Source organism: Akkermansiaceae bacterium, assembly GCA_024233115.1.
Classification (GTDB): Bacteria; Verrucomicrobiota; Verrucomicrobiia; order Verrucomicrobiales; family Akkermansiaceae; genus Oceaniferula.
Genome location: JACKQB010000002.1, coordinates 576,716 through 634,386 on the forward strand (window position 1 = coordinate 576,716; position 57,671 = coordinate 634,386).

48 protein-coding genes (2 of these 48 running past the window's edge) are annotated in these 57,671 nt (G+C 53.7%); 24 read left to right on the forward strand and 24 right to left on the reverse strand.

The annotated features are described in order from the left end of the window. Window positions 1-781, reverse strand: partial view of an N-acetylglucosamine-6-phosphate deacetylase gene (gene nagA / locus H7A51_06655; GenBank protein MCP5535900.1) — the 5' portion only. Its footprint begins 359 nt before the window's first position; the window shows 781 of its 1,140 coding nt (coding positions 1-781); its start codon is at window positions 779-781; its stop codon lies beyond the left edge, outside the window. Between the two features lie 86 nt (window positions 782-867). Continuing rightward, window positions 868-1,455: a CDP-diacylglycerol--glycerol-3-phosphate 3-phosphatidyltransferase gene (pgsA, locus tag H7A51_06660; GenBank protein MCP5535901.1), complete on the reverse strand. Its 588-nt coding sequence runs from the start codon at window positions 1,453-1,455 to the stop codon at window positions 868-870. A gap of 246 nt (window positions 1,456-1,701) precedes the next feature. Here pgsA and H7A51_06665 point away from each other — a divergent pair, with 246 nt between their 5' ends. Further along, the gene (locus tag H7A51_06665) at window positions 1,702-1,854 is read left to right on the forward strand and encodes a hypothetical protein (protein MCP5535902.1); all 153 of its coding nucleotides are present in this window, start codon (window positions 1,702-1,704) and stop codon (window positions 1,852-1,854) included. 82 nt (window positions 1,855-1,936) lie between these two features. On the opposite strand, the gene H7A51_06670 is transcribed toward H7A51_06665, so the two are convergent. The 3 genes from H7A51_06670 to H7A51_06680 form a co-directional block, all read right to left on the reverse strand. Further along, window positions 1,937-2,437: a hypothetical protein gene (locus H7A51_06670; GenBank protein ID MCP5535903.1), complete on the reverse strand. Its 501-nt coding sequence runs from the start codon at window positions 2,435-2,437 to the stop codon at window positions 1,937-1,939. Further along, complete coding sequence (locus tag H7A51_06675; GenBank protein MCP5535904.1) at window positions 2,434-2,736, reverse strand: UPF0175 family protein; 303 nt, start codon at window positions 2,734-2,736, stop codon at window positions 2,434-2,436. The genes H7A51_06670 and H7A51_06675 overlap by 4 nt, the downstream gene beginning before the upstream one ends. A gap of 275 nt (window positions 2,737-3,011) precedes the next feature. Continuing rightward, the gene (locus H7A51_06680) at window positions 3,012-3,209 is read right to left on the reverse strand and encodes a hypothetical protein (GenBank protein ID MCP5535905.1); all 198 of its coding nucleotides are present in this window, start codon (window positions 3,207-3,209) and stop codon (window positions 3,012-3,014) included. A gap of 175 nt (window positions 3,210-3,384) precedes the next feature. On the opposite strand from H7A51_06680, the gene H7A51_06685 reads away from it, so the two are divergent. The 8 genes from H7A51_06685 (at window position 3,385) to gnd (ending at window position 17,556) form a co-directional block, all read left to right on the forward strand. Further along, window positions 3,385-3,879 carry a hypothetical protein gene (locus tag H7A51_06685; GenBank protein MCP5535906.1) on the forward strand — a complete coding sequence of 165 codons (495 nt, stop codon included), beginning with the start codon at window positions 3,385-3,387 and terminating at the stop codon, window positions 3,877-3,879. A 248-nt stretch (window positions 3,880-4,127) separates the two neighbouring features. Beyond that, window positions 4,128-7,439 (forward strand): helicase, encoded by a 3,312-nt coding sequence (locus tag H7A51_06690; protein MCP5535907.1) that lies wholly within the window; start codon window positions 4,128-4,130, stop codon window positions 7,437-7,439. Window positions 7,440-7,531: 92 nt separating this feature from the next. Beyond that, window positions 7,532-9,289 carry a DUF1998 domain-containing protein gene (locus H7A51_06695; GenBank protein MCP5535908.1) on the forward strand — a complete coding sequence of 586 codons (1,758 nt, stop codon included), beginning with the start codon at window positions 7,532-7,534 and terminating at the stop codon, window positions 9,287-9,289. A 14-nt stretch (window positions 9,290-9,303) separates the two neighbouring features. After that, window positions 9,304-10,506, forward strand: coding sequence for an ATP-binding domain-containing protein (locus tag H7A51_06700; GenBank protein MCP5535909.1), 1,203 nt, complete (start codon window positions 9,304-9,306; stop codon window positions 10,504-10,506). Next, entirely contained in the window at window positions 10,493-12,070 is a 1,578-nt protein-coding gene (locus H7A51_06705) for a hypothetical protein (protein ID MCP5535910.1), read from the forward strand. Before H7A51_06700 ends, H7A51_06705 begins: the two co-directional genes overlap by 14 nt. Beyond that, window positions 12,067-13,659, forward strand: coding sequence for an NERD domain-containing protein (locus H7A51_06710; GenBank protein MCP5535911.1), 1,593 nt, complete (start codon window positions 12,067-12,069; stop codon window positions 13,657-13,659). The genes H7A51_06705 and H7A51_06710 overlap by 4 nt, the downstream gene beginning before the upstream one ends. Window positions 13,660-13,764: 105 nt before the next feature. Beyond that, a complete protein-coding gene (recQ, locus tag H7A51_06715; protein ID MCP5535912.1) occupies window positions 13,765-15,969 on the forward strand; it encodes a DNA helicase RecQ in 2,205 nt (734 codons plus the stop codon). 156 nt (window positions 15,970-16,125) lie between these two features. Beyond that, window positions 16,126-17,556 carry a decarboxylating NADP(+)-dependent phosphogluconate dehydrogenase gene (gnd, locus tag H7A51_06720; GenBank protein ID MCP5535913.1) on the forward strand — a complete coding sequence of 477 codons (1,431 nt, stop codon included), beginning with the start codon at window positions 16,126-16,128 and terminating at the stop codon, window positions 17,554-17,556. A gap of 149 nt (window positions 17,557-17,705) precedes the next feature. Here the strand turns inward: gnd and gdhA are convergent, their stop codons facing one another. The 7 genes from gdhA to aqpZ all read right to left on the reverse strand — a co-directional run bounded on the left by gdhA (window position 17,706) and on the right by aqpZ (window position 27,812). Then, window positions 17,706-19,055 (reverse strand): NADP-specific glutamate dehydrogenase, encoded by a 1,350-nt coding sequence (gene gdhA / locus H7A51_06725; GenBank protein MCP5535914.1) that lies wholly within the window; start codon window positions 19,053-19,055, stop codon window positions 17,706-17,708. Between the two features lie 96 nt (window positions 19,056-19,151). Beyond that, window positions 19,152-22,142: a hypothetical protein gene (locus tag H7A51_06730; GenBank protein MCP5535915.1), complete on the reverse strand. Its 2,991-nt coding sequence runs from the start codon at window positions 22,140-22,142 to the stop codon at window positions 19,152-19,154. 82 nt (window positions 22,143-22,224) lie between these two features. Beyond that, complete coding sequence (locus H7A51_06735; GenBank protein MCP5535916.1) at window positions 22,225-23,325, reverse strand: LOG family protein; 1,101 nt, start codon at window positions 23,323-23,325, stop codon at window positions 22,225-22,227. Window positions 23,326-23,443: 118 nt separating this feature from the next. Then, complete coding sequence (gene trpD, locus H7A51_06740) at window positions 23,444-24,499, reverse strand: anthranilate phosphoribosyltransferase (GenBank protein ID MCP5535917.1); 1,056 nt, start codon at window positions 24,497-24,499, stop codon at window positions 23,444-23,446. Window positions 24,500-24,653: 154 nt separating this feature from the next. Further along, window positions 24,654-24,812, reverse strand: coding sequence for a DUF433 domain-containing protein (locus H7A51_06745; GenBank protein ID MCP5535918.1), 159 nt, complete (start codon window positions 24,810-24,812; stop codon window positions 24,654-24,656). Window positions 24,813-24,880: 68 nt separating this feature from the next. Then, window positions 24,881-26,986: an ATP-dependent DNA helicase RecQ gene (locus H7A51_06750; protein MCP5535919.1), complete on the reverse strand. Its 2,106-nt coding sequence runs from the start codon at window positions 26,984-26,986 to the stop codon at window positions 24,881-24,883. Between the two features lie 115 nt (window positions 26,987-27,101). Continuing rightward, window positions 27,102-27,812, reverse strand: a complete 711-nt coding sequence (gene aqpZ / locus H7A51_06755; protein MCP5535920.1) for an aquaporin Z — start codon at window positions 27,810-27,812, stop codon at window positions 27,102-27,104. 101 nt (window positions 27,813-27,913) lie between these two features. On the opposite strand from aqpZ, the gene H7A51_06760 reads away from it, so the two are divergent. The 6 genes from H7A51_06760 to H7A51_06785 all read left to right on the forward strand — a co-directional run bounded on the left by H7A51_06760 (window position 27,914) and on the right by H7A51_06785 (window position 36,872). Beyond that, window positions 27,914-29,506, forward strand: a complete 1,593-nt coding sequence (locus tag H7A51_06760; GenBank protein MCP5535921.1) for a glucose-6-phosphate isomerase — start codon at window positions 27,914-27,916, stop codon at window positions 29,504-29,506. A 38-nt stretch (window positions 29,507-29,544) separates the two neighbouring features. Then, window positions 29,545-30,171 carry a hypothetical protein gene (locus tag H7A51_06765; protein MCP5535922.1) on the forward strand — a complete coding sequence of 209 codons (627 nt, stop codon included), beginning with the start codon at window positions 29,545-29,547 and terminating at the stop codon, window positions 30,169-30,171. A 109-nt stretch (window positions 30,172-30,280) separates the two neighbouring features. Continuing rightward, window positions 30,281-31,420 carry a glutamine-hydrolyzing carbamoyl-phosphate synthase small subunit gene (carA, locus tag H7A51_06770; GenBank protein MCP5535923.1) on the forward strand — a complete coding sequence of 380 codons (1,140 nt, stop codon included), beginning with the start codon at window positions 30,281-30,283 and terminating at the stop codon, window positions 31,418-31,420. 128 nt (window positions 31,421-31,548) lie between these two features. Further along, complete coding sequence (locus H7A51_06775) at window positions 31,549-32,817, forward strand: adenylosuccinate synthase (GenBank protein ID MCP5535924.1); 1,269 nt, start codon at window positions 31,549-31,551, stop codon at window positions 32,815-32,817. Between the two features lie 341 nt (window positions 32,818-33,158). Continuing rightward, on the forward strand, window positions 33,159-35,867 hold the full coding sequence (locus H7A51_06780) for a cation-transporting P-type ATPase (protein MCP5535925.1): 2,709 nt from the start codon (window positions 33,159-33,161) through the stop codon (window positions 35,865-35,867). 120 nt (window positions 35,868-35,987) lie between these two features. Further along, window positions 35,988-36,872, forward strand: a complete 885-nt coding sequence (locus tag H7A51_06785) for a universal stress protein (GenBank protein MCP5535926.1) — start codon at window positions 35,988-35,990, stop codon at window positions 36,870-36,872. Window positions 36,873-36,948: 76 nt separating this feature from the next. Here H7A51_06785 and pdxH read toward each other — a convergent pair whose 3' ends face one another. Then, window positions 36,949-37,599, reverse strand: coding sequence for a pyridoxamine 5'-phosphate oxidase (gene pdxH / locus H7A51_06790; protein ID MCP5535927.1), 651 nt, complete (start codon window positions 37,597-37,599; stop codon window positions 36,949-36,951). 118 nt (window positions 37,600-37,717) lie between these two features. On the opposite strand from pdxH, the gene H7A51_06795 reads away from it, so the two are divergent. Next, the gene (locus H7A51_06795) at window positions 37,718-39,415 is read left to right on the forward strand and encodes a cation:proton antiporter (protein ID MCP5535928.1); all 1,698 of its coding nucleotides are present in this window, start codon (window positions 37,718-37,720) and stop codon (window positions 39,413-39,415) included. Between the two features lie 17 nt (window positions 39,416-39,432). Here the strand turns inward: H7A51_06795 and H7A51_06800 are convergent, their stop codons facing one another. Together H7A51_06800 and H7A51_06805 are read right to left on the reverse strand one after the other, a co-directional pair. Next, complete coding sequence (locus H7A51_06800) at window positions 39,433-40,731, reverse strand: type II secretion system F family protein (GenBank protein MCP5535929.1); 1,299 nt, start codon at window positions 40,729-40,731, stop codon at window positions 39,433-39,435. A gap of 45 nt (window positions 40,732-40,776) precedes the next feature. Beyond that, the gene (locus tag H7A51_06805; protein ID MCP5535930.1) at window positions 40,777-42,480 is read right to left on the reverse strand and encodes a type II/IV secretion system protein; all 1,704 of its coding nucleotides are present in this window, start codon (window positions 42,478-42,480) and stop codon (window positions 40,777-40,779) included. Between the two features lie 157 nt (window positions 42,481-42,637). Between H7A51_06805 and H7A51_06810 the strand changes: the two genes are divergently transcribed. Then, window positions 42,638-42,988, forward strand: coding sequence for a hypothetical protein (locus H7A51_06810; GenBank protein ID MCP5535931.1), 351 nt, complete (start codon window positions 42,638-42,640; stop codon window positions 42,986-42,988). A 132-nt stretch (window positions 42,989-43,120) separates the two neighbouring features. Then, window positions 43,121-43,627, forward strand: coding sequence for a CHAP domain-containing protein (locus tag H7A51_06815; protein ID MCP5535932.1), 507 nt, complete (start codon window positions 43,121-43,123; stop codon window positions 43,625-43,627). A gap of 8 nt (window positions 43,628-43,635) precedes the next feature. Here H7A51_06815 and H7A51_06820 read toward each other — a convergent pair whose 3' ends face one another. The 6 genes from H7A51_06820 to H7A51_06845 form a co-directional block, all read right to left on the reverse strand. Continuing rightward, window positions 43,636-44,055 carry a hypothetical protein gene (locus H7A51_06820; GenBank protein MCP5535933.1) on the reverse strand — a complete coding sequence of 140 codons (420 nt, stop codon included), beginning with the start codon at window positions 44,053-44,055 and terminating at the stop codon, window positions 43,636-43,638. Between the two features lie 93 nt (window positions 44,056-44,148). Next, window positions 44,149-44,940, reverse strand: a complete 792-nt coding sequence (locus tag H7A51_06825; GenBank protein ID MCP5535934.1) for a GTP cyclohydrolase I FolE2 — start codon at window positions 44,938-44,940, stop codon at window positions 44,149-44,151. A 100-nt stretch (window positions 44,941-45,040) separates the two neighbouring features. After that, window positions 45,041-45,292 (reverse strand): 30S ribosomal protein S18, encoded by a 252-nt coding sequence (gene rpsR, locus H7A51_06830; GenBank protein MCP5535935.1) that lies wholly within the window; start codon window positions 45,290-45,292, stop codon window positions 45,041-45,043. Between the two features lie 52 nt (window positions 45,293-45,344). Then, entirely contained in the window at window positions 45,345-45,518 is a 174-nt protein-coding gene (rpmG, locus tag H7A51_06835; GenBank protein ID MCP5535936.1) for a 50S ribosomal protein L33, read from the reverse strand. A gap of 225 nt (window positions 45,519-45,743) precedes the next feature. Further along, complete coding sequence (locus tag H7A51_06840; GenBank protein ID MCP5535937.1) at window positions 45,744-46,508, reverse strand: TraR/DksA family transcriptional regulator; 765 nt, start codon at window positions 46,506-46,508, stop codon at window positions 45,744-45,746. Window positions 46,509-46,771: 263 nt separating this feature from the next. After that, window positions 46,772-47,728: a thioredoxin family protein gene (locus H7A51_06845; protein ID MCP5535938.1), complete on the reverse strand. Its 957-nt coding sequence runs from the start codon at window positions 47,726-47,728 to the stop codon at window positions 46,772-46,774. Between the two features lie 162 nt (window positions 47,729-47,890). Between H7A51_06845 and H7A51_06850 the strand changes: the two genes are divergently transcribed. Further along, window positions 47,891-48,448: a YqgE/AlgH family protein gene (locus tag H7A51_06850; protein ID MCP5535939.1), complete on the forward strand. Its 558-nt coding sequence runs from the start codon at window positions 47,891-47,893 to the stop codon at window positions 48,446-48,448. Between the two features lie 13 nt (window positions 48,449-48,461). Here H7A51_06850 and H7A51_06855 read toward each other — a convergent pair whose 3' ends face one another. The 3 genes from H7A51_06855 to H7A51_06865 form a co-directional block, all read right to left on the reverse strand. After that, window positions 48,462-49,967, reverse strand: a complete 1,506-nt coding sequence (locus tag H7A51_06855) for a TrkH family potassium uptake protein (protein MCP5535940.1) — start codon at window positions 49,965-49,967, stop codon at window positions 48,462-48,464. Window positions 49,968-50,015: 48 nt separating this feature from the next. Continuing rightward, window positions 50,016-51,362: a Trk system potassium transporter TrkA gene (gene trkA, locus H7A51_06860; protein ID MCP5535941.1), complete on the reverse strand. Its 1,347-nt coding sequence runs from the start codon at window positions 51,360-51,362 to the stop codon at window positions 50,016-50,018. A gap of 209 nt (window positions 51,363-51,571) precedes the next feature. Continuing rightward, window positions 51,572-52,414 carry a PEP-CTERM sorting domain-containing protein gene (locus H7A51_06865; GenBank protein ID MCP5535942.1) on the reverse strand — a complete coding sequence of 281 codons (843 nt, stop codon included), beginning with the start codon at window positions 52,412-52,414 and terminating at the stop codon, window positions 51,572-51,574. Between the two features lie 709 nt (window positions 52,415-53,123). Here H7A51_06865 and H7A51_06870 point away from each other — a divergent pair. The 5 genes from H7A51_06870 to H7A51_06890 form a co-directional block, all read left to right on the forward strand. After that, complete coding sequence (locus H7A51_06870) at window positions 53,124-53,954, forward strand: LysR family transcriptional regulator (GenBank protein MCP5535943.1); 831 nt, start codon at window positions 53,124-53,126, stop codon at window positions 53,952-53,954. A gap of 27 nt (window positions 53,955-53,981) precedes the next feature. Next, window positions 53,982-54,866, forward strand: a complete 885-nt coding sequence (locus H7A51_06875; protein ID MCP5535944.1) for a LysR family transcriptional regulator — start codon at window positions 53,982-53,984, stop codon at window positions 54,864-54,866. Window positions 54,867-55,002: 136 nt separating this feature from the next. Continuing rightward, window positions 55,003-55,932 carry a thioredoxin-disulfide reductase gene (trxB, locus tag H7A51_06880; GenBank protein MCP5535945.1) on the forward strand — a complete coding sequence of 310 codons (930 nt, stop codon included), beginning with the start codon at window positions 55,003-55,005 and terminating at the stop codon, window positions 55,930-55,932. Window positions 55,933-56,021: 89 nt separating this feature from the next. Continuing rightward, on the forward strand, window positions 56,022-56,822 hold the full coding sequence (locus tag H7A51_06885; GenBank protein MCP5535946.1) for a hypothetical protein: 801 nt from the start codon (window positions 56,022-56,024) through the stop codon (window positions 56,820-56,822). Window positions 56,823-56,855: 33 nt separating this feature from the next. After that, window positions 56,856-57,671, forward strand: partial view of a terpene cyclase/mutase family protein gene (locus H7A51_06890; GenBank protein ID MCP5535947.1) — the 5' portion only. The gene runs 339 nt beyond the window's last position; only the first 816 of its 1,155 coding nucleotides appear in the window; its start codon is at window positions 56,856-56,858; the stop codon falls past the right edge of the window.

Consider the following 57,671-nt stretch of genomic DNA (forward strand, 5'->3'; position numbering starts at 1 on the left):
GAAAGACAAGTTTCAGAAAATCAGGACAAAGGTGGATGGTGTCGCAGATCAGTTCGATCTTCAAATCAGGATCCAACAAACCAGTTCCCACCACGCCGATCTCACGATGGTGCAGGCCAGTCATGGCATTGCCAAAATGAGTCAAGTGAGTTAGTCCCGACTCCTTCGCAGCCATCACCTGCGCGCTCGTTGAAGATGTATGTGCGGCAGATGCGCTGATGCCGGCGGCCTTCGCCTCACGGATGCAGTCGCATGCTCCCGGCACGTCCGGGGCAATGGAAAACACCTTGGCCGGAGCGATTTCGTGCATCCTTCTCAACTCCTCCCAGTTCGGCTCGCGCACAAACTGCGGGTTCTGGGCACCGGCGTTGGCTTTGTTGATAAACGGCCCCTCGACGTGCAGGCCGGGGGTTTTGGCATACTCCTGCTTGGCCATGTATTCGGCACATTTCCCGGCGATTGCCTCCAGTAAGTCCTGGGGCTGGGTCAATGTGGTGGGCAGCCAGGTGGTCACTCCCTCCCCCAGCTTTTTCTTTGCAATGTGGCGGATGCTTTCAGTTTCATTATCACAGACGTCTTTCCCATCAGCACCGTGGGCGTGGATATCGATAAATCCCGGCATCACATAGCGGTCGCCGGCATCGATGACTTCATCCGCATCAGGGAGTGCGCCACCGGCCTCGTAGACGGCTGTGATTTTACCATGTTCAATTTCAAGGGCTCCTCCCAGGATTTCAACATCCGGGGAAATGACATGCGCGTTGGTAATGAGTAATTTCATAAGTCTACGGGTGTAAAATAATAAACTGAGATGAAGGATGAGACAAAAAAATGAGATGAAAAGATAAGATGAGATAAGAAAAAAAACTAGTCGCGATCCAGGATCATATCCCTGGATTTCCAGAAATAAGACAAGCCTGAGACTACAGTTAAGGCCACAGCAGCCCAGAGGGAAAGTGGAATCAGCCAATGCGCAGGGTTTGATAAAAACTGCAGGGTGCTTACAAGGAAATTTTCAGCCTGCACCGACTCAAAAGTCAGATGCACCAACGCGGTAATGATAAAGATCAGCTGGAACGTCGTCTTCCACTTCCCGAGTCCATCGGCAGCGATGACCGTTCCCTTTTCCACCGCGATCTGCCGTATGCCGGTAACCAAAAATTCACGGCAGATGATCAACGCCGTCACCCACACAGGGCAAAGACCTTTCGCTGACAGATACACAAACCCCGAGCAAACGAGGATCTTGTCGGCCAGGGGATCAAGCAGTTTCCCCAAAGATGTCACCAGGTTCAACTTCCGCGCCAGATGCCCGTCCAGCCAATCCGAGATCGCCCCCAGGACAAAAGCGGTCAGGGCAATGGCATAACCCACCACCCCCTCCGCCGAGGCAGCCACACAAAAGATCGCCGTGAGGACGAGACGAAAAAGCGTGATGGTGTTGGGTAGGTTCATAGTCGGCTTCACGGAGCCTAAACAATATGGAACTCGCCGCAAGCTTCTATCCTGATCACTTTACACTTCCTCCGCCGCCCCTGCCCGCTTATCAAACAGCTATCCCGACCGCTAAGCCGCACAAAGCCCAGGTCACAGGTGCGGGCTTTGGCGGGCAACCACCCTGTCCCCAGCCGACGGCTAGAAATCCAGAGCATGCTCAACCGCAGCCCCTGCAAGAGCCTCGACTCCCAACAACCTCTCAACGTGCTCAAGAACCTCGTTGAAAATCAACCGCACTTCATGACAACAGACAAAGAAAAAGGGTCAGAAAAGGGGCCAAAAAAGAAAAAAAAGGGGTCAAAAAAGGGGTCAGCCAAAGAAATGATGCATTTCATGGAACCGCTTTTACTATCTTGAGTCCTCTAGAATCCCCGTCTCACTATTTGTTGCATGCCGCGGTATCCTGTTGCCCCTTCGGGTTAGACCCCGAATCCTTGGATTATTGTCCCGATGAATCGATTTCCTTGAGCACCCGTTGGTAAAGCCTGATGGAAATCCGGCAATGGTGCTTACTCACGGCGTCATCAACCGCTTGTCTGACTTGTGCGGCTGTCATGTGTCCAGACGTGCCCGCCCTCACCAGAAGACCGAGGAATCCAATGGCTTTGATACCTTCTTCAGCGGCGATTCTTCTTATTAGCCGCTCATCTGCCAGTAGGATATCAACCTTGTTCTGGACAGCCCATATTAACGACGACTGGTCGCTCAGACTCAGCGCAGTGCCTCCCGATTGAGTGACCTTGAAATCAACTAGCTGCACGGTGTCCATGAACTTGCTCAGTCTGGATTTTTCAACCGCGTCAGGGCAGTTCAGAAGCACCTCATCGGCAACACACTGGAGCACGTGAATTTTGTTGCCCAGTATCTGACCGATTAACGGCAGGTAGTCGAGCTTCGCCAGAAAAATCAGCGGGCTGGCATCGCAGAGTACGGCTTTCATAGGGTCAAGTTGAGATCCGCCTCGAACTCATCCGCCCCATAGTGTAGCTCCAGCTCCTCGTTATCCATCAGCGCGACAAAATCCCAGGTGCTGACTCCGGCCATTTCTGCAGCACGTGACAGGGTGATTTTTTCTCTGCGGCAGGCATCCACGGCACTTTCCAGTCGCAGTGCCTTCATGCCGCGACGGAGCATCATTTTTACCAGCGTCGACCGATCGTATCCGGACGACTCGACCAAGGAATTAAGAACGCGCAGCTCATCCTCCTCGATACGGGTTGATACAGTCGTGGTGGCCATGTATGCAGTATCGCGTATTGTAGACGCTTTGTCAAGTATGGGGAATCGACAATATTATTCCATCGACGTTACTTGCACGAGGAATAACAAGCCCCTCACAGAGCGGGCGTTTAATGAAGCCAGATCAAACGCCGCTACCAGAACTACCAGACACCTACTCAGATTTTGCCGTGGGCAGTAAATAATGTGTCGAATAAAACACCTCAGTGGTAACGGAGAAAAAGAAGTATCGAATAGATACCTATAAAAAGTGTCTGCGGGCTGAGGCAAACAGGTCAGAGCGCTGCGGAAAACCGCATTACTTTCAGTGATGAAAAGATCTGACGCTTCGGAACAAAGACCTGGAACCGATATTTGATCCCGGCCTTCAACCCGCAGACGGAGACATGATAACCACACACCAGAAATACGTCTATTAACTTTTTGCTGAAAAAAGGTTTGGGGAGCGCGCGCGAGGTATCGCCGCTTTTCATGGCTGCATGATACGTTGCCATACCCGGTACGGCAACGGTATTTTCACCAAGGGAAACTTGTTATATCGAAAAAAATCAAGGGACTGACGGGACGCGCGACGCTTTCAGTTCGCCCCTGCTGAAGCTACAAAATCAACATTGTTTTATAATCAATCATTGGCTAACATCTCATCACGTGAGAGCTGAGCTTAGTCAATTGGCAGATGAGGTGCGTGAAGAACGGCAGTTGCTGTTCGAGAAAATGCAACGCCAGTGGGACAGGCCATTGCCCGAGCGGGTGGATTCTGGCAGGGCGCTTAGCCGGCTTGTCATTTCGGACATCGATCATGAGAAGCGACTCATTCATTTTTCACCACCGCGTGAGGACTTTGCTTTTTTCACTGAAAACCAACGCTTGCGGCTCAGTCAGAATGACCCGACCGGGGTATTCTTCCGCGTCAACTTTCTAGGACTAACCGACAAGGGGCTCAGTGTCTACTGCCCAGGATGTGATGATCTAGCGTTCACCACCAAGTCAGGCTGGGTTCTTGATGAGGAGCTTATCGATGTTTCCGATTTTTACCTGCGCGCCATCACGGCTCTCGGTGAGCAAGCCCACGGTAGGGAGAAGGTTTTCCCCGTGTTGTTTGGCGAGGCTGATTCTGAAATCGTTGCGGAGACCTACGAATGACAATAAACACACCCTGAGCAGACGGGCGGGCCAGTCAAGACCTCGCCCGCTTAACCAATCGACTGCGGCCCCCATTCCTGTGCGCTTTCGTGTTGATGCGCCATGTAGATTCGGATTTCTTGCCGATCAGTAGATTGTCGTAGAGGTGGGCTTAGGCAGTGCGGATGTGCTTATGTTGATAGTTGTTATACTTTTCCTATTTTGATCTCGTAAATAATAACAGATTTCATAAAAATGCCACCTAGCGCATGGACCCTAGTATTTATCAAAAGCATAGAAAAAGCCTCGTTGATTGGGTGAAATCCCAATTAATCGGCCCTGCTCAATTAGGCACTGATGGAGAGGGGATACTCATGGGCGAGCAACCGATCCATCGTTATCCATGCGGTCTTCTATTTCCAACGGTGAAAGGAGGTGAAGGATTTGATGCTGTATCTGATGAAGTTGTTGAAACAGATAGCGATGAGGACGATCTAGAAGAGGCCTCTATTAAAAAGCGCTACATTCCGCCGTCATCTGTTGGCTTCTCCTTTTTCATTCAAGGTTCAGATATTTCATTTTCACTGGATGTGTTTGCAGCTCGATACGACGCCGAGACTCGCGATGAAAAAGGGCAGTTTTCGAGACAGGAATGGCACCGAGTGCCATTAAAACTATCAGATACGGAACAAGACAGCCTCATTTTTCGCGCTCCAAATTTGGAGCTGGAGCACCCAAGCCAATCAAAGCGTAAGCGGGTAAATGTTTTCCCACACGATGAAGGAGAAGGACATAGAGCAGGTATAGACCTTTTGTGGCGAAAAACAGGTAACGGTTGGCTTGTTACAGTCACCTTGTTTAATGCTAAAGAATTACCGAATGATTTAGAAGATAGAGATTACGCAGAAAAGCAAAATGAACACACCTTGTTTGAGGTCGAGTTAAACTGTCAAATTCATTCAGGCACTGTAGGTGACTATCCTCGTGTAGATCCCAGCCTCTTATCCGAAGAAGAACGTGAACTTGAGTTGCAATACCAATCTCGCAACATTTACGCCATTGGTCATGGGGCTGCTGTCGATTGGAAAGAAGAAGACAATCATGTCACCCATATATGGTCAGATTTCATTCCCACGGTTGAAGTTCCAACCGTAATAACAGAAATCAAAGATGGAGATAAAGAGGTCTTGCAAATGAGGCATCTTGCTCAAATCGGGACATCTAAAAACAATACTGATGAGACTATTGCGAAATTGACCAGCTTTGTTGATGGATACGAACGTTGGGTCAACAAGGAGTGTCTGGAAGTTAATAACACAAGCGATATAGAGTCAGCAAAAAGAATCCATCATAGGATGAAAACGGCCGTTGAAAGAATGCGACAGAGTCTAACTGTTCTTTCAGAAAATGAACTCGCAGCCGATGCTTTTGCTATGGCCAATGGTGCTATGGCAGATCAAATGCAGCAGCATGATTTGAACCAAAAAAAAGAATCAACCGCACCTCATGGATGGAAACCTTTTCAATTAGCTTTTCTGCTAACGGCAATTGAATCTACCGTAAACGAGTATAGTGATTATCGCGACATCGTCGATCTGATTTGGTTTCCTACTGGTGGAGGAAAAACCGAGGCGTATCTAGGATTAATTGCATTCTTGATCGTTTGGCGGCGTCTCAAGTTCCCACAGAAAGGAGGCGGAACTACTGCATTAATGCGCTACACATTAAGCCTACTAACATCCCAGCAGTTTGAGCGAGCTACACGCCTTATTTGCGCACTTGAACTGATGCGTCGTGAAAACCCTCGATTAGGAAAAGAACCCATATCAATTGGCATTTGGGTAGGCCGTGCGACCAGCCCCAACACATACAAGGACGCACTGGAGACCATTACGCAGGCCTTAAAAGAAGATAAACACACAGCTCCTAGTTGGTTCGTAATTCGTCGATGTCCCTGGTGCAACGGCAACTTTGCGCCTGATACGAATTACTCCGTGAAACATGCATCTTTTAAGTTTCTTTGTAAGAACGACAAGTGCGCCTTTGGAGGCTCACAGGATAGCGCTATCCCCTGTAGGGTCGTCGATCAAGACCTCTACGACAATCCTCCAACTTTATTGATAGCAACGATCGATAAGTTCGCACGGCTTGCATGGGAAGATCGAGCCAATGCCTTCTTTGGAAAAAACGGCAACCGTCCTCCTGAACTTATCATACAAGATGAATTGCACCTTATTGCCAGTGCATTAGGTTCGATTGCCGGGCTGTACGAAGCCGCTGTAGACACAATCATAGAGAGCCGTGGGGTCTACCCGAAAGTAATTGCATCAACCGCGACGATTCGCATGGCTGAAGAACAGGTGCGCAAACTCTATGGTAAGGATCTCGCTGTATTTCCACCTCCAGGATTCAGCTGTGACGATTCATATTTCGCCAAAACCGTTCCTACGTCCGAAAAGCCGGGACGGCTATATGTTGGTTACCTCGCTCCTATGCTAGGCAGAAACAAATGTCTGGCACCTCTAGCTACTGCCTTAATGGCCGCACCAGAAGCGATTTTCAATGACATGGGAGATGATACCAATGATCTTCTCTTGGAGGCATGGTGGTCACTCATCATCTATCATGGCAGCATCAAAGGTGTTGGGGTAAGTCATAATGCCATTGATATCGATGTTCTGGGGAGGCTCGATAAACTTAAGAAAGAAATTAGTGAAGCGTCCAAAAGCGACCGTGACGAAAGTAATGTTCAACCAATCAATACAAATAGCATCACACGCAAGCAACTTGCAGTGGCCCAACTTACAAGTCAGTCAAGCGCAGAAGTAAATGCTCAAACATTCGCGCAGCTTGCAAAACCGCGCGGTAACCCAGAATGTCTCGATATGGCTTTAGCTACGAATATGATTTCCGTTGGCCTTGACGTGAATCGCCTAGCTTTAATGGTCATTAACGGACAACCGTTGACAACAGGTGAGTATATTCAAAGCAGCAGTCGAGTTGGAAGAGCTTCAGTTCCAGGCTTAGTTTTTACCAATTACTATAGAGATCAAACCCGAAGCTTATCACATTATGAAAGCTTCAAGGCATACCACGAGTCATTCTATCGATTTGTCGAGCCAACCAGCATCACGCCATTTACCTATCAAGCTAGATTTCGAGCACTGCATGCCGCATTAGTCATCAGCATTCGGCATTCATTGAGTAAAATGCTCAATAATAACTCAGCTGGTGAATTTGAGCCTGATGATGAACAAACGTTAAAGGTGATCGAAACACTTAAACGGCAATGCAAAAAACGTTGTTGGGTAAAGAAGAAAGAGGGGAAACATGAATCGATGAAACTTGATCCCGATCTATTTAATCTAGTGGCTCAACATCTAGACAATTTGGTGGATGAGTGGAAAGAGATGCTAAATGAAGTAAATAAAAACAAGCAGCTATTATACTATTCTGTTGCTGACAACACTACCACACCATGCCGGCTTCTATACAACCATCACGATAAAATTGCAGGGCTCTGGCCAACCCTACAATCCATGAGAAACGTCGAAGCCTCTAGCCTTATCAAATTATTATGAAGTATCAAACGACACCCGTAAGGCTATCTCATCTACTTCGGCATTCATCTGTCGGTGCGATCGTGCGATCATCTGAGAAACCTCAATACTTTATGGCTATAGAGGACACTCGCCAGTGGACTGGCAAGCATGATTGTCCTGCCGGAGAACCCATTTCTTATGTCGAAGGCGTTCGAAGCGCTCTAGGAATCGATCAAGAACTTCGAACTCCTCCTACAGCTTCTATTAATAAGCAGAATAAAACCATTGATGGCGTTTGCATCCCTGCTTGCAGGTTTCCTTCATGGATGCATTGCGGAAAATGTGAGGGCTTATTTTACAAGCCTTGGATAAAACAGCCTGAGAATGAACAACTTGTCTGTCCCAAGTGCAAGCATTCAAATATTAAACAAACACCATGGGTGCTCATTCATCCAGATGGTCATATGGCTGATGTTCCTTGGCACCGATTAACCCACCAATACGCGAAAAAACTAGAACAAAAGAACTGCAAACATGACTGGACTACGCCCTATTTAAAACTTCGAAAAGGTGATGATGGCTATAACCTATCATGTATGCGATGCAGCGCTTTTAACAAATTTGATGAATCAGCTCGCATCCCATACGGCATGACAAGTAGTCAGCCATGGCTACGCGAAACTAAGGAAACATCGGAAGATCTTGCCGTGATCATGAGTATCAATGATTCTCGAATTCACACTTCTGAATCTGATAGCGCTTTGGTCATACCTCCAGAATCCAGAATACGTAGAGGTTCTGTGATTGATCGCCTGTATTGTAATACAAAATTAAGAGATCGTATAGCGAGAGCTAAGAATCCATTAGCCATTAAGCGGGAGACACGAAAAGCTGCCGAAGAACTCAATTGTTCAAAATCTGAAGTTGTCAGAGCTATTAGCGAAATTGAAAATGGCTACCCCTATTATGGGGCAAACCCAACAATCGACGACCTCCTTTTGTCTGAATTTGGTGCTCTGTGTGGAATTATTCCCAATAACCTTGAGGATGAAGATCTTGTAACGGAACACTACAGTGAGCAATGGAGCACCTGTGTCACAGACGAAATGGCAGCATCGACCAAAGCCGTAATAAATAGCATCTCCAATCTTGTAGCGGTTACTCGTCTTAAAGAAATTCAAGTGCTTCGTGGGTTTAGTAGAATGGGCGGAGATCTTACGCCCCCTGACATCATAGGGAAAAGCAAGTGGTTACCAGCTCTTGAAATGTATGGAGAAGGTCTGTTCATCACGATCGACGAGGAAATTCTATCAAGGTGGGAGTCGTCTTTACCCATTCAAAAGCGAGCCGCTGACTTCATCGAGAGATTTGCTGCCGCTGATATGAACTTTAACGTTGAAATCCAGGTGTCACCTCGTTTCTTGCTACTACACACGATTTCACACCTATTGATACGTCAACTTGAGGCAGGTGCTGGTTATCCCGCAGCCTCTCTCAAGGAGCGTATTTATTATTCCTCTAATCGGAATGCACCAATGGCTGGAATCCTGGTATATGTTGCTGTTCCTGATTCTTCCGGTTCTCTGGGAGGCTTAGCTGAACACGCCAAACCAGATAAATTTATCCGGCTGATTTCCAGCGTTTTCGAACACGCAGAGTGGTGCTCATTAGACCCAGTATGCAGTGAACACGAAGGTCAAGGACCAGGTCTCCTAAATAAGGCTGCTTGTCATGGATGCGCATTGATCCCGGAGCCAAGTTGCATCTGCGGCAACCTTCTTCTTGATCGTACTTTCATCAAAGGAAATCTAGATGACTTTAACCAAGAAGGCGGTGATGAGACTCGTATCCCTCCATTTCTCACATTTGCTCAACAGATAAGGAAATAGATAACTAAATCATCATGGATTCCACTAGATCATTTCAGCTTCCAGGTATTCAAGATCTGAATAAAGAACAGGAAGATGTCATGGCACTTCCTAGTAACGGGCAATACTTGGTTGTTGGGGGTCCCGGAACCGGAAAATCTGTAGTGGCTCTACTCCGCGCACGTAAGTTGCGCAGAGAAAAAATTCAATATGTATTTTTGGTCTACAATCACCTTCTCGATGAATCTGGCTCACAGCTCTACCCAGACCTGATATCGACCACATGGATTAAATGGTTTAAGAAATGGTTTAAAAACATAACTAAACAAGACTGCCCTTTGTCAGCTCCACTAAAACAGGGAGGCTTTAGAGACATCGATTGGATTAAAGTCGACGAGATTGCCTCTGTATTCCAGGACTCACATAGTGATCATGAGTCATTAGCACTGCCTCATCTCATCATTGACGAAGGTCAAGACATGCCTCCACAATTTTACCAAGCTTTATGCGATTTAGGTTTTGAGCATTTCTTTATCGTGGCAGATCAGAACCAACAAATCATTGCGAATCAAAATAGTAGCCGACGAGATATAGAGACTTACCTTGCTTTAGAGAGTGAACAGATAATCGAACTCCATGAAAATTTTCGTAATACTCTGCCAACCGCGAGACTAGCACAATCATATTGTCCTCATGACCCCGCTAGCCCAAAACCACAGCTTCCGGATCACAGGCCATCTGTATTTACCCCAATTCTTTTTCAATATAGTAGCGATCAATTTCTACGGCTCATCAGAAGAATCATCGTCATACTAAATCGTGATCCTCGTCGTCTCATTGGCATTATTACACCGAATAACGCCATTCGGGAAAAATACATAGCAGCTCTAGAATCAGCTCAACACAATCAAGATCCTACAAAAGCGAATATTCAAACTTACTACAGTGGCTCTACAGAGAAGCTGCGTTTTGACAAAGGGGGCATCATGGTCATCAATGTTCAATCGTGTAAAGGTCTTGAATTTGATGATGTGTTTCTAGCTGACACTGAAGAACATCAACATGATCATAACACTGCAAATTTAACACAGAGCCGATTTTACGTCATGGTATCAAGAGCTCGCAAAAAAATCATTCTACTAAGATCAAAGTCTGATCACAAACCGATTGATGACATCCACCCTAAGGACCCTCTCATTCTTAAACACTATCCAAATAACAATCATGAAGCGCTCTAAAACAGAACAACCCGAACTTGGCTTGACAGTGGAAGCAGCTGAGAAAAAACAGCCCGTCTGGAATTTGGTTACCAATCATCGCAATCTGTTTTATATGCTTGCAGCAGGTTTGATAATGCCACCCAAAGGATTCCTTAAAAAATACTACGCAGACCCATTATCAGTCTATCCCGGATGGGTTCCTTTAACTAATGGAAGCGTCCCTTCTAACTTCATTCAAAAGGCGACAAGTGAAAGGGATTGGCTGAAGCCATGTATCATTACAATCAGTATCGATACCCTTTCTGGTGACATCCATTCGATCAATAACAATGGTGAGAGTGCTGAGGTCAACTTTCCAACTTCTGATATATCAAATATTGATCTGTTATTAATCCCGGCCCCTCTACCCGCAGGGTGGATCGAGTCGATCACGTTTCAAAACAAAGAAGATAAGGATTCCTGTTTAGCTGAGGCTGAGGATCTGTCTAATGTTCCCCTGAAACAGTATAAGATCAAAACAAACGCCAGCGCGTTCAAGCCTAAAAAGAGCATCGAGCATGCTGTGCGCTCATTTTCAGAAGAGGATTATAATTTATCTCCAGACAAATCTTTAGCCTATGGAGCCATGTTGGCTATGCTAACACAGTTTACCGAATATTCAGCACTTGCGAGCAAAGTCACTCAAACCGCTTTTTCTCCAGTACAGTATCCTGATACGACTGAAGACCCCATACTTACGCCCCTTTCTTCGTGGATAACTCAGGATCTACAACCTGAGCAAATGGATACTGTTTCAGCCAAAATTTTTTGGGGTGCCGTCAACCACCTCGCATCCAACCGTTCAAAAGAAGGCAGTATGCCTGCATTAGATGAACTGCTCGAATATTTAGAATCTGTCAGCTCTGATATGCAATCTAGTCACAAAGATAGACTCTACTCACTGATTCAGGATATCAAAGCCGTAGCTGGCATTGGCGACTCTAGCATTTCTGAATTATTTAAACGTAATAATCGACCGCTCTCTAGAGCCATGGTCGTCTTTTCACTTAGAGATACCTGTACAGATTTAATCAATTTTAAGGAGGAGTCTCTGACAGAGAACGATCTAGTATTAGCTGCCATCCTATTTTCAGCTCGTGATGGCTGGATGGGTCTTCCACTTGATTTACGCGGCACAACACAGAAAATGACACATGCTATTGAACACCGCATGGCCTCTATGGCGCATCAGTTATCCGGTAGTAATATTCAATTAGGAGAGCCGCCTTCAAGACCTAGGGTGTTACGCGAGTTATTTTCTTTAACAGACAACCAGTGGAGCAAAAAACAAATGAATGCAGCCCTGAATTTAGCTAGAAGCATGAAGTGGGACTGCATCAGAACAACCATCACATTAGCTAAGGGTGATTACCAAATGCATATCGATGGAAAGGGCATACATATTGAATTCGATGGAGAGGTTAAGGCTGTTAACGCATCAGTTGACCCGACACTATTCCTCGAAAAAATATCATCGTCTTCAATCAAACCTAACTTTCTTAAGAAAACATACGCCGATTTAGGAGAGGAGGTAGCTCAATGAAGATGATCCCTTCCTCACCCTATGGCACAAGCAGTAAAGCCGAAAAACGGATTTTTGACAGACTCAGACAGGCATACGAAGTCCCACGAGAAGATTGGACCTGTTTCCATTCACTCAATCTAACGAGACACCCTAGTAAAAGGTTTGGTGAAGCCGATTTTGTTCTCTGTGGTCCTAAAGGAGTTTTTATACTTGAAATCAAAGGAGGTGGAATCGCGTGCAATGAAGGACAATGGGCAACCACTGACCGCAATGGCGTCATCTCAAATCTTAAAGAGAGCCCATTTGTTCAGGCTGAAACGGCTCTTCATGCCATCCAAAACAGAATGAGGGAAAACATGCCCATTGTTCATAACCAGCTCACTTTCGGGTATGGCGTAATTTTCCCCGACTGCAATTTCGACGTCTCCTCACTTGAGTGGGAAAACTGTATGGTTGCTGACGCTAAGTCATCACGTGATATCGTAGGGTGGCTGAATCGACTTTTTAAACACTGGCATGGCAAAGTAAACCGTCCCAATTTACTCGATTCCAAAACACTTAAAGATATCAGAGCTTTTCTCCGCCCCAATTTTGACACAGCCATTCCTCTGCATGTAATAGCTGATGACATCGAGGAGAAGGCCACCTCATTAACAGCTGATCAAATGAGGGCTATTGATATCATTGAAGCAAACAACCGTATTCTCTGTTATGGAGGAGCGGGTACGGGAAAAACTTTTTTAGCCATGGAACTGGCACGAAGGTGGACGTCCGAAGGTCAGCAAGTAGCTCTCATTTGCAGATCACCTTGGTTACGTCAATATCTTGAAACGAAGGCTCAAATACCAAACTTAACCCTAGCCCTTGCTTCCAATGTAAAATCTGCCGCTCGTAGAGCTGGAATCGATAGTTTTGACCGCTACATTATCGATGAAGGACAAGATATTTTTGAATCAACGGTGCTCGATAATTTAGAACCCTCGCTCAATGGTGGTTGGAGTGAGGGAAAATGGTGTATTTTTTATGATGTTAACAATCAGGCAGGACTCTTTGGACCGACAGATCTTGATACTGAAGCTTATTTGGAAAGTTTCGGTGCTGCCAAAGTTCCACTCACAACAAACTGCCGTAATACAAAATTGATTCTAGATAAGGTTAAAAATGACCTTGGGGCAGACATGGGTGTAAGAGGTGCTGGCAACGGGCCTCAAATCAGAGAGTTTCAAGCCAATTCCCCTGAAGAGTCAGCTACATTGCTCGCCAACGAGCTGAAAGAAATCATCAACATAGGAGGAATCTCAGAAGGAAATGTCACGATCCTATCACCGCTACCATTCCCCGAGTCAAGTGCAGCTCTCCTACACGCAACTTACCTTAATCGAATAGAGGTCATTGATGAGTATTCGCTTCGCAGCTTTCCACCGAGTCACATTAGTTTTGCTACAATTAAAGAGTTTAAGGGATTGGAAAATGAAGCCGTTATCCTAATCGACCTTCCAACTCTCAAAATTCCTGCAAATGATCTAAATCTGCGTTATGTAGGTATGAGCCGAGCCAGAGCGGTTCTTTCGATCATCTCCACAATCACCACACAGTCTACAAGTTAAACTCAGGATAAGTTAGCACACTCTAATAGATTCTGATAAATCGGCGAAAGCTTGTTTTCCAAACAAGCGGTTGACAAATCCGGGTGATTTTGTTCAATTGTTCTCATGAACACTATCGAATCCCCCGCCCGATCACTTGAAGAGTCGCTTCAGAAGCTCTATGGCTTCAGCGCATTCCGCCCTCACCAGCGCGAGCTTGTGGAGGGGCTTCTGGCTGGGAAAAATGTCTTTGGCGTGATGCCAACCGGTGGTGGTAAGTCGCTTTGTTACCAGCTGCCGGGTAAAATGCTGGAGGGCACGGCGGTGGTGGTTAGCCCGTTGATCGCGCTGATGAAGGATCAAGTCGATGCCGCCAATGCCAACGGGATTCATGCGGCCTATTTGAATAGCACCCTCACCCACCAGGAGGCGGCGGAGGTGGAGAGCCAGTACCGGGCGGGTGTGCTGGATCTTCTTTACCTCGCGCCAGAGCGACTCGCGCTTCCCGGCTATATCGATACCCTTCGCCAGAACGCGCAGCAGGCACCAAGTTTTTTTGCCATTGATGAAGCCCACTGTATTTCCGAGTGGGGACATGATTTCCGCCCCGATTATCTTTTCCTCAGCCAGCTGCGCTCGCTCTTTCCTAACACCCCGATGGCCGCCTTCACAGCGACAGCCACAGAAAAAGTGGCCGCCGATATTGAAAAACGACTCGGTCTTGAATCAGCCGTCAAGGTGCGTGCTTCATTCGATCGGAAAAATCTCTTTTACGAAGTCCGTGCCAAAAAGGACTGGGAGCGGCAGATCGTCGAGTTCGTCCAAAAACGCCCCGGCCAGAGCGGGATCATCTATCGCACCTCACGTAAAAGTGTCGAAGCCACTGCGCAGTTACTGAAAACCAACGGCATCAACGCCGCCGCCTATCACGCCGGTATGGAGTCGGACGACCGCACCCGCACCCAGGACGATTTCATCCGCGACAACATCGATGTCATGGTCGCCACCGTCGCCTTTGGCATGGGCGTGGACAAGGCAGACGTGCGTTACATCATCCACGGCGATATGCCCAAGAACATCGAGAGCTACTACCAGGAAACGGGCAGGGCAGGACGTGATGGCGACGATTCACACTGCCTGCTGCTCTACTCCCCGGGCGACTCGATGAAAATCCGTCGGTTCTTCGATGACATCAGCGATGAAGAGGAGAAACAACGCGCTGCACGTCTCCTACAAGCCATGGAGAGATTTGCGTCGGTGCCTGCATGCCGCCGGATCAACCTGTTAGCCTATTTCAATGAAACTTATCCGGAGGAAAAATGTGGCTGCTGTGATTATTGCAACGGCGAATTCAAACAAGTCGACGCCACCAAACCAGCCCAGATGATACTCTCCGCCGTCATGCGCACCGGTGGCAAATTTGGTGCGGTGCATATCTGCGATATTGTCGCGGGAGCCGACACGGCAAAAATCCGCCAGTTCGACCACGATCAGCTGAAAACCTACGGCGTCGGTAAAAACCACCCCAAATCCTACTGGCGCGGTGTCTTGGATGCATTGCTCGCCAGCGGTCATCTGCGGCTTTCGCAGGACCAATACCCGGTGCCTCAAATCACCGAGTCAGGCACCGAGGTGCTGTACGGTCGGCAAGAATTCCACATCAACGAAGACACCCGTGTGGAGCCAGAAAAGGCCGGACGCAAACAGCGACAGCAAGTCGGCCTAACACCCTGCCACGAAGGTCTGTTCCAGCACCTCAGAGCCTTACGCAAACAAGTCGCCGACGAGGCGGAGGTGCCCCCCTACGTGGTGTTTTCAGATAAATCCCTTCGCGCCATCGCCGCCCACATGCCGGAGAGCGAGCATGAGCTGCTGCAGCTGCACGGCATCGGCCAGAACAAATGCCAAAGCTATGGCCCGGCCTTCCTGCAAGCCGTCGCTGCTTTCCTAACAAACAACCCGGACGCCATCCAGGAAAAACAAGCACTCCCCGCCACCGCACCCCAAACGATCAGGCGCGCAGCACCGCCAACGACACAGATCACACACGACCTTTTAAAACAGGGACTCAGCATCGAGGAAATTGCCAGGCAGCGCGGTTACGTCACCTCCACCATCGAGAGCCACCTGGCCACCCTCATCGAAAACGGAGCGGACATCGATTGGAAAAGCCTCGTCACTCCGGAACAAATCACCCTCTGCCAGGAGCTTTTCTCCGAGCACGGTGACGAAGCACTCTCTCCGATCATCGAAGCCGCCGCCGGCAAGCTCGGCTACGGCGAAGTCAAAATCATCCGCGCCGCAATGACCGCCGACACGGTCACAAAGTAGGGCGAGTTTGTAACTTGCCGGCAAACTTGGTGAGTGCATCGTGCTTTGGTTGATTGCTTTGGTTTTCATCAAAAAGTAAATTGAATTGGCGCAAGTTCGTATTGATTCCCTCAGCTGCCCGTGGATAATGCGCGAGCACTACCAACCAAACAATTTATGGAAAAATCTGATTTCGGCCTGATCGGCCTTGCTGTCATGGGGCAGAACCTTGTTCTCAACGTGGAAAGCCGCGGTTTTCAAGTCTCTGTATACAATCGCACCACTTCCACCATGGAGGAATTCATCGCGGCAAACCCCGGCAAAAAACTCATTGGCTGCGAGACCCTGGAAGAATTCGTCGATAGCCTGGCAAGCCCCCGCAAGATCCAGATCATGGTCAAGGCCGGTGCTCCGGTCGATGCCGTGATTGAATCCCTGATTCCGCTGCTCGATCAAGACGACATCATCATCGACGGCGGCAACTCACTCTACACCGATACCGAGCGTCGCGATAAATACTGCGCAGAGGCAGGCCTGCGTTTCATTGGCGCCGGTGTTTCGGGCGGCGAAGAAGGAGCGCTCAAAGGTCCTGCCATCATGCCCGGGGGTCCGGCTAGCACCTGGGAGATCATGAAACCCATATTCGAAAGCATCTCAGCCAAGGTTGACGGCGTGCCCTGCGTAGTCCACATCGGTGAAGGCGGCGCAGGCCACTTCGTCAAGATGGTGCACAACGGTATCGAATACGGCGACATGCAACTAATCTGCGAGGCGTATAATATCTTTAAAGCCGCAGGCTTCTCTAACGGGGAACTCGCCGACATCTTTGCCGATTGGAATGCCGGCGACCTGGAAAGTTTCCTGATCGAAATCACCGCCAATATTTTCAAACAAAAAGATCCCGAGACAGGCAAGGACATCGTTGACCTCATTGTCGACAAAGCTGGCCAGAAAGGAACAGGTCGCTGGACGGTGATGGGCTCGGTCGAACAAGCCATCCCCTTCTCCACCATCGCCGGCTCCGTGGAAGCCCGTATCCTTTCCTCCATGCGCGACGAGCGCAAGGTCGCCTCAGGCATCCTGCAAGGCCCCAGCAACTGGGACTTTGAGCTCACCATGAGCAAAGAAGAGCTTGTGGCGAAGGTGCGTAATGCGCTCTACGCCTCCAAGATTGTTTCCTACGCCCAAGGGCTCGACCTCATCGCCAAGGTCGGCGAAGACAAAGGCTGGAACCTCAAGCTCGGTGAGATTGCCAAGATCTGGCGCGGCGGCTGTATCATCCGCGCCCGCTTCCTCAATCGCATCACCGAGGCGTATCAGAGCGATACACCTCCGTCGAACCTCATGCTCGCTCCGTTCTTCACGGAAATCCTTAACGCTGGCCAGCAGGACTGGCGTGAGGTGGTGGCCCTCGCAGCAACCAACGGCATTCCGGTGCCATCCTTCGGTGGCTCACTGAGCTACTACGACGCCTACCGCGCCGAGCGACTTCCAGCCAACCTGCTCCAAGCACAACGCGACTTCTTCGGCGCCCATACCTACGAGCGCACAGACAAGCCCGAAGGTGAGTGGTTCCACACCGAGGACTGGCCCGATTTGATCAGCTAGCCAGCTAACAGAAGCATATTCTCCATGGCGAAACGGACGCTCCGTTTCGCCATTTTTACGTCCACATTTCCATCAAAGAACTGCAACGGGCTTGCTAGAAATATCTAACATTCCATACATCCACCAACATTTTCCTACTGGGGTCAAAGTCAGACTACCCCCTGATCGATCATGGCATTGACGACCTTGAGGAAGCCGGCGATGTTGGCACCCACTTCGTAATTGCCAGGCATGCCGTAGCGTTCGGCTGTCTCGTAGCAATTCGAGTGAATGTTTTTCATAATCTGCTGCAGGCGGGTATCAACTTCTTCGCGTGGCCAGCTCAGACGCATGCTGTTCTGGGCCATCTCAAGCCCAGAGACAGCAACGCCTCCGGCATTCGCCGCCTTGCCGGGAGCGTAGAGGATCTTGTGCTCGCGGAAAATTTTTATACCCTCTGGTTCGGTCGGCATGTTGGCACCTTCGCTGACGAGACAAACGCCATTGCCCACCATCTTTTGAGCATCTACCGCATTAAGTTCGTTCTGGGTGGCACAAGGGAATGCGCAATCAGCAGGGAACGACCAGAGCGGATTGTGATCCAACCCTGGATCGGCAGGTGTGTAGATTGCCTGGGGATATTCTTCGGTAAATTCTGAAATCCGGCCGCGCCGAATATTCTTGAGTTCCATGATGTAGGTGAGTTTTTCACGTGTAATCCCCTCTTCATCGTAAATACAACCGCCGGAATCCGAGCAGGTCACCGGTATGGCGCCAAGATCAAGAAGTTTCTCCATAGCATACTGAGCAACATTGCCGGACCCGGATACGAGGCAACGTTTGCCCTCAAGGGTCTCATCGCGAACCGCTAGCATTTCGGCGGCAAAATATACTGCCCCATAACCGGTCGCCTCGGGGCGGATCAGTGACCCCCCCCAGTTCAGGCTCTTGCCGGTGAGTACGCCAGTGAACTCGTTACGTATCCGCTTGTATGTGCCGAACATGTAGCCGATCTCACGTGCTCCGACACCGATGTCCCCAGCTGGCACGTCTGTGTTAGGTCCTATATGCCGTTGCAGCTCGGTCATAAAACTTTGGCAGAACCGCATGACCTCCTGATCACTCTTGCCCTTGGGGTCGAAGTCCGAACCACCCTTACCACCACCCATGGCAAGCGTTGTTAGAGCATTCTTAAAAACTTGCTCGAACGCCAGGAACTTGAGGATGCCTAGGTTCACCGAAGGGTGGAACCGCAAGCCTCCTTTATAGGGACCCAGGGCACTATTCATCTCGATACGGAAACCGCGGTTGACCCGCACCTGACCGGTGTCGTCAGCCCACGGCACACGGAACTGGATCACTCGCTCAGGCTCCACAATACGCTCTAAAATTGCTTCCCTCCCAAAGGACGGATTGCGGTCGAGAACCGGTTGAATCGAGTTCACAACCTCGGCGACGGCTTGATGAAATTCCGGTTGAGCAGGATCCTTATCTTGGACTAATTGAAGTATATTGTTCATAGTGTTTTAGCTTACTGTCCGATTACCACACGTAAACCCCACGTCAATCAATTTAGAAGCAATCGGAAGGATCCGTTATCCCTCATCTGTGAGTCTTCATCCGCCCTCTGCTTCCGGAGACTGGATTGACATCACTCGCAGCACACCCCGACCACCTCGACCGTCCACCTTGAGCTGGATTTGACATTCTGGAGAAACCCTAACAACCCCACCTGATTCGGCAACCCTGGGTTGAGATCTAAACCAATCCCAGTCGATATGATCATCCGCCGCCTGTGAAAGATGGGGTATTCCGAGAGTAGTTAGATTATGAAAAAAATGCGAACCCTGCGATGGCTCCGCAGTTAGTTTCTCGTGTCGTGTTTCGATGATCGCTGCAACCGCGCTGATCTGCTGCCAATCCACGGGAATTCCCAGCCAGGGATCGGACGACCCCCAGCGCCCCGGACCGATCAGCAAGTAGCGCCGCCCTTCCTCGGTCAGGCGGGCGTTAAATTCACCTAGAATGCCGGCGATTTCCCGCGTATTAGCCGGATCGAATCCCTCTGGGTCGATAAACACCACGTCCCCAATACCATCCAGGATTCCATTGCCCTGGGCATACGACGCCGTGCATATCGCATTGGCGAGATCCGTTTTGCTAATCGTTACTCGCTGGTGCTCCTGTCGCGCACTCATGGGTCGGAGTTGTAGGATGTGGAACTTGGCTCGTTCTCCGGGCTTCGTCGGCAGGTCCAGTGCGAATTCCAGTTCCACTGGGCACCCCATCCCTTTCCTGCAACGCTTGAGAATCTCATGCAGAATGCCTGGCAGGTCTACCACACCATACTTGAGCAGAGGCGTGAAGTTCATCACCCTCACACCCGGCACATCCGTCGTATCCCGGATTCGGCCTTCCCCCGGAACATACGTGCTGACGAGTCTCCGGAAGGGCTCGGCCTCGATCACCTCGTTCAAATTCCTCAGCACGAGCGTGTCGGATGGGTCTCCTTGACGGGATGGGTCCGCGTCATTTAACCTCAGACTATAAAATTGTTGTTGGGCGCTATTGAGCACATCCTGCACTGAGGCATGCTCGGGTTGCAGCTCGGGGGCGCGGGGAGAGAAGCGCCAGGACTTCCCCCCCTGAACGACCATCGTGCCCAGCCCCGCAGCGATCGTGGCCACACCATCCTCTGCTTTCATACGACCAAACGGGTAGTAATTTACTGATTGGGCTACTCCCGAAACCGCTGGATGGAACCACTCACCGTGGTCTTGGCCCGCAAGTTTTTGGATAATGACCGCCATGCCTTCCTCTGCCACGCGGTGCCCGACCCGTTGGGCGAATGCACGCGCGTCTTTTCTATAGGTCGATGCATAAACCAGCCGGACCGCATCGAGCAGACGATTAAGCCGGACGTTGGGATCTGCCTCGTCGTTACTCAGCATCACCGTCCGGTAGAGTCCCGCGTAGGCAGCGAAATACCCGTCCTCTAGAAGCCCCGACGACCTTATAGCAAGGGGGTAGCTTACCTTATCGAGAAAAGTGCGAAGTTGCTTCTTGAGGGTTTTCGAGATATGGCCTTTCAGAAACCGGCGGTCAATCTCCGCATCCTCGTATTTGCCGCTCGCCAGATGGCTCAGGCGGTTGCGTTGGATGAATTCCTCAAACAACTCGGTATCGAGAATCAACGCGGGTGGTATCAGAATTTCAAGGTCGGGAAAATCGCGGTGTAATTGTGGATCGGCAAGGATTGTGGCAGCAACAAAGGCAAGACCTCGACCCTTACCCCCCATGGAGCCCCCCCCGATCTTGAGAAGCTCGAAATCGTCATCGAAGCTCCGAGCCTCGAATTCGATCACCAACCCTCGCTGCCGCTGCCTTAGGCGTTCCAGGATGAGATCAGCCAGTGCCTCACGATGGTTCGCAGTAGAGACGAAATCCTCGTAACGCAGAGGGCGAAGTTTATCGGCTAGTTCAATCTCGGCCCGGGCATAAAGCCAACGTGAAAAGTCGTTATGGCGACAATGCTCAAGGAATGAGTCCTCGGGGATCCGCTCGAGGCACCGGCCAAGTTCACGCAGTGTGCCCGCCCGTTCGATAATCTTGCCCGACGACGAGTCCCTGAAATCGAAGTGCCCAAACCCCAGGTGACGAAGCATAAATTTGCGCACTTGAATGATCAAGTCGGGCGAATTTTTGTCGACGAAGGTTGCTGGTATCTTATCCGCACGGGCGGCATTACGAGGCTCGGAGCTCATTAAGAGTAGCGGGATATCGAAGCGGTCGGCGTGGACGTGGCACAGAAGATCGATTCCAGCGTCCAAATCCGGGACTCCTCCGCGAGGGAAACGCACGTCCGAGATGATCCCGAGCACGAAGGGTTTGTAGCGCTCGTAAAGAGCCATGGCTTTCTCGAAATCGGATGCGAGCAGGATTTTCGGGCGCGCCCGCATCGCCAGGAGCCTGTGATTCTCATTGAGCCCCTCATCGATCAAGGCTCGGGTTTGAGCTACGATTTCCTTGTAAAGAATTGGCAGAATCGTTGAAAGATGTTCGGGCGAATCCTCGACCAGAATGATGACCCTAATCCCAGCCAGCTCGGTATCATGCTGGGCATTCAGCTCGTCCTCGACACTCTTAATCAGCGCGACGAACAAGTCGCGGTTACCTCGCCAGAGGAAGGTGTGCTCCAATGGTCTTGCTGCTGAGATACCGCTGGCCCCGTTGTTGCGCGGAGGACGTGCATGATGCAACAGGTGGATCACTGGCAAATCCGGCTTGATGCGGCGCATTTCGTCCGTGCATTCCTGCTCGTCAAGGCACTCCCCGGTCGACACGAGAATCGCTAAATCGAACTCGTCATTGACCATTGCAGCCAGTGCCTCCTTCTGCCCTGATGCCCAACGTAAGCGCGGTGGACTGCTGAGGTTCAGCCCCCGGTATTCGCGCACGAGTTCCTCCGCCAACCGCCCCTCCTCTTCCATGCTCCATGCGTCATAGGGGGTGGAGACGAGCAACACCTCGCGCACCTTACTGCGCATCAATTCGTGAAAGACCTTGAAACGCGGGTCGAACTCCTCGGCAAACTGACGATAGGCCACAGTTCACTCATAAGCCATTCCGCCGACACTACCAAGCGTAATTTTTCAAATGAATGACGCGTAAACAACGGAAGGAACCCCATCAACTATTGATCGCATCAATCAACTGGCGGAGCCTACCGAAATTCCGGCGACGATGGCGGAAAATGAGGCGTGGAAGTGCGTCGAGCTGAGGTTCGTCTTCCTCAGCGGGAAGCGGGGCACCTTGTATAAAATCACCACTTTTCAAAATATCGCCAAAATCCCTCCTCAGTTTGTTGATATGCCCTTCTTTCAGTTCCTTCTGCATCCGGATGACAAGCCTGTCACCGACGTAGCGGTAGGAATGAAAATTCGAATAAAAGCGGGTCACCTCTTCTACCGCTTCATCTACATCGTCGGTGACTTTGTAGAGTGCAAAATCACTATCAGAAATCAATCTAAGTCGGCTGAGATGCTCGATCACAAATTGCTGCCAGAACTTCCAATAAGTCCCTCCCTTGGCATCCACCAGCACTAACGGATAGATAGCCACCTTCCCTGTTTGTATAAGTGTTAGTGTTTCGAAAATTTCATCCATCGTACCAAATCCACCAGGGAAAGCGGCCACTGCATCGCCCTCTTTGACAAATGATAGCTTGCGGGTGAAAAAGAAGTTAAAATCGACCAGTTTCTCGTCACCGGCGATGAACGCATTGGCGGCGGCTTCAAAAGGCAAAGTGATATTCAGCCCGAAGCTGTCCTCTCTTCCAGCGCCTTCGTTACCCGCCGCCATGATACCCGGGCCCGCACCCGTGATGGTCATAAACCCGGCATCACGCATTTTGGATGAGAACTCGACCGCCGCTTTATACTCCGGCTCCTCGGGGTCCGTTCTTGCGGAACCAAAAACCGAGACCTTGCGACAGTTACGATAGGGGTAAAAAACCTCGTTCGCGATCCGCATTTCCTTCAACGCGCGGTTCATCATCTTGAAATCGCCCTCGGTCACGGCTCCCCGGGAAATCCGAACCGCCGAAATCAGCATTTCAGCCAGGAGGCAGCTCTCCTTGCCCTCCGCTATTTCATCCGCCAATTCCATGATCCGGTCGTCGAGCACCTTTTCTCCGGTGGAGCCGATAAATGCACACGACTTGGAATGGATCATCCCGCCGGTAAAATCTCTTTCCTGCGGAATCTTGGTGGGTTTAACGTGCGGGCTCATGATGGATTTTTATAAGGGTTTATTTTGATAGCTACCTAGTTGTAGGATGTCACAGAGTCGTGACAATTACAAAAAACGAAAACAACCGGTCATGGGCTGACTCCGCACGCTTTACCGTCTAATCACCCACCGATTTCGAGACTTCCTGGAGACGGTGTAATTTTTCCAATGCCTGCCCTGAATCAATTAGTTCCGCGGCAAGTGACACCCCCTGCCCCATCGTATCGGCCAATCCTGCGCAGGCCAGACCAGCACCGGCATTGAGCAACACCATCTCGCGTTTCGGGCCCGTCTCTTTTCCACTGAGAATATCGGTGAGGATTTTTGCGTTCACCCCGGCATCACCACCTTCCAAATCGGCAACGTCGCATACGGACATACCAAAATCCTCGGGAGACACTTCTTCGTCGACCAACTCCTGATAACGTCCCGATTTACAAACCCGGGTTGAGCCTAACAAACTCACTTCATCGACAGGTCCCCCGTCAGCCGTCGAGCCATGCACGACCCAGGCGCTGTCGCGGCCAAGACGTTGCAGAATATCAGCGAACACCGAATCCATATCCGGATCACAGACACCGACAAGCTGGCATTCAGGCCGCGCGGGGTTCAAGAGAGGCCCGATCAAATTGAAGATCGTCCGCACGCCCTCGGCGGCAAGCATTTTCCTTACACCCACAACCGACTTGAACGCAGGGTGATAGAGCGGAGCAAAGAGAAAACCAACGCCCGCCACTTCCAAACAACGGCGAAAATCCTTTGGCTGAAGCTCAAGCTTGACCCCCAGAGCTTCCAACACATCGGCACCACCGCTTTTCGAAGTAATCCCCCGGTTTCCATGTTTCACTACCACTGCTCCTCCAGCCGCGATGACAAACATACTGGTCGTGGAAACATTAAACAGGTTCAGTTTGTCACCACCCGTGCCACAGACATCAATCGTAGGCCCGTCAAACTCCATTTCCGAGACACCCGGATCAACGGCATGTTCCAGGAATGCTTCCACAAACCCGGCCAACTCCGTCGCGGTTTCGCCTTTAACTGTTAGCCCTTTCAGGAAACGCGCTTTTTTGGCATCGCTGACACTGTCACTCAGCAGCATCTCCACGGCTACATCTATCTCCCGCGAGCTTAGCTCCCTGCCATCTTCTACATGTTCGATCAATGCGTCCATACCTGAGGAAGTCTAAGCTTGGTAGTGACGATTGACCAGTAATTTTCGTCCCCGTATTTTTGATAGCTTCCGAGTAAGGTTCATGATAGTGTGTCTGGTTTAGTGATTGTGTATCTTTCAAACTAACAACACGTCACTGGATTCAGAGTTCGGCTTATTTTATTGGGATATAGCAACCCGTTGACGAGGTTTCTATAGCTTCTTTAATCTGATCGAGCAAAGTTTGGGCTTTGACTCTTGTCCCTCGGAAAACAAGCGCCCCTCCGAGAATTCCAGGATCTGAGTGGACTGGACTGTGATCTAATGTGACCATGATCGCGCTATACGCTGATCCTGTCTCTATGCAATATCATTTGCTCATTTGCAGAACGCTACTTAGAATCAGTGCTTGGCTATCTCATCGATGAAAGGCTGTAGATACTTCCCCGCCTTGACCGTCCCTACTCCCTTGATACGCATTCCCGCCTCCATGCTTTGAGGGCGTAACCGGGTAAAACACTCCAGTGTCTTGTTAGGAAAAACCAGATAGGGAGGTATACCGTCCTCCCTGGCCAGCGCCGCGCGCAGGTCCTTGAGCCTGGAATACAACCTGGAGTCGAAATCAAACTCTTCCAGCACGACCCCCTCTCCGCCGGCCATTGCCGTGGGCGCATGCCGTTCCGGCCAGACGATCCGGCAGCGCGACTTACCTAACATCACTTTTTCCCCGAGTGGTGTCAACGTCAGCAAGGGGTATTCACCTTTCTGGGTAAACACCAGTCCGGCGTCATGCATGGCGCGAAACAGTTCGTTCAGATACGCCGTGCCCATTTCCTTGAGTAGACCGTAGGTGCTCAGCGTGTTGAGGCGGACCCTTAGAATCTCCTGGGATTTGCTGCCCATCAGCATTTGTACGACCCGGCCACGCCCAAACCGGCCCTCCCAGCCATTGGCTGTTTTCCGGCTCATCCTTGCAACGCCACTCAGCGCCTTGCGGACGATCAATTCCTCGGCATCGTTTTTGGCGGTCCGCGCATCGCCGCCGAAGGCATCCGAACAGACATCACAGGTGCCGCAGGTGCCGGCGTTGTCTTCACCAAAATACTCCAGGATCGCCTGCTGCCGACACTGCCGACCATAACACATCTGCACCATGGCATCGAGTTTCTGCCGGTCGCGGCGCTCTTTTTCCTCCAGTGCCTCCCGGTTGATGTCCAGGTCGCGGACAAGCACATCCGGGCGCTTGAGGCGCGTCCCCTTCATGCGCTTGCCAGGGATATCAAAACGCTCGACATAGCCGCCGCGCATCAGGACCGCCAGGGCCGAGCCGACAGCCATGCCATTTTTCATCCCTGCCCCCTCCGCCATCTCGTCCATGGTCCTGCGGACTTCGAAGTTCTCATCAGCATCATTTTGCAAAAACTGATAGATGTTACAAATTTGCTGGTACCCCGGGTTGGCACCCTCGATAAAGAATTCCTGTGTTCTCGTATCGGCATAGTTGAAAAACAACTCGCAATAGGCCTCGTCGCCGTCCCGGCCCGCCCGCCCGGCTTCCTGATAATAGGCTTCCACGCTGCCGGGGATTTCAAAATGGGCCACAAAACGCACATCCGACCGGTCAATGCCCATACCAAAGGCATTGGTTGCCACCGCCACATCCGCCTTGCGGCTTATAAACTCGTTCTGCGTCCGCTCCCGCTCCTTCTCATTCATACCACCGTGGTAAGCGATGCATTTGACCCCCCAGCCAAACAAGGTCTCCGCCACTTCCTCAACACGCTTGCGGGTGGAGCAATACACAATCCCCGTTTTCCAATTGCTTATGATCTCCCTGAGCCGGGCATACTTCGCCGTATGTTTGTCCACCGATGTGATCGCCAGCGACAGGTTGGGTCGACTGAATCCACTCACCGTTTCGAACGGATCACGCAGGGCGAGCACACCGAGGATGTCTTTTCTAACAATCGGCGTTGCTGTGGCCGTGAGTGCCAGTGCCTGGGGGCGGCCCATTTTCTCCAGCACTTTCCCGAGGCGCATATACTCTGGACGGAAATCATGCCCCCACTGGCTCAGGCAGTGGGCCTCATCGACGGCGAAAAGTGATACGTTGATATCCTTGAGCGCCGCCATGAATGACTCGGCGCGAAACCTTTCCGGTGCAATGTAAACCAGCTTATACTCCCCCGACCTCATCCGGTCGATCCGGTCCCGCTGCTCGGGCCACCCGAGGGTCGAGTTGATCATCGTGGCCGGTATGCCCTTTTTCTGAAGGGCATCCACCTGGTCCTTCATCAGGGCGATGAGGGGCGACACCACGAGCGTCACGCCATCAAGGCACATGGCGGGAAGTTGGTAGCAAAGCGATTTACCACCACCTGTCGGCATCACCACCAGACCATCCTGCCCCGACAGGATCTGGTCCACCACTTCCTCCTGCCCGTCGAGGAATCCGTCGAAGCCGAAAAACTCCTTTAATGCCTCCAGGGGCTCTCGCACAGCTGCCATACGGTCCGCAGAAAAACAAAACCGCCCCGGGATAGCAACCCCGAAGCGGTTTGGACACGCGAATTCGCGCGGATTTTCAGGTTAGGGGTAAAGTGAGACAGCCGTAAATAAGGAATCAGTCTTCGCTACCGAGCCATTTGTAGACGATGCCAGCCAGCGCCGCACCAAGAATGGGAGCAGCCCAGAAAAGCCAGACCTGGGACAGGTGCCCTTCTGTCGAAAACAGCGCCGAGGCCAGACTCCGGGCCGGGTTTACCGAGGTGTTGGAAACTGGAATACTGATCAGGTGGATGAGGGTGAGCCCGAGGCCAATGGCGATCGGGGCAAAGCCCGCCGGTGCCTTTTTGGCAGTGGCACCGAGAATGATCATCAGGAACATGAAGGTCATGACTACCTCGCAGAGGAAGACAGCCCCCATGCCGTATCCACCCGGTGACAGCTTTTCAAAGCCGTTCGACGCAAATCCGGCTGCCTCGAAGCCTGTTTTTCCTGAAGCAATGAGAAAAAGAACTCCCGCCCCGGCAATACCACCGACCACCTGGGCGACCACATAGGGTAACAGGTGAGTGGCTGGAAACCGTCCACCCAGCCAGAGTCCCACGGATACCGCTGGATTCAGGTGACAACCGGAAATATGACCGATCGCATACGCCATGGTCATCACGGTCAACCCGAAGGCCAAGGCCACACCGACAAAGCCGATGCCGAGGTTGACTCCCCCCGGCTTGTCGAGGAAATAGGCGGCAAGTACCGCGCTTCCACACCCGCCCAGCACCAGCCAGAAGGTGCCCATCAATTCAGCTGCTAATTTTTTAATCATGATCAAATAGTAGGTTACATGCCCCTAGACGGATCCGTCGATAGAAAATGTCACATCTGAACCAGTAAGCTCTTGAATATTGTGGCTCGCGGCACATAAATCCCCCCATGTCCACACCAGCAACACCCGCTAATTGGAAAACGTACCAAGACTCTCTCACCCGCTACCCTGAGCTCGGGTTCTCCATCGACACTTCACGGATGGATATCCCCGCCAACTACGCGGATTCACTTTCAAGCGAGATCACCCGTGCCTTCGACGGCATCAAGGCCATCGAGGCGGGCGAGGTCATGAACCCGGATGAAGGGCGCATGGTCGGCCACTACTGGCTGCGCAACGCTGAGCTCGCGCCTAACGGGGAAATCAAAAAACAAATCACCCAGCCCATCGCTGACCTCAAGGAGTTTGCCCTCAAGGTGCGCCGTGGTGACATCACCACCCCGAAAGGTGCCCGCTTTGAAAACCTGCTGGTCATCGGCATCGGCGGCTCGGCCCTCGGCCCCCAGTTCATCTACGAGGCCCTCGGCGCCGACAGCCCGCTGAAAACATTTTTCTTCGATAACACCGATCCCGCCGGTATCGACACCACGCTTTCCGAAATCATCAGCGGCACCCATGGCGGGCTTGGCAAGACCTTGTCACTGGTCGTATCCAAATCCGGCGGCACACCGGAGACTCGTAACGGGATGCTGGAAGCGCAATCAGCCTATGAATCCACCGGCCTTGATTTCGGTCCACACGCCGTTGCCATCACCGGCGAGGGCTCCCAGCTGTACAAATTCGCGGCTAACCATGGCTTCCTCGCCACCTTCCCGATGGAGGACTGGGTAGGCGGTCGCACTTCGGTCATGTCCACGGTCGGCCTCGTCCCGGCAGCACTCCAAGGGATCGATATTGATGCTCTGCTCGATGGTGCCAAGGCCATGGACGAGCGCACCCGCGTCCCCAGCACCACAGATAACGCAGCCATGCAGCTCGCTCTCGCCTGGCATCACGCCGGCAACGGCAAGGGTGAAAAAGACATGGTCGTCCTTCCCTACAAGGACTCACTGGTGCTCTTTTCCAAATATCTCCAGCAGCTTGTGATGGAGTCATTAGGAAAGGAAAAGGATCTCGACGGCAACACCGTCCATCAGGGCATCGCCGTTTATGGTAACAAAGGCTCCACCGACCAACATGCCTATGTGCAGCAGCTGCGCGACGGGGTCGCCAATTTCTTTGCCACCTTCATCGAAGTCAGAAAAGGACGCACCGGCGAAAGCGTCGAAGTCGACCCCGGCACCATCGCTGCCGATTACCTCCAGGGGTTTATGCGCGGTACCCGGACTGCCCTCTATGAAAGTGGCCGCAAGTCCATCACCCTTTCCATCGAGGAAGTCAACGCCCGCACCATCGGTGCGCTGATCGCCCTGTTCGAGCGCGCCGTCTCCATCTACGCCCTCCTGGTCAACATCAACGCCTACCACCAGCCCGGTGTGGAAGCGGGTAAAAAGGCCGCCGGTATCTTCCTCGACCTCCTGCAGCAAGTGAAGGCCGCCCTCACTCCGGACGACTTGACAGCCGATAAAATTGCAGCAAGCATAGGAGCTGATCCTGAGGACGTCTACCACTGCCTCAATCACCTCGCCGCCAATGGTGCAGCCAGCCTTACCCAGGGCAACTCCCCGGCAGAAGACACCTTCTGCTCCCTCGTTAAATAGCGGGCCTCAATAAAAATAATAACAACAAAAAAACCACCATGAAACCCCTCGCACTCATCACACTTGCCGCGCTGCTTGCCACCCCTGTTTTTGCCAAGGCACCGAAACCCATCCCCAAAAACGCGAGCCGCGTGGCGGTCTCTGCTTTTAACAGAGCCATCAACGACGCCTGTCGTGACCTCACTGAGCAAAAGCCGGCAACCACACTACCGCAGCCAGTGCTCAAACTCGGCAAACAATGGCAGCCGAAGTGGCTGGTGGCCAAGGACGGCAGCGCGATGATCGTCCGCTTCATGCCCGAAAACGATAAACGTCTCGAGTACGGACAGGTGGATGTTTATATCACCACCAAACCATTCACCACCAAGCTCAAGGAAGCACCCAACGTCATGGACGAGGGCGCGGCCATCGAGTTCGAGATCCAACGCTGGCTCCCCCAGAAATGGAAAAACTACCAAATCCCGGCACTTAACAACCTCAAGCTGCGCGGATACGAGGACATGCAGAGCGGCGGAGCCGACAATGATGTCCACGCCACCGAACCCTTCGCCATCAAAACCCAAAGCGGCAAGGTCTACTGGCTGGTCGTCAAAGCCGAGTCCGGTTACCATAAATCCCTGGGTATGACACTCCAGAAAGCACTGAATGCCCTGGCATTTGAGTAATCGGCCGACGAATCTCTGTGTTCTTCAACTTCAAACTTGAATCTTCCCGCGCGGCAACTCAGGCTGCGCCCGCCGCCCCACTCAATCGGGGCAGGTAACGATAGTTCCCATGAAAGCAATCCTCGCACTCGAAGACGGACGCACATTTGAAGGTGAAGCCTTCGGCCACACTGGAACCACCACCGGAGAGGTTTGCTTCAACACCTCAATGACTGGTTATCAGGAAGTTATCACCGACCCCTCCTACCGTGGCCAGATCGTCACCATGACCTATCCGCTGATCGGCAACTACGGGGTCAACCCGGAGGATGCCGAGTCCAGCCAGCCTCACATCCGTGGCTTTGTCATCGGTGAGCTCTCCCCGATCGCGTCGAACTGGCGCTCGCGCCAGTCGCTGCCGGATTATTTTTCCGAACACAAAATCATCGGGATCGAAGGGGTCGACACCCGCGCCCTGACCAAGCACCTGCGCTCGGCGGGCGCCATGCGCTCATGTATCAGCACCGAACTCTCGGCGGAAGATGCCATCACAGCCGCCCAGCAATCAGCTCCCATGGCGGGCTCTGATTTTGTCAAAGAAGTATCCACCCCGGAAAGCTACGTCTGGCATGGCGAGTCACGCCAGTGGACCATCCCCAGCCCCTCGACCGGACAAGTCGGCAACTACATCGAGCTTCCGGAAATAAAGTACAACATCGTCGCCTTCGACTTCGGTATCAAATGGGACATCCTCCGCCACCTCCGCCAAGGTGGATTTAACGTCACTGTAGTCAACTCCCGCACCACCGCCGAGGAAGTGCTCGCCATGAACCCGGACGGCGTTTTCCTCTCCAATGGACCCGGCGACCCCGCGGCCCTGGACTACATCCATGCCGAAGTCAAAAAACTACTCGGCAAGACCCCCATGTTCGGGATCTGCCTCGGCCACCAGATCCTCACCCACGCCTTCGGGGGCAGCACTTACAAACTTAAGTTCGGCCACCGCGGCGGCAACCAGCCGGTCAAGGACCTACGCACCGGAAAAATATCCATCACCGCGCAGAACCACGGTTTTGCCTCTGACCCCGACTCCCTCCCGGACAACGTCGAGATCACCCACATCAACCTCAACGACCAGACCGTCGAGGGGTTCCGCCACAAGGATCTCCCCGCCTTCTCCGTCCAGTACCACCCCGAGGCCGCCCCCGGACCCAACGACGCCACCTATTTCTTCTCCGAGTTCGCTGAGCTTATCGAGCAGGCTCGATAGAGTTACCAGTTATTTGTTATCGGTTATTAGGAACCTTCGTCATCACCTCCTAATCGATCACCATCCAATAACTCAACCACTCGCTTGCGCCCAATAACCAATAACAAATATCGAATAACTTCCACCACATGAACACCATCATTTGCGGTCTCCAATGGGGAGACGAAGGAAAAGGCAAAATCGTTGACTACCTCACCGAAACGGCTGATGTCGTTGCACGCGGCCAGGGCGGCAACAACGCCGGCCACACCGTCATTGCCAACGATACCAAATACGTCCTTCACCTCGTCCCGTCAGGCATTCTCTGGGAAGGCAAGACCTGCATCATCGGTAACGGCGTCGTCATGGACCCCGTCGGGCTTTGCAAGGAAATCTTCAACCTCGAGACAGCTGGCATCCCTGTCCCTGCGGAAAAACTGCTGATCTCCGACCGCGCTCACATCGTGCTCCCCTATCACTGCGAGCTTGATGCCGCCCGCGAAGCAGCGCTCGGCAAAAATAAAATCGGCACCACCAAGCGCGGCATCGGTCCAACCTATGCCGACAAGGCAAACCGGATCGGCCTACGCCTCGCCGATATGTTAGAGGAAGGCACCGCCCGCGAACTCATTGCCATCCGCCTCGATGATGCCAACGAGATCCTGGAAAAACACGGTCTGCCTACGTTCACCGTCGATCAGGTCTGGGCAGCGGTCGCCCCCGCCATCGAACGACTCCGCCCCCACGTCACCAACACCATCCCTGTTCTCCACAAGGCATGGAAAGACGGCAAAACCATCCTCTTTGAAGGTGCCCAGGGCTCTTTCCTCGATGTCGATTTCGGCACCTACCCCTTTGTCACTTCTTCTAACACCACCTCGGGCGGCGCCTGCACCGGCTCCGGCCTGCCACCGACCGCCATCGACCGCGTCGTCGGTGTCTGTAAAGCCTACACCACCCGCGTCGGCTCCGGCCCGTTCATCACTGAAAACGACGAAATCTCTGATTACTTCCACGCCCGCGGCATGGAGTTCGGCGCCACCACCGGCCGCCCCCGCCGCTGCGGCTGGCTCGACATGGTTCTGATCCGCTACGCCTGCATGGTCAACGGAGTCACCGACCTCGCCGTCACCATTCTCGACGGCCTCGACGAGCGTGAAAGCATCCTCGTCTGTGTCGCCTACGACATCGACGGGCAACGCCACGAGTTCCCACCCGCCAACCGCGCCGCCTGGAACCGTGCCCAGCCGGTCTACGAAGAACTCCCCGGCTGGCAGACCGATACCACTGGTGCCCGCTCCTGGGACGACCTTCCTGAAAACGCACGCGCCTACCTCACCCGCCTCGGCGAACTCGCCGGAGCACCGGTCAGCTACATCGGTAACGGGCCCAAACGCGAGCAGACGATTGTGGTCTAGTAGGGCAGCTTTGCAAGCTGCCGACAACCCGCGCTCAGCCAGCCGACAGCTTACAAAGCTGTCCTACCTTGACCCACGGCTACCACACGGGACGCGTTGTGGCCATCCGGGCAGCCGAGCATGGGTCCGCGTGTTCCATCTCTACCCGCATTTTCCAGTCCGCTCTCTCACGGTGTCTGCAAAAAAATGACGGGGAGTCCATTTGAGCTTTAAAAACGGGTGGATTTTACTACCATGCAGCTGGGTGGATCCGTGATGTATTTTTGCCAATGCCACCTTTGCCGGCCCCAGCCTAACGGGCTGAACAACCTCAATCTAACTGCCCCTGTCAGGGGTTGGTCATGAAAACGCTCAATAATATCAACTGGCATGAGTTGCCGGGCGATCAAGTGGTCGGGCTGCTGGAGGGAGACGCAGCCTCAGGCCTCACTGATAACGAGATTGAGGCGCGTTTGCGACAATTCGGGCCAAACCAAATGACGGCAAGAAAACGGCTCAGCGAATGGATGCGGTTCCTGCTGCAGTTCCACCAGCCGCTGATCTATATCCTGCTCGCAGCCACGGGGATTACGGTGGCACTGGGTGAGTGGGTGGATGCCTCCGTCATCTTCGGTGTCGTTTTCGTCAATGCCGTCATCGGTTATCTTCAGGAGGCAAAGGCAGAGAAAGCCATCGACGCGCTGGCGGCAATGGTCGTCACCGAGGCCACGGCGCGGCGCGGTGGCGAAAAACGGCGGATTCCCTCGGTGCAGCTCGTGCCCGGCGATGTGGTGCTGCTCCAGTCCGGCGACCGTGTTCCCGCCGACCTGCGCCTGTTGCACCAGCGCAATTTACAAATCGAGGAAGCCGCACTGACCGGTGAATCCGTGCCGGTTGAAAAACAGACCGAGTCGTTAGGTGAAGGGTCAATCCTCGCCGAGCGCACAAATCTTGCTTTCACGGGTACGCTTGTGACCTACGGCCAGGGCGAGGGTATCGTCTTTGCCACAGGCGACCGGACCGAAATGGGCCGCATCGCGGGCCTGATGCACACAGCCGAGGATTTGCAGACCCCGCTCACACGCAAGATCGCTCAGTTCAGTCGCTTGCTGCTATACGTGATCCTCGGGCTGGCCGCCGTCACGTTTGTCGTCGGCACCCTGCGTGGACAATCGTGGGTGGATATGTTTGTAGCCGCCGTCGCCCTGGCCGTCGGCGCGATCCCCGAGGGGCTGCCAGCGGCGCTGACGATTACCTTGGCAATCGGCGTTTCCCGCATGGCCAGGCGACGTGCGATCATCCGCAAGCTGCCAGCCGTCGAGACACTGGGCAGTACCACCGTCATTTGCTCGGATAAAACCGGCACGCTCACGCAAAACCAGATGACCGTGCAGGAAATTTACGCGGGCGGGCGCACCTACCACGTCACCGGCAGTGGCTACGAGACAAACGGGGAGATCCACTACCAGCAATCCCCCGTGGTCATTGGCGAAAATGTCGCGCTTATTGAAACACTCGGCGCCGGGCTGCTGTGCAACGATTCACAGCTCGTTTGTGATGACGACGGCCGCACCGGCGTGCAGGGTGACCCGACTGAAGCGGCACTCATCGTCGCCGCGCAGAAAGCGGGGCTTTCCGGGGAGGAGATGGTCGGACGCTTGCCGCGGATAGAGAGTATCCCCTTCGAGTCTGATTACCAATACATGGCCACCCTGCACGGCACCCGTAGCGAGCCTAAGATCATCTACATGAAAGGTGCGGTCGAAACCATCATCACACGCTGCTCCCACACCCTCACCGATGACGGCGGTCTCGGACAGCTCGACAGGTCACTCGTGCTGCGTCATGCCGAGGATATGGCCGCACGGGGACTGCGTGTGCTTGCCTTCGCCCGGCGCGAAATGCCCACCGACCATGATGGTCTGGACCACGGGCATGTCACCGCAGAACTCACCTTCCTGGGTATCCAGGGCAAGCTCGATCCGCCGCGTCCCGAGGTCATCGAGGCCGTTGCCAAGTGCCGGAGCGCCGGCATCCGCGTGAAGATGATCACCGGCGACCACGTCCTCACCGCCAAGGCGATCGCGGCACAGATCGGACTCGATGGCGGCACCGAAGTCGTCGCACTTTCCGGTCGCGATTTGGAAAAACTCAGCGACGGGGAACTGGCGGATGCCACCGAAACCACCTCCGTTTTCGCCCGTGTCGCGCCCGAGCAAAAACTGCGCCTGGTCAAGGCACTGCAATCACACGGCCAGGTCGTCGCCATGACCGGGGACGGTGTCAACGACGCCCCCGCACTCAAGCAGGCCGACATCGGCATCGCCATGGGTATTACCGGTACCGACGTGTCGAAGGAAGCCGCCGACATGATCCTGACCGACGACAATTTCGCATCGATCGAAGCCGCCGTGGAGGAGGGCCGCGGGGTGTTTGACAACCTCACCAAATTCATCGTCTGGACCTTGCCGACGAACTTCGGCGAGGGACTGGTCATCCTTGCCGCCATCTTCGCCGGCACCACTTTACCGATCCTGCCGGTGCAAATTCTCTGGATCAACATGACCACCGCCGTCCTGCTCGGCCTGATGCTCGTTTTCGAACCGATGGAACGCGGGATCATGAGACGACCACCACTCGACCCGAAGATGCCGATCCTCACCGGCTGGCTACAACTGCGCATACTGTTAGTCGCGCTGGTCCTGCTCGCTGGCTGCTTCGCGCTCTTCGCCTGGGAACAGCAACGCGGCGCAAGCGTGGCAGAGGCCCGGACGGTGGCCGTGAATGTCTTTGTCATGGTCGAACTTTTCTACCTCTTCAACTGTCGCAGCTTTACCCGCTCGATGTTCACCATCGGCCTGTTCTCGAATCCCTGGGTCATCTTCGGCTCGCTGGCGATGGTCGCGCTGCAACTGATCTACACCTACACACCGATGATGCACGCGCTGTTCCACTCCGCGCCCATCGGCCTCGACTCCTGGTGGCGCATCCTCGCCGTCGCCACCTTCGCCTACCTCCTCGTCGGCATCGAAAAACAGATCACCAACCGATTCAAGCGACATAATTGTTAGTTAAAAAACCATTCCGCACGCCGCCGGCCACAATCGGGCTGATCGGTCTTGACAGGACTGCAACCTGTGCGGATGCTGTTACTGCAAACATCCTTTTTAAATCCTCATCCTGCCATTCCCATGAACAACAAAGCACCCATCATCGTCGGTATTGATTTTTCAGCCTCCTCCCCCTTTGCGTTACGTCAGGCTGTGCATATTGGCAGCCTGACAGGATCTCCAGTGGTTGCGGTCCACGTGCTTAATACGAGTGTGCTGGATCACTGGGCGGGCACCGTGGAGCAGGCTTCGGCGCATGCGTCCTTGGTGATGCAGGCAGAAGCCCGGTTGACAGCCCTGATGCAGGAGGAGACACCGGATGCCGAGCTGTTGTTTGAGGTATGTATCGGTCGGCCTGCCGAGCAGTTGAGCCGTATTGTCAAGGAAAGGAAAGCCGTGTTGTTAGTGATCGCAGCGAATGACATGACCAAGGAACGCCTTGGCTCCATTTCCTCCTCCTGCGTCCGCACCGTGGTGACTGACGTCCTGGTCACCCGCGACTGGCAGAGTGGAGACTTCAGGAAAATCGTCGCCTGCACGGATCTCTCGGCCACCTCCGGACGGGTGGTTGAGAAAGCGATCGAGCTGGCCGAAGTAAACAAGGCGGCACTGGAGTTTGTCCATGTCATGTATCCCCCGGACAAGGATTACTGGGGGTCTACCATTGATGACGTGGGTGATGGCTCATTGGGTTATGTGGAGCGCACTCGCCGCAGGGTACAGGACGCCATGGCGCAGGTGCTCGAGCCGTTTACCAGCCAACTCGGGAAGCTGGAGCACTCTTCGGTCATTCTTGAGTCCACGGTGCCCTCGGTAGAACTTTCCTGTCACATCAAGGACACCGGTGCCGACCTGGTCGTACTCGGCACCCGGGCGCAATCCAAACTGGCGAGCATCTTCGTCGGCACCAACGCGGAGAGATTACTCCACGAAGCCCCGGTTTCCGTCCTCGCTGTCCGTAGTTAGGCCCTGCTGGGCCATGACATGGCTTACCGACAACTTACAAGGTTTTACTCCATTGGGCCTGGGTGCGTCGCTTGGTCTATGGCGCAAGTCGCTCGATTTTCCAGCCGTCATTTATTTTCGAGTAAAGAAAGCGATCGTGGACACGGCCTTTGCCGCCTTGCCAGAACTCGATGCGTTCGGGTCTAACACGGTAGCCGCCCCAGAAGCTGGGGAGCGGAACATCGCCGCCTTTGAACTTGGCTTTTAATTCCGCCATTTTGTTGAGCAGTAGGGCGCGGGAATCGATCACGCTGGATTGATCCGACACCCAGGCACCGATCTGGCTTTCGCGCGGCCGGGAGGCGAAGTATTTCAAGGATTCTGCGGTGCTGACTTTTTCCACCGACCCTTCGATACGCACTTGCCGCTCTAACGGGAGCCAGGGAAAGAGTAGCGAGGCCATGGGGATGGCGGCCAGCTCCTTGGCCTTGGCGCTGCCGTAGTTGGTGTAAAAGACAAAGCCATTTTCATCGAAAAACTTCATCAACACGGTCCGGGCCGCCGGGCATCCGTCGAGTCCGACCGTGGACAGCGTCATTGCGTTGGGCTCGTGGAGTTTCACTTCGCGGGCTTCGGCGAACCATTTTTCAAACTGCAAAAACGGATTCTCCGCCATATCAGCACGGTGCATCTCGCGACTACCATACTCCTCACGCATTGCTGCAATTTCCTCACGGCTCTTGGACATGCCTGTTTATTAAACTCCAAACGCAAAATACCAAATACCAAATGCTCCAAATTCCCAATTTGAAGTAGATGTCTGTATTTGCATTGGCAGGAAAGTGGTTCTCGCAGTATAAGCGGGCATGCCTCATGGTTTATTGGCAGCGGCAACGGAAGTGCCATCGTTTTTTGTATTGCTCACCCTGATCCTTGGCTCGGTGGTGGTGATTTCGCTGGTGCTGACACGCTTCAAACAATCCTTGCTGGTAGGCTATTTCATCTGCGGACTTGTATTGGCTAACAGCGGCATCCTGCACTGGGCGGGTGCCAACTCCAGCTCCATGATCCATGCCCTGTCTGAGCTGGGAGTGATCCTGCTGCTGTTCACCCTCGGTATCGAATTCTCCGTGGATGAACTCAAGCATCTGAAACGCCCGGCCTTTCTCGGTGGCGGCATCCAGATGGGGCTGAGCACACTGGCGGGAACCGCAGTCGCATCCATGGCCGGCTTGCCGATGAACCACGCCCTGGCCATCGGCTTTGCCGTGGCCCTCTCCTCCACAGCCGTCTCGATCAAAACCTTCCAGGACATGGGCCAGCCGGACAGCCCGCAAGGACGCGTCGCCCTGGGTATCGCTCTTTTTCAAGATCTTGCAGTCATCCTGTTTATGGTATTGCTGCCTGCGTTGTTAGGGGATAGCGACCAGCCTATGCTATCGCTCGGCCTCGCCTTGGCCAAGGGCTTGGCGTTCTGTGCGGCGGTGGTGTTTTTAAGCCGCTACGGCATCCCGCACATCATGGACGCGGTCGCCAAAACCAGAAGCCGTGAGTTGTTTACCGTCACCGTCGTCGGGCTGTGCTCCGCGGTTGCCGTTGGTTCTGGAATGCTGGGGCTGAGTCCGGCCCTGGGTGCCTTTGCCGCCGGGGTTGTGGTCAGCGGCTCGATCTACAGTCATCGGGTGCTGGCGGATGTGTTACCATTCAAAGACCTATTCCTCACCGTCTTCTTTGTTTCGATAGGCTTGTTGATCGATGTGCAGACGATCACCCAGAACTGGCTGGCCATCCTAGGATACGCCCTGTTAGTCATTGTGGTCAAAGGAGCCATCGTTGCCATCGCCGCACGCGCCTCGGGGGTACGTATGGGCGACTGGCTGACCACGGCGGCAGCGCTTTGCAGCACGGGTGAATTCTCCATCGTGCTGTTAAACCGGGCAGGAGAACTGGGAGCCCTCACACCGCTGACGGAGCAAATCCTGCTGGTAACCACCGCACTCACCATGGGGTTGGTGCCATCGCTGATGAAATGGAGTTTGCCCGCCATCAAAAAAATGCGTCAAGTCACACATAGCACCGGAAGGTCTGACAAGCATCTGGGTATGAAGGGAAAAATCGGGGACCTCCAGGATCACGTCATCATCTGCGGTTATGGCCCGGTGGGCAGGAATCTCCACGAGAACCTTCACAAGTCGGATATCCGCGTAGCGGTTATTGAAATGAACGCCAACACGGTCAAAGAACTGCACGCCAGGGGGACCAAATGCATTTTTGCCGATGCCAGCCACAGGATCGCGCTCGAGCTTGCCCGGATTGGCACAGCCCGAGCCATCGCCTTCACCTTTCCTGTCAAGGAAGCGGTTCTATCCGCCCTGCCAGCCATCCGGGAGTTAAACCCCAAATTACCCGTCTACGCCCGCACCAAGTTTTCCTCTGATTACGTCGAGCTGATAGAAGCGGGCGTCAACCAGGTCATCCTCGACGAGGAACAAAGCGGCCGCGCCATGATCAAATCCGTGATGCAGTGTTACCCCGGATCGTTTGATGCGGAATGGGAGGCCTAAGCTAGCGATGAGTTTGTCTATCTTCCCCCGAGGTTATCAATGGTCTGGAAGATGGCGGTGATCATGAGATAGGCCATGGTGCCGATAAGCAGGGCCATCACAACCAGCACGACCGGCATAATAAGCTCCATCACCCGGGCGAGGTTTTTGTTGAGTTCGGAGTCATAGCGCTCAGCTGCGCGCCGGAGCGAGTTATCGAGTTTACCCGTTTTTTCCCCCACGGACACCATGTCGATCAGAAGTGGTGGAAATATCCCCGAGTTAATGAGGGCCCGGGAGAAGGACCGGCCGTCCCCGACCATCTCGATGACACGATCCATGTGCTGTCGGATGTGGAGGTTCTGGGTGGCATCCCGTGCCAGCTCCAGGGATCTGAGCAATGGCAGCCCGTTGCCTACCAAATTCGCAAGGGTTTCCAGAAACTGGACATAAAACCGCGACTCGATCACCTTACCCATCAGGGGAAGTTTTAACTTGGTCCGGTCCCATGTCAGCTTGTTCGCCTCGGCATCCTTCCAGGCCTTGAAAACAAGAGCACTGCCAACAATGGTGAGTATCAGCACCAGCCACCATTCCTGGAAAAAGTTACTGGCACCGATCAAGATCTTGGCACCGAGCGGTATTTTCCCTCCAGGCGTACTCGAAATCAAGTCGGTGAGTTGGGGGATCAGCTTGGTCACAAAAATCACCCCCACCCCGATACCCGCGAGCACGAGAAACGCCGGATAGATCAAGGCCAGGGTAACCTTGCTTTGAAGTTCCTGCAGGGTCTTCAAATAATGGGCCTGTCGTTTCAGGATGGTATCGAGCGCACCACTCGCTTCACCTGCCGCAGCCAGGCTACAGTAGAGCGGGCCAAAGCTGTCGCTGGTCTTTTTCAATGCCGCTGAAAAGCTACCACCGTCACGGACAAACTGCCTAACCCCCCGCGACACATCCTTCAGTGACCCCAGCTCCTCACGGTTTTCCATCGATTTAAGGGCGGGCTCAAGCTGGAGTCCGGCACCCAGCATCTCGCTGAGCTCTTCGGTAAAAAGCACAACCTCGGAACGTTTCAGCTTCAGCAAACCGTTTGCGTCCCGCTGGGTGCCTTTGCCACCGCTCTGCCCTTTGGCGGCATCCTTGGCGGGGGATTTTGCACGTGTCGGTTTCGCGGATGTCTTCGCCTCCTTCGCCGCCGTATTGATGCTGAGGGAAACCGGTTGCAGACCACGCCGACCCAGCACCCTGAGAGCTTCAGGACGATCACCAGCTGTGATCTCGCCCTGGCTAACCGCTCCATTTTTACCAAGTGCCTTGTAGGTGAATACCGCCATGAATGATCCGTTTAAATGAGAATAGCTACAAAATGATGGGTGGCACTAACAAAGCTCCGCGCTGGTGACGGAAATCACCTCTTCCAGTGTCGTATCGCCCGAGAAACATTTATGCCAACCATACTCGCGCATGGGCACGTAGCCGTCCTTGTACGCCTGGTCGAGCAACTTACGGTTGTCTTCGCCTTTGACAATAAGATCCTGCATCGCCTCGGTGAGTAGAACAACCTCGTAAATGGCGAGTCGACCGCTGAAGCCGGTTCCCCGACAGCGGTCGCAACCGACCGCATCGTAACACTGGCCGGTGATGTGATCCGGGATTTCCAACTCCTTGCGCTGGAAGTCTGTCAGCTCGTGCGGAGTCTTGCAGTTGGGGCAGAGGCGGCGCACAAGCCGCTGTGCCAGGAACGCGCGGACGGAGGCTGAGAGAAGGAAGGATTCCACGCCCATATCGATTAGACGGCTAATCCCGCCCATGGCATCGTTGGTGTGGAGGGTGCTGAAAACGAGGTGACCTGTGAGAGATGCCCGGATGGCGATCTCCGCCGTTTCCAGGTCACGGATCTCACCGATCATCACGATATTCGGGTCGGCCCGAAGAATCGAACGAAGGCCACTCGCAAAGGTGAGGCCGATCTCCGACTTCACCGCAATCTGCATCACCCCGGGAAGCTTGTTTTCCACCGGGTCCTCAATCGTGACAATCCGCGTATCTGGTGAATTCACCTCACTGAGGAAGGAATACAGGCTGGTCGATTTACCGGAACCCGTAGGTCCGGTGATCAAACAGATGCCGTTGGAGAGCTTGAGTAACTGCTTGATTTTATCCGCCACAAAAGGCTCCAGCGCGAGTTTCGAGATGGTGAATTTTTCCTGGTTCAGAAGTCGCAGACTGACGCTTTCACCTTCCACGGTAGGCACGGTGGCAACACGGACATCGATGGTGCCCCCTTCAAACTGCAGGTTGATCCGGCCATCCTGGGGCAATCTTCTCTCGGCGATATCGAGATGTGCCATGATCTTGAGACGGGCGATCACGGAGCTTTGCAGCGCCTTGATGTTATCGGGCACGGTGACATCCACCAAGAGACCGTCTATCCGGTAGCGGATACGCAGGTTATCGTGGAGCGGCTCGACGTGAATATCCGTGGCGCGCTGCTGTAGCGCCTCGCGGATGATCTGGTTGACAAACTTGACAACACTGGCCTCCTCATCCTCATCGGCGTCGATGATATTGGCCTCATCGGCGGCTTCGAGGTTATCGTAATCGAGATCGCGCCCTTCCAGGATTTGCTCAAACGTATCGGCACCCACACCATAGAGTTTTCGCAGTGAATCATGGATGCGGCGGCGTGACGCCATTTTCCAGATGATCGGCAGCTCAATCTGTTGGGTGGCAGCCTGACGGGCCACGAGATTGAGTGGGTCATAGGTCAGCAGGACCAGACTTTGTTTGCCTTCGTCCCCTTCCAGCTCCATAGGGAGCAAACGATGCGCCAGAGCGACCCGGGGACCGCATGCGGCGCGGATTGGTCCGACATTTTCAAAATCGGGGATGGTCGCCACCCACTCCATACCGGTTTTCAGGGCCAGGGCGGCGAGGTAGGGCTCTTCATCGACAGCGCCGGAATCGAGCACGTCATCGACAGGAGACCGCTGCTGCTCGGCCGCTGTCTTTACGACATCGGCAAGTGCTTCAAGGTCTTCACAGCCGCTATCGCGGGCGGGAGCAATAAGTAGGTCAGTCATTCATGAATGGGCGGTTGTCGCCGTGCGTGGTGATCACTATTCACTTAAACGCCGAAAAGGCAATATTCTGTCTGATTAAATCCCCCGATATGACATGAAGTTGCGGGCGGAATCCATTTTCCAGGGAGAAAATGCACATTTGCCACGTATTGGGCTTATGTCGCCTTGTTTGAGACTCCTGATCTTCCTTCCACTGGCTGTCGTCAGCCTGGTTCCTGTCGGGGCCGGAACCAGTCGGGAAAGCACCTCGGGACTCAAGGGCAAGGTCATGTGTGGCTATCAGGCATGGTTCCGGTGCCCGGATGACGGCACCAGGCTCGGCTGGAAACACTATTCCGCCCAAGGTGAATTCGCCCCGGCGAAGTGTACCATCGAGCTCTGGCCTGATGTCAGGGAGTTGTCGGCACACTTGCGTGTCAAAACACCCTTTCGCCACCCGGACGGCTCCGTCGCGGAAGTTTACAGTGCACTGTTTTTACTGGTTGACATTAAATCAAACTTAGTTTAACCCCCCTCTGTTGTGTCGCGTAAATTCTTATTGGTTTTAGCTATACTTTTAACCCCAATCATCATTGGCCTGGGGATGAAGCTGTTCTGGCACCAGGAGAGTGATGAACCCTCGACGCGGCCAATTCCACCAGTGGGGGCAATCGTCGACCGCGAACGCGGCGTTGCAATTCACTCTAACGGGAAAGACTGTTACGAGAGTCACGGTGAGCATTATTCGAACGACGACGGTTATTATTATGGTAGGTGCTGGCAGTGTGTTGAATTTGTCAAACGCTACTACCATGACCGGTTTCACCATCACATGCCGGATGTTTGGGGGCATGCCAAAAGCTTTTTCAACACCTCCCTCAAACATGGGGAAATCAACCGGGACAGGGCTCTGGTGCAGTACCGTAATGGTGGTGATGAAAAACCACGGGCTGAAGACCTGCTCGTCTACACGCATGGCGAGTATGGCCATGTCGCCATCATCAGCAAGGTCGAAGCCGACTCGGTGGAAGTCGTCCAGCAAAACATCGCGGGCCTTCCACGGGTAAGGCTGCCGTTGGTCAAAACCGCGGACGGCTGGCTGCTGGGAGGGACCAACAAACCCGCAGGCTGGCTGCGACTGCCCCCGCATTCCGAGGGTGGCAGCTAACTGGCGGCCTACGCTTCTATTTCCTCGCCCCCGACGTGAAAACCGATTTTCCGGGCAGGTTTTTCCTCCTCGATCTTGCGGGTGTAACACACCACCTGGAAACTCGACTGGTGGCTGATAAACATACAGGCGGAACCATTGAGGTTTCCTTCCACCACCACACTTGAGTGGCCGTCCTCACCCAGGGAGTGGACTTCGACGGCGTCTCCGTTCGACATCAGGGCAAAAATCGCCGGCTCCTCATCTTCGGGCAAGCCCTCGCGCCACTTGGTGATGCGCACAGCGAGGCGACGAATGAACTCGCCGGATGATTCAAAGCGGTGTTTCTGCTCGTCCGGCATGCGGGCGAGGATTTCACGGACATCCGGCATTCCCCTGGCTCCAGGAAGTGTCAGGTATGGGCGGCGGAGGTAATGGTCATCGGACATGCCCCCTTTTTACCGCAGCTGGCAAAAACCGCACGCATGTTTTTCACCTTTTCAAGTGCGAGAGCCAGGTGAGCATGCAGACCGGTGATTGTCTCACTTGCCCACCGCTTCACTTTCCACCACTGCGTAGGCATTGTGGTTATGGATCGACTCGTAGTTCTCCGCTTCCACGCGATACCAGACGATGTTGTCCTGGGCGTTGGACCGGGCGGCGATGTTGCGGACAAGGTCCTCAACAAAGACCGGGTTGTCGTAGGCGCGTTCGGTCACCGCTTTTTCATCGGGCCGTTTCAGCAGGCTGTAGAGTTCGCAACTGGCGGAGGCTTCCACCAGGTCGACCAGATCCTCGATCCAGATGGGCTTTTTGAACCGCACCGAGTAAGTCACCGTGCCTCGCTGGTTATGGGCGCCCCGGGCACTGATCGCCTTCGAGCACGGGCAGAGGGTGGCTACCGGAACAATCACGGTCAGTTTGAAATCATGGCCACCGTCGATGTCGGATTCGGCTTCAAAAACCACCTCGTAGTCCATGACACCGGGCATCCCGGTGACGGGTGCGGGTTTGCTGCGAAAGAAGGGGAAGCGGAATTCAACGTGTGCCTTGCGGGCGTCGAGCCGACCGAGCAGCTCGTTCGGGATGGCGGTCATTTCCCTGACGTCGAGGCAGTTGCCGTGGGAGTTCAGCACCTCCACAAAGCGACTCATGTGGGTACCCTTGAAGTGATGGGGCAGATCCACAGCGAGGGCCGTGGTCGCGACGGTTCGCTGCGTGCTACCGTCCTTGTTGCGCACCTGGAGCGGGAAGCGCAGGGATTTGACACCCACGCGGTCGATGGCGATGTTCCGGTCGTCAAACTCGTTCTGTGTGTCCTTAAGTTCCTTCATCGTGGTCAGTAGCAGTTGGTTGGCGCGTAAAAAACAAAGAAAAAAGCCTGCCCGGAATCAGCGGACAGGCTTGGAAAGTGACTTATTCACCTTAACGGAATTACCCGATCAGGTTACAGGCGCGGGCGCGCTTGATCTCACGGGTGATCTTGCGGTGAAGCTTGGCGGAAACACCAGTTACGCGACGTGGAAGGATCTTACCCGTGGAAGTAGTGAACTTCGTGAGCAACTCGACATTTTTATAGTCAACCTCGGCGGCCGGGATGTCGTGGCGACGGTGCGGCATCGGGCGGTTGGCTTTCCAGAATGAAATGCGGCGCTCTTTGTTCTTAGGAGTGGATATTGAGGACATGATGAAAAATGGTGGTTCGTGTTGCTAGCAGCTGGTGTGAACGGTCGATAGCCTAGCGCATCTCACGGTGGAGAGTACGGCGACGAAGAAACGGGTTGAACTTGATTTTTTCCAGACGGCCTGGAGTGTTAAGGCTCTTTTTATTACGAGTGGAAGTATAGCGTGAAGTGGGCTTTCCTTCAGCCTTTGCTTCGGTGCATTCGAGGATGATGATGTCGCGTGCCATGATCTGATGATTGTTAAAATAGTGATGGAGGTGCTGTCTTTGTTTTCAATAAAGTGCGGAAATCGGGTCGCCTGTGTCGGTTTGTGTGCCTGGCCTGAGCCGCGGTAGGTGTCTGGAATGTATCCGACGCGGGGCGCGAAGCCATGGTGGGCGGGACGCGCAAACTACGCATTTACGCCCGTTGGTCAAGCAGAGAATCCGATGATTTGGTATTTTTGCGCATTTTTATCGCATATTGCCATTGGAGAAGCCGAATTCCGGTTTGCTGTTGCCCCGGTTATTGCCGATTTGCTTTTCCCATTCGGCCTGACACTCGACGGTGTAACGGGCGAAGGGAATGGCCTCGAGGCGCTCTTTGGGGATGCGGTTGCCGGACATTTCACAGATTCCGTAGACGCCGGTCTCGGCCCGGGTGATCGCCTGCTCGATCTCGCTCAGGGCATCTTGCTCCTTGGCCAGCAGGTTGAGGGCGAAATCACGATCGTAGGAGTCGCTACCGGCATCACCGGTGTGCATTCCCCCGCCACCGGTTTCCATGCTATCGGTATTTTTCAAGGTGTCATGAGTGACACCATACATGGCGTCGAGGATTTCGTCGCGGAGGTCCAGCAAGCGCTGGTGCTGTTTTTTAGCAAACCCCTTGAGCACCACGGACTTGCGCGGGAGGGGCTTCTTGACAACCTTCTTGACCGCTTTTTTGCTTGGGGCAGCCTTGGTGACTTTTCTGGCCACCTTTTGGGTGGTTTTCTTCACGGCCTTTTTCGTGATCTTCTTAACCGCCTTCTTAACCGCCTTTTTGGTGACTTTTTTGGTGACTTTTTGGGTCACTTTCCTCTTGGTGACCTTTTTAGCCGCTTTTTTAGGCACTGCTTTTTGGGTGGTTTTCTTGGCTGTTTTTTTGCTGGCGGTAGATTTCTTGACTGCTTTTTTGGCAGCTTTCTTTACTACACGCTTAGCGGCTTTCTTTGTCGTTTTCTTTTTAGCGGCCATGGGGGAATAAGGTGACGTGGACAGGTGGAAATTGATTGCAATGGAGGGTATTTCAGGAGGCGTAGCCCCTGGTCATCAGGGGGGTCCCGAATCTAGGGCGGCAATGGCTAATCGCTTTTCTATCTCACTGCAAGAGAAATTTCCAAGATTTGCGCCCCTGGAAATCCACGGCATCCATTCCAGCTGACCCGCCCCCTGGAAGCTGGTTCCCACCGGGCTCGATTACCCGTCCCCCACCCGCTTCACCCCCCGCGATGGCGGGCTTACTCGCCCTTGCGGGCGTCGTATTTCTTTTTCTGGAGCAAAATCCATGCCTGGTCCGCATCGGAGAGCCTTTTGAAGGACGTGGTGCCACGTTTGCCATCGGGATCGATCAAGGTCACGCTCCCTGGCTGAAAGCGGTAAAGTTTGGCGAAGGTTTTCTGACCATCCCTGCTGGTCCAGAGCCGGTAACCCCGCTGTTCGTATTTCTCGCGCCATTTTCCATACGACTCCTCAGCCTTGACCACGGCTTGTTTCAAACGTGCCCAGTAATAATCCGAATCCCCTTTTTTGTACCCCCGGTAGCTGGCATGCACTTCGCCACTGGGCAGGAGGAGGACGACTGTGGGGTGGCCATGCACGCTGTAACGTTTTTTCAACTGCTCCACATAGCGGGATTTCCTTACCCCGAGATCGGTGTTGCGCTCTTTAGGGGGAATGGTGGTATCCACCCGCAATCTAACCAATGTCGAGGTCGCCCAGCTTTCAAAGTCGGAGGTCGAGAACAACTCATCACTCAGTCGACGGCAAAGCGGGCTTTGCGCGGAATCAGTAAACCAGATCAGCAGGGGTTTACCCGTCTGCCTCGATTGCTGGGCTGCTTCCTTATAGCTCATGTGCCAGGTTTTGTTTTCCGGCTGCTTCCACAGCTCCTCCAGGCCACCGCCAATCGCTTCATCCGGGTTTTCCGGAGCCCAGACTATATCCTCATCCCGGGTGATACCCGCCGCCTTGCCCGGGGAGCCCGATGCGGCACCCGCTGATGCTCCCCCGCCAGGCGATACCCCGGCCGTCGCGGGGCCCATCCCCGCAACCCGTCCTCCCGCACTCTGGTAAGCTCCGAGACCGTAGGGGTCGTCCTTGGAAGCTTTGTTACCGCCCCCCAACAAGGAACACGATACCATCGACAATCCAGCGATGACGGAACCGATGGCAACAACAGGTAGTTTCCAATCCATGGAGTCCATAGGGATATGCTTCACGGCCAACAGCGACTTGGCAATCCGCAAGTTACAAGAAATTCCATCCCTGTAAAATGGATTAAAAATAATTGTCCTAAAATCATGGATCCGTCACTTGACATCTCACGGACTTTCCTCGAAAGATAGTCAGTACCGCCCATGCATGATTCCACCGATTCCCCCATTCACCTCGAAGGCCAGCTGCTGATCGCCGACCCTTCGTTAAGGGATGGCATTTTCAATAAAAGTGTGATCCTGTTAGCCGAACATCATGTCGATGACGGTGCCTACGGCTTGATCCTGAACCACCCCACGGGACAGCTCCTTGGTGATTTGTTGACATCGCCCGAGTTTGCCGATCTCGTCCATATTCCGGTGCACCTCGGTGGCCCGGTAGGCCAGGAGCATCTTACTTTTGCCGCGTTCTGGACGAAGGAAAACCAGTCGCTCAAATACGCCACCCGGATCTCCGCGGCTGACGCCATCAGACACTCCCACCAGCCAGGCACCCTGGTCCGGGCCTTTGCCGGATATTCAGGATGGACTGCTGGCCAGCTGGAGAACGAATTGAGGAGAAACTCCTGGATTCCAACCCTCCCGACCTCGGGCATCCTGGCCAGTCATCACGCACACGATCTGTGGGCCGACCTATTGCGTGGCATCTCCCCGTATCACCGGATCCTGGCTGAGGCACCCGACGACATTTACGTCAATTAGCCGCGCTCCGCCGTTAGTATTTCCTCCAAATCGAGGGCATGAACAAGACCAGGATGGCATAGAGTTCGAGACGACCCAAGATCATCAAGACCGACAGGAACAACTTGGTCACTGGGAGTAAATGGGCGAAGTTCCCGGACGGCCCCACGTCGCCAAAACCCGGGCCGATATTAGCGAGTGTCGCCACCACGCAGCCAAACGAGGTAATCATGTCGGTGCCATTGGCCGATTCCAAAAGGGCGACAACAAAGCATGAGACGATCACGATAAAGGCGTAAAGCGCGACGAATACCACGGTCTGCCCCCTCTCGGTTTCGCCCAGGGCATTGCCGTTGACATGCATCCGGAATACCTGGTTGGGTCGGAACGCCTTGACGATTTCAAACCGTGCCGTTTTGAGGAATACGATCAGCCGACTCACCTTCAGACCACCGGCTGTCGAGCCCGAGCAGCCACCGAGCAACATCATCCCGGCGATCATGATCAGCCCGAAACTTGGCCACTCCGTGTAATCCACCGTGCCAAACCCAGTGGTGGAGGCAATGGATGTGATGGTAAACCAACTGTGTCTCAGCGCGGTCAGGAAATCCACGGTCTGCGAGCTTGCGATCCCAAAGGCCAGAACGACAGCCGAGACGACACACAAGACAACAAATAAACGGCCCTCCTCCTCGTCGCGCAGTCGTTTCCACCGCTTCCTCAACAACACCACCCAGACCAGGAAGCTCATGCTGCACACCACCATGAACAGGCTGAGCCAGAGCTCGATCAACCACCCGTTGCCCCAATCCATGTAGTGCCCGACACTGGCATTATGGGGACTGAAACCACCGGTTGAAACCACCGTGAACGCATGTGAAACCGCATTATACGTGGTTAGTCCCATCGCCTTCAACCCCAACACACAAACCACCGTGATACAGACATACACCTTCCACAAAATCATGGCGGTGTCCCGGATGCGGGCTGTGCTGGCCTCACCCGTTTGGAATGAGGACTCGTTGCGGAAAAGCGATTTCGACCCCATCCCGAGGTAGGAAAGGATAGCGACAAACAGAACCAGGATACCCATCCCCCCCAGCCACTGGGTCACAGAACGCCACATCAGGATACCTCTCGGCCATGACTCAATATTACCAGCTACGGAGGAATCCGCACTCATCACTGTCGATCCCGTGGTGGTGAACCCGGAAGCCGATTCAAACAATGCGTCAGCAATCTCCAACTTGGGCTCACCTAACAAATACGGCAAACTTCCCACCGCTCCACACAGCAGCCAACCCAGCCCCACCACCACGATCCCCTCGCGCCTGGGAATACGGTCAATTTTCCCAATACCACATACCAGCAGCAAGAGCCCCCCCACGGCAACCACCCCAGCGGATAAAAACAAGGCCTTCATGGCACCGACGTCACCAGGCACGTCATCCAGCCAGGCGAATACGCCGCAGAATGCCATCGCCACACTCTCCAACAGAAGCAAGGCACCAAGGAATTTAGCGAGGATCCGGAAGTTCATTTTTTAACGCAATGGCGGGTAGCGGGTAGCGGGTGGTGGGCAGGGCGGTCAGCGGACCAGTTTGAGGAACTTGCTGCGCACCTTGGGAGCCACCATCGCATAAATGGTGTCACCCGGGTGCAGCACATCTTCCGGCCCTGGAAAACTCGCGTGGATACCTCGCATGAGGGCAACCAGCACACAGCCCTCCGGCCAGGCGACCTCGGACACCATGTGTTCCGCAGCGATCGAGGCCTTGGCCACCTCCGTCTCGATCACCTCGCCGGCACCCATTTTCTTGACGGTGTGGAACCGGTCCGAAGTCAGGAAACGCTCAAGCTCACGCCGGGTAGCCTCCCGGGGACTCACCGCAGCGAGGACGCCAAAGTGGCGACCACTGGCACTGATCGCATTCGCATAATCAGCCCGGTGGATCAGGGTGAGGCAGTTTTTGGTCCCGAGGTTATTCGCCTGCAAGCAGGTCATCACGTTATCCTCATCACTACCACTGGTGGCAATGAAGAAATCCGCATCGCCTACCTGCTCTTCCTCCAGCTCCGAAAGCACCGTCCCATCGGTGTTGATCACTGTGGTGTCCGCTAAAAGCCCTGTAAGCTCTTCCGCACGCTCACGGTCCTTTTCAATGATCCTCACTTTACAGTGGAAACTTTCTAACATCTGCGCGAGGGAAAAACCGTATTCACCACCACTGAAAATAACGACGCGGATCTCCTCTTGCTTGCCGCTTCCCTTTTGCAGTCGGGTCGACAACTTGCGCAACTTGTTGGGCTCCCCGAAAATCGTCACCACATCACCCGCCGCCAGTGCGTCTTCAGCTGAGGGGACAAAGTGTTCGCCGCCGCGGGTAATCGATGCCACCCTCGTCCGTTCGGGTGCCTTGAGGTCGACCAGCCGTTTACCAACGGCATCACTGCCTTCATTGACGCGGACTTGCTGCAGTTCTATACGTCCACGCGCGATTTCCTCCACCATCAGCGAATCCGGGTTTCTTACAAATTTGGAGAGTTCGATAGCACTGAGCCGCTCGGAGCTGAACACGTGGTCGATGCCAAAATGGGTGCGGTAGTCGAACAGCCACTCCTCACGCTGGAGGGCGGGATTCACCCGGGCGATCACTTTCCGGGCATCCAGTTTTTTGGCCATCGACGCCGACATCAGATTCACCGTACTGTCGCTGGTCAATGCAAGGAACAGCTCGCACTCCACCACTCCGGCATCGAGAAGCACACTGGCACTCGCACCGCTGCCGGTGATAACCCGTCCGTCGATATGCTGTTCAAGTTCGGCGGCGACCTGGGCATCGTTTTCAATGACCACGATGCTATGGGCCTCGCGCGACAGGGAGATCGCCAGATGACGTCCGATTTCTCCAGCTCCTACAATAATAATTTTCATAGACACAGCCAGCGGGCCGCGCGGCGTTTCTGCCATCTTTGTAAAGCAATTGCAAGGCTGATCCCCACACGCAGTTCACGCTGTCACACCATCAGGCAGAAATAAAAATGGGAGCCGGGGCGCACCCCGGCTCCAGTGGGAGAATTCAGTCTTCCCCCCTTTTTTGGGCTCGCAAACCCCCGAAACACAGCAAGCCCAAAACTGCAAAGTTACTTACGGCGGCGGCGGCCAAGCAACGTGACCACACCCACTCCAAGGAGTACGGCGGACGAAGGCTCCGGCACAGGTGTTACCGTGAAATCAGTATTGCTGATCCTAAAAACGTCATCTCCATTACCCAGCAGGCCGGCACTGACTGTCTGGGATGCTGACCACTTGATCTCCAGAGGCCCGTTCGCCGGATTATAGTTGAAGTCCGCGCTACCCGAATAAGACGAGTTCACCAGGTTCGTAATCCCAAGCAGAGCACCCACATCTGATGATGCGTAGAGAACGCCACTGCCATCGGAAATCTCAAGGGTGAGATCAGGGAAAACGCCTGCGCCCAGACCTAGCAAGCCGTTGCTGAATTGCACATCAAAGTTATATGTCATCGTGTCTGCGACACCGGCGGTCCATGTTTCAGAATCGGGGACAGTGAGGCTGGCTTCCCATGCCATCGGCAATGCAAGCCCGGCAAGGTCACTCAGCAGTCCTGTTGATGCGGTTCCGAATGTGAGATCACCCACTCCTGTCGCAGTCTTTGCTCTTGTGCTAGCCAAAGGAAGGGTTACCAAAACACCTACGCCTAAGTTCGTGGAACCTTGGGCTGACAAATCCCATCCACCACCACTGCCGATGGCCGGAGTGTTGTTATATGTAAGGACCAGACCAAGGGGAGACAAGGGAGCCTCCACCGTAGCATCGGCTCCATTGTTGAAGCTCAATGCGTTGTCTGCTGCCGATCCATTGGCATAGGGCTGGTATGTCTGGGCTCCTGCCATGCCCGCTAGGGCGGTCATCGTCGTCAAGCCCAGGAAGGCTTGCTTGATTCTGTTAGTTTTTGGTTTCATGTTTTTATTTGGGTTCTTGCGAATGGAAATTCTTTTGAACGCAAACACCATAGCTTAGTTAGGCTTTGTTAAATACACATCAAGACGCACATTTTTTTGATGGAGTCATCGCCATCGAATATCTCCAATTTTCTATTGAGCCATAAGCAATATGCTGTATTACGGTGTTGCAGTAATTTCACCCATACATGCACCGATTCGCGGAGTTATCTGCATCCACCTATTGTGCGAACACGTCGACCATCCCCATACCGCGAGGGGACTAACAAAGAGATCATAGTTATACGATAGCATCCCAGCCAACGGGTTCATTTTGCGATCATGGAATCCACAAGTTCTGCCGCCCCGATATCAGGCATGCCGTTTTCACTTCGTGTCAGATCAACACAACGGACTCACATCCCCTATGACGGACTGACTGTTAGCCTGCCCCCCCAAATAGGCACATTTCCCTCCATGCGCCCACCAACCTACAACACCCTCCTTATGGACTCATAAGTTTTGCACCTACAGAGTCACAAAAAATACATTGTTTCTACAGCCCTGACCCTGTTTAATGTGATCCAAGCTCACCCTCATATCTGGAACAACGATGCCATCCCTCCATCAAAGCCGACCAACCAACCATTCTGTGGAGATCTGCAGCCAACCTGTAGTCAAGGATCACCCAAGCCTCTACTGCGCAGCATGTGGGGACTGGGTTGACCTAGTGAACTTAAAACGCCTCCTTGTTCTCAATCAGGCCGACTCCTATACAGAAGCAGCCTATCGATTAAAAATCAGCGAAGCGCACCTACGGCGTAATATCCGCTCAATGGAGGACAGCGTGGGGTTTAGGCTGGTCGCACGCAAATCAGGAGGGGCTTTCCGCCTCACTGATGAGGCAAAAAGGTGGCTGCGGTCATTCGACGAGCTAAGGCAATCCTTGATGTCTCTGGAGGAAACAATAGGCAACGCGCATCGGGCATACCACAAAACAGTGATAGGAGTTAACCCCTGCCTGGCATTTTCACACACGCTCCGGGAGAAATTCCTCGATCCAAGCACCCGCTCCGGCTCGTTGGATCCGATTTTCAAATTCAACCTCAACGAACAACACCTCCTGTCAGGTGCGTGCGAGGCATTCATAAGCTGCCTCCCCTCTACGCATAAACAGTTGTCGTCACGGGTGCTCTACCAGGAGCCACTGGTTTACTACCAAAGCAATGGCGACAACGCACAGCCGTCGACAAACGGCCTGACCGTCATTCTGTGGTCGTTGATGACAGAGGCACGGGCACTGGATCTGCTTCGGGACACCCTTGGATTCCAGAACAAGGAAACTCGTTTCATCCGCGCTGCCAACGCAACCGAGGCATTGCAATTTTCATCCCAGCCTGATGCGGTCTTCCCTTCCATACTCTTAAGCCAGGGGCTCCCCCCGAAAAACGTGTCAGCACTTCCGTTTCAAAAAAACGCAACGACTCCGGTTTATCTCATCTCCCGACTCCGGCCTCCACTCAAACCCGCGGTCAACGAATTTTTCCAGATATCGAAATAACAAGCTCATTACACAACGCACAAATCAATGAACTTATCGATCAAGCAACTCCACTACTTCACCCATGCTGCCAAGCTCGAGAACATATCCGCCGCCGCTGCCCAGCTTGGCATCACACAGCCGACACTCTCGTCGGCTCTGCAAAAAATCGAGAAAGACCTGGACACCCAACTCTTTGATCGAGCCGGTGGACACATCTCCCTGAACACTGCCGGGCAAATGCTCCTGCCACGGGTCAAGCAACTGCTTACCAGCTTCCTCAGGGTGGCACATGCAGCAGAGGCCATCAGGGCAATGGATACAGACGCCATCTCCATGTCCATCCCCTCCTGCCCATGGACACACAGCCTGCGGTCTGAAATAAGCGGGGATCCACGCATCAAGCTGCAGCTACCCAGCCATCCCGTGACAAGTGCAGGAGTCTCATTAATCGAGTCCGACCTCTCCATCCTGTGTCAATATGCCCCCCGCCCTGCTGGCATTGGATACCAATATACCGACATCATTCAAATCCCCGGACTCTGCTCGGCAACCGCAACCACGGCGCCCAAGGATCCCCCCTCATTTATGAATCTACTCATTCCGAGTGGAACCCTCGTCTACGGTATCAAAGGCATCTTGCAGAGCAGACAAGCAGCCGAGGCCGGCATGACCTACCGGGCTATTCAGGAATTGCCGTGCTTCGACCATATCGCAGCCACTTGTCTAGGCTTAAACGATATTGGCATCTTTCCAGGCCCCGCATCGATGTGGACCCGCATATTCGGAAACCTTCTCCGTTTCCAAGATATGGAGCCTTTCAAAGAGTTCTCCTGCACAATCAGCCTGGTCAGCTCTAACAATACCGACCCGGCTCTGGTGGAGGAAATGGCATCACTGTGCCGCAAGAACATGACAACCTTCATGTTCTAGCTATGTTCTAGCTATAGAATCCCTGTCGCATGACCCGCGGGCAGCCGTTGTTACTTCGCTGCGGCATGACCGGATAAAACCACTTGCCCACCGATCATTAACGGGCATAATCCCGCGCGTTCACACTCTCAACATCATGGAAAACGTCATCATCATAGGAACCGGCCCTGCCGGATACACCGCCGCCATCTACGCATCCCGTGCCGATCTTAACCCGCTTGTGCTGACCGGCACCCAACCCGGAGGCCAACTGACCACAACCACTGAAGTGGAAAACTTCCCCGGTTTTCCCGAAGGCATCAGCGGCCCTGAGCTGATGGTGAAAATGCAACAACAAGCCGAGAAATTCGGCACCCGCGTCGAGTTTGGTCGCGTCGAAGCCGTCACCAAAAACGACGACGGCACATTCACCCTCAAAGTGGGCGACAAGGAGCTTCACACCAAGGCGGTGATCGTCTGCTCCGGCGCCTCCGCCCGCTACCTCGGACTACCCGGCGAGGAAGAACTTACCAAGGGGGGGCACGGGTTGACAGCGTGTGCCACCTGTGACGGGGCATTCTACCGCAACGTGCCCGTCTGCGTGGTCGGCGGTGGCGACTCGGCCTGTGAAGAAGCCACCTTTCTCACCAAATTTGCCAGCAAGGTCTACCTGATCGTCCGGCGCGACGAGCTCCGGGCATCCAAGATCATGGCCCAACGTGCCCTGAACCACGAAAAAATCGAAGTCATCTGGAACTCGGGAATCAAGGAGTATCTAACCAACGAAAAGGGCGACATCCGTGCCGTCCGCCTTGCTGACACTCAAAGCGGGGATCTCTCCGAGCTCGAGGTCGAAGGCGTTTTCATGGCGATCGGCCACACCCCCAACAGCGACTTCCTCAATGGATTGGTCGAAACAGACGACAACGGCTACATCCTGCAAAAACACGGCACCCGCACCAGCGTCGAGGGAATTTATGCGGCTGGCGACATCTCGGACACGGAATACCGTCAGGCGATCACCGCCGCCGGCCAGGGCTGCGCCGCAGCCATTGAAGTCGAGCGTTGGCTCGCCGAACAGGAGTAATCCGACGCCCATTCAACCCGGGGGGGCATTTTATGTAAAAAAAAACCAAGAAAACCTCTCCATCTACGTTACATTCACTGCAGAGCAAGATGATCCATCCCATCAACCTCCATACCAGGTCTCTCCCCTTTCTCGCGATTGTGGGACTGGCTCCCTGTGCTTGGGCCGAACCCGCCGCACCCGGGACGACTGACGCGCCGGAAAATAAAGTAGCCCCTGAGTCCGAGACATCCGTCAAACCGGCCAGGCAGGAACCTGTGGTCAAAAAAATCTCCCCCTCCACCTATCAGATTGGTAAGATCAAGCTCAACAAGGACACGCGCGAGATCACCATTCCTGCGCAAACCAACATCACCGACCCAGGGACGGTGCTCGAATACCTGCTCGTCCATGTGAATGGAGAAAAGGTGCATGAAGCCCTGCTCGTCACCGAGGCCGACCCAACCCACGTCAACATCGCGCTCAAGCTTCTCAACTACAAGGAATCCCCCGAACTCTTCCGCGAGCTGAAAGCCGATGGCACCCCAAGCGAAAATTATCCCGTGGTGGCGGATGAGATCAAAAAGGCCGCGCGTTTCGGCATCTTCATTACCTGGAATCAAGGTGGGAAGGAAAAGACATTCCCGATCACCGACTGGTTACAGCACCGCATCCTCAAAAAACCCATGCCTCACACCCCCTGGGTCTATAACGGCTCATACGTGCATCATCAAAAATTCAAAGCCAAGCTGACCGGCAACATCTTCACCATTTTCCCGGACGAGGGGTCCATCGCCAACTACCCCGGCAAGGATCGCGACGACGACACCCTCTGGTTCCCCGCCCCACGGATACCGGCTGAAGGTACCGCTCTGACCGTCACCCTGAAGCCGTGGGCGGCGGCACCGTAAACTCCAGGTTTCAAATCCCCAATACCAAACACTATGAAAATTGTTAGCTCTTTGATCATTTCAAGCATCGTTGGCAGCCTGCCTCTATCAGCACAGGATAAACAGGAGCCCTACCTCTCGATCAAACTGGAGATGAAGCGGGCCATCGAACGTGGCAACGACTATCTCAAGGCCCAGCAGGACAAGGCAGGTTTCTGGCGTGATACAGATTACCCTGCCTACACGGCTCTCGCGCTCACCGCTGCGCTGCGTTCCCCCTCGTATCAGAAGGCGGACTACATCGACAAAGGCTACGCCTGGCTTACCAAGCAACAGAAGGATGACGGCGGTATCTATGGAAAGGGACTCGGCACCTACAACACCGCCACCTCCATCGTGGCTCTTGTTTCCACGGGTGACAAATCCTACCACCCGGCCATCCTGAAAGCCCGCCGTTTCCTGATCAACCAGCAAACCGACTGGGATAACAAAGGGGAAACCGACAACAAATACGATGGCGGCATCGGCTACGGCGGCTCTTACCAGCACTCCGACATGTCGAACACCTACCTTTCCATCGAGGCACTCAAACTATCACGCCACATCGCCCAGGATGACGCCGAGGGCAAACAGCCGGAACTCAACTGGGAGGCGGCGATCAAGTTTATCTCCCGCACCCAGAACCTGAAGGAAACCAACGACCAGCCCGGCATTGGCAACGACGGCTCATTCAACTACTTCCCTGGCGACTCCAAAGCCGGCACGCGCACCCTGCCCGATGGCACCAAGGAGCTGCGTGGCTATGGCTCCATGTCCTACGCCGCCCTGCTCTCGATGATCTACGCCGAGCTCGATGAAAAAGACATCCGC

What these genes read in the sequence shown, in the direction of transcription:
- H7A51_06810 (MCP5535931.1), top strand. Translation starts at nt 42,638, where the DNA reads ATGTCGCCTTGTTTGAGACTCCTGATCTTCCTTCCACTGGCTGTCGTC.
- H7A51_06875 (MCP5535944.1), top strand. Translation starts at nt 53,982, where the DNA reads ATGAACTTATCGATCAAGCAACTCCACTACTTCACCCATGCTGCCAAG.
- gdhA (MCP5535914.1), bottom strand. Translation starts at nt 19,055, where the DNA reads ATGAACAATATACTTCAATTAGTCCAAGATAAGGATCCTGCTCAACCG.
- H7A51_06705 (MCP5535910.1), top strand. Translation starts at nt 10,493, where the DNA reads ATGAAGCGCTCTAAAACAGAACAACCCGAACTTGGCTTGACAGTGGAA.
- H7A51_06850 (MCP5535939.1), top strand. Translation starts at nt 47,891, where the DNA reads ATGCATGATTCCACCGATTCCCCCATTCACCTCGAAGGCCAGCTGCTG.
- rpmG (MCP5535936.1), bottom strand. Translation starts at nt 45,518, where the DNA reads ATGGCACGCGACATCATCATCCTCGAATGCACCGAAGCAAAGGCTGAA.
- H7A51_06845 (MCP5535938.1), bottom strand. Translation starts at nt 47,728, where the DNA reads ATGGATTGGAAACTACCTGTTGTTGCCATCGGTTCCGTCATCGCTGGA.
- trkA (MCP5535941.1), bottom strand. Translation starts at nt 51,362, where the DNA reads ATGAAAATTATTATTGTAGGAGCTGGAGAAATCGGACGTCATCTGGCG.
- H7A51_06865 (MCP5535942.1), bottom strand. Translation starts at nt 52,414, where the DNA reads ATGAAACCAAAAACTAACAGAATCAAGCAAGCCTTCCTGGGCTTGACG.
- trpD (MCP5535917.1), bottom strand. Translation starts at nt 24,499, where the DNA reads ATGGACGCATTGATCGAACATGTAGAAGATGGCAGGGAGCTAAGCTCG.
- H7A51_06820 (MCP5535933.1), bottom strand. Translation starts at nt 44,055, where the DNA reads ATGTCCGATGACCATTACCTCCGCCGCCCATACCTGACACTTCCTGGA.
- carA (MCP5535923.1), top strand. Translation starts at nt 30,281, where the DNA reads ATGAAAGCAATCCTCGCACTCGAAGACGGACGCACATTTGAAGGTGAA.
- H7A51_06780 (MCP5535925.1), top strand. Translation starts at nt 33,159, where the DNA reads ATGAAAACGCTCAATAATATCAACTGGCATGAGTTGCCGGGCGATCAA.
- H7A51_06670 (MCP5535903.1), bottom strand. Translation starts at nt 2,437, where the DNA reads ATGAAAGCCGTACTCTGCGATGCCAGCCCGCTGATTTTTCTGGCGAAG.
- H7A51_06690 (MCP5535907.1), top strand. Translation starts at nt 4,128, where the DNA reads ATGGACCCTAGTATTTATCAAAAGCATAGAAAAAGCCTCGTTGATTGG.
- H7A51_06760 (MCP5535921.1), top strand. Translation starts at nt 27,914, where the DNA reads ATGTCCACACCAGCAACACCCGCTAATTGGAAAACGTACCAAGACTCT.
- H7A51_06795 (MCP5535928.1), top strand. Translation starts at nt 37,718, where the DNA reads ATGCCTCATGGTTTATTGGCAGCGGCAACGGAAGTGCCATCGTTTTTT.
- H7A51_06785 (MCP5535926.1), top strand. Translation starts at nt 35,988, where the DNA reads ATGAACAACAAAGCACCCATCATCGTCGGTATTGATTTTTCAGCCTCC.
- H7A51_06695 (MCP5535908.1), top strand. Translation starts at nt 7,532, where the DNA reads ATGGCTATAGAGGACACTCGCCAGTGGACTGGCAAGCATGATTGTCCT.
- H7A51_06710 (MCP5535911.1), top strand. Translation starts at nt 12,067, where the DNA reads ATGAAGATGATCCCTTCCTCACCCTATGGCACAAGCAGTAAAGCCGAA.
- trxB (MCP5535945.1), top strand. Translation starts at nt 55,003, where the DNA reads ATGGAAAACGTCATCATCATAGGAACCGGCCCTGCCGGATACACCGCC.
- H7A51_06775 (MCP5535924.1), top strand. Translation starts at nt 31,549, where the DNA reads ATGAACACCATCATTTGCGGTCTCCAATGGGGAGACGAAGGAAAAGGC.
- H7A51_06855 (MCP5535940.1), bottom strand. Translation starts at nt 49,967, where the DNA reads ATGAACTTCCGGATCCTCGCTAAATTCCTTGGTGCCTTGCTTCTGTTG.
- H7A51_06765 (MCP5535922.1), top strand. Translation starts at nt 29,545, where the DNA reads ATGAAACCCCTCGCACTCATCACACTTGCCGCGCTGCTTGCCACCCCT.
- recQ (MCP5535912.1), top strand. Translation starts at nt 13,765, where the DNA reads ATGAACACTATCGAATCCCCCGCCCGATCACTTGAAGAGTCGCTTCAG.
- pgsA (MCP5535901.1), bottom strand. Translation starts at nt 1,455, where the DNA reads ATGAACCTACCCAACACCATCACGCTTTTTCGTCTCGTCCTCACGGCG.
- H7A51_06675 (MCP5535904.1), bottom strand. Translation starts at nt 2,736, where the DNA reads ATGGCCACCACGACTGTATCAACCCGTATCGAGGAGGATGAGCTGCGC.
- H7A51_06750 (MCP5535919.1), bottom strand. Translation starts at nt 26,986, where the DNA reads ATGGCAGCTGTGCGAGAGCCCCTGGAGGCATTAAAGGAGTTTTTCGGC.
- H7A51_06700 (MCP5535909.1), top strand. Translation starts at nt 9,304, where the DNA reads ATGGATTCCACTAGATCATTTCAGCTTCCAGGTATTCAAGATCTGAAT.
- H7A51_06825 (MCP5535934.1), bottom strand. Translation starts at nt 44,940, where the DNA reads ATGAAGGAACTTAAGGACACACAGAACGAGTTTGACGACCGGAACATC.
- H7A51_06735 (MCP5535916.1), bottom strand. Translation starts at nt 23,325, where the DNA reads ATGAGCCCGCACGTTAAACCCACCAAGATTCCGCAGGAAAGAGATTTT.
- H7A51_06680 (MCP5535905.1), bottom strand. Translation starts at nt 3,209, where the DNA reads ATGAAAAGCGGCGATACCTCGCGCGCGCTCCCCAAACCTTTTTTCAGC.
- pdxH (MCP5535927.1), bottom strand. Translation starts at nt 37,599, where the DNA reads ATGTCCAAGAGCCGTGAGGAAATTGCAGCAATGCGTGAGGAGTATGGT.
- H7A51_06840 (MCP5535937.1), bottom strand. Translation starts at nt 46,508, where the DNA reads ATGGCCGCTAAAAAGAAAACGACAAAGAAAGCCGCTAAGCGTGTAGTA.
- H7A51_06805 (MCP5535930.1), bottom strand. Translation starts at nt 42,480, where the DNA reads ATGACTGACCTACTTATTGCTCCCGCCCGCGATAGCGGCTGTGAAGAC.
- gnd (MCP5535913.1), top strand. Translation starts at nt 16,126, where the DNA reads ATGGAAAAATCTGATTTCGGCCTGATCGGCCTTGCTGTCATGGGGCAG.
- rpsR (MCP5535935.1), bottom strand. Translation starts at nt 45,292, where the DNA reads ATGTCCTCAATATCCACTCCTAAGAACAAAGAGCGCCGCATTTCATTC.
- H7A51_06885 (MCP5535946.1), top strand. Translation starts at nt 56,022, where the DNA reads ATGATCCATCCCATCAACCTCCATACCAGGTCTCTCCCCTTTCTCGCG.
- H7A51_06800 (MCP5535929.1), bottom strand. Translation starts at nt 40,731, where the DNA reads ATGGCGGTATTCACCTACAAGGCACTTGGTAAAAATGGAGCGGTTAGC.
- H7A51_06745 (MCP5535918.1), bottom strand. Translation starts at nt 24,812, where the DNA reads ATGGTCACATTAGATCACAGTCCAGTCCACTCAGATCCTGGAATTCTC.